Origin of the sequence: Moheibacter stercoris, from assembly GCF_040545805.1 — a bacterium.
Classification (GTDB): Bacteria; Bacteroidota; Bacteroidia; order Flavobacteriales; family Weeksellaceae; genus Moheibacter; species Moheibacter stercoris.
Genome location: NZ_JBEPMO010000015.1, coordinates 1 through 57,671 on the forward strand (window position 1 = coordinate 1; position 57,671 = coordinate 57,671).

The following is a 57,671-nucleotide window of genomic DNA, read 5'->3' on the forward strand; positions in this document are numbered from 1 at the left end:
CCGACCCCGATAGTTATCGGGGCTACGAAAGTGGGAGCCCTTCGACAAGCTCAGGGTAAAATACAGTCGCCGCCTATCTTTTATCAAATCCTCATTTGCTTACGCAGATGGGGATTTTTTTTGCTATATACTTTGGTAGTAAGTATCAAGTATCTGGTAGCAAGTATCTGGTAGCAAGTATCTGGTAGCAAGTAATAGGTAGATCCATCACTACGTTCTGGATGACAGGAGACTGGTCTACCTACTGAAACTTCGTTTCTCCTCTTAATATCAAATGCTCAGGAATTGGTCTACTTACCGAGACTGCGTTTCTCCTCTTAATATCAAATGCTCAGGAATTGGTCTACTTACCGAGACTGCGTTTCTCCTCTTAATATCAAATGCTCAGGAACTGGTTTACTTACTGAAACTGCGTTTCTCCTCTTAATATCAAATGCTCAGGAACCGTTTTATTGAAATATCGGTTGTCAACAATCAGAAATCTAAAATCTTAAATCACAAATTTATTTAAGCTCGCGGCAGGGATGGGCGTGGAAACCCCACAGACGACGAAGGAGGCGAGGAGTTGCAACAGACAGCCCGGTCTCGTTGGCTTTTGACTTCTTTATAATCCTTACTTGTCTATCCAACGAGAGCCGCCCAGAATTTAATATTTGAATATAGGGATGGATTGAATGAAAATATGCGATTCTCGTGAGACTTTGGAATTGGTTTATTTTTAGGAATGAAGGGAAAATCATTTATTGGATTATATTTGTAAAAAAATGAACTTGATGAAAAAATTTATTTTGGCTCTGGTATTGGGAGCTGCTATAGTTTCCTGTAAACAGGAAGTGAAGGAAGGAATCAAAACGGAGGAAATTGAAGTGGCAGATGCTTCTCAATATGAATCTTTTGGTGCGGAAATTTCGGCAGATGGTGCTTTATCAGCAGAAGAAATGTTGAAAGAATATGAAAAATTGTCTGTTGGTGATTCGGTTGAAATTGCTTTCAAAGGAACGATTCAATCGGTATGTAAAAAGAAAGGATGTTGGATGAAAATGGATTTAGGTCAGCCAGAAACGGAGACTTTTGTTCGTTTTAAAGATTATGAATTCTTTGTTCCGATGGACTCGGAAGGTTCTGAAGCAATCATAAAAGGAATTGCGAAAAAAGAAGAAACGACAGTTGAGGAATTGAAACATTATGCAAAAGATGGTGGGAAGTCTGATGAAGAAATTGCACAGATTACAGAACCAAAGGTGGAATATACTTTTATGGCTGATGGGGTTTTAATCAAGAAAAAAGCTTCATGATTCAAAAACTAAGCGCTTATATACTTGTAGGTTTTGTCCTTCTTTCTTGTTCTCAAAAGGAAGTTGAGAAGGAGAAAACCTCGAGTAGTTTTCAGGATATTTACGAATTTTCTGAAATGGCCTTGTTGATGGAAAAGATGTATGATGAGCTGGCTGATAAACGAAATGCTGTTCTTGAAGGTGGTGAAATGGGTGAATTTCCCAAGGAATTTACGAAAATTCATACGGCAAAATTGTCGGATGGATTTGATCGAACGGAGGAGTTTATGCGCTTTTCTGATTTGTACCTTCAAAATTTAAAGGTTTTATATGAGGCAAATGCAAACGACCCAAATCGAAAATTATTCTACAATAATGTTGTGAACAGTTGTATCACTTGTCACAAATCTGACGCAGGTTGTATGGGACCCGTATCGAGAATTGGGAAATTGATTGTTCCATCAAATTAAGTCGAGAACGATTTTGATGTTTTCGTAGGTTTGGGTGTAAATTTTAGGGAAATCTGTTTTGGGTTTCCATTCTGCAATGCCAATACCTTCATCTAATTGTGGAATTAAAGTTTCATTTCCATGGTAATCCATTGCATACCAATAGGTAGCTTTTAATTTAAGATTGTCCTGAAAATAAATATGGTAGGTTGTTGTAAGATGTTCATTTAGTACCAAATTATTGATGCCACATTCTTCTTCAACTTCTCTTACAGCGGCAGTTTCTATGGTTTCTCCTTCTTCCACTTTGCCTTTTGGCAAGTCCCATTTCCCCAATCGATGAATGAATAAATATTCGTCATTTTGATTTTTCACGACTCCACCAGCCGCTTCTAAATAGTGAAAATTTGCTTGGAAGGTATTCCAAAGTTTTTCAAGATTATGATGAAAAATGTTGATTTCATTTAATGAAGTATTTTTTAAAATATCAATCGCTTCATCAAATTGATTTTCTGTGTTAAATTTTAAGGTTTTAAGGTTTCCCAATGGTTTTTCGGTGAGGATTAGGGCTTTTTCATTGTAAAAAACTTTGTACATTTGAAACCATTTGCTAACAAAGATAATTAAATTTCAACGGTAATGAATGTAAATACAAATAAAACACGTTTTTCAAAAAATCAGGAAGAAACTTTTGCTTTTCTATCCAATATGGAAAACTATCGTCAATTGATGCCAGATGATACCAAATCATTTGAAATCCATGAATCGGGAAAAGGATTTGCGGTTCAAATAGGGAATTTGCCAAAGGTGGGAATGAAATTAAAAGAATCTACCGAGCCTTCTCGTTTGGTTTTTGAATCACCTTCTCCAAATTTCGAATATTACTTAACCATCAATATTGATCCCGTTGATGAACAATCTTCTGATGTTAGTTTGGATTTCGAAGGTAAATTCAATATGATGATTGAAATGATGGCTAAAGGTCCTTTGACGAATTTCATCAATACGATTGCTACCAAATTGGGTGAAGTTTGATTTCTTGTGTTGAACTCGATTTTAAAATATATTCAACAAAATTGGTTTGAAGTAATATTTGTTGTAGGCTTTATATTCTTCATGTTCTATAAACCCATAATTTGTGGAATACTATTAGGATCATATTTGTTATACTTCATTTTTAAGTATTTTTTGATTTTAAAAAGAATCCACAATAATCCCGTTTTTGCAAATGCTAAAATTGTAAAATATGAGATAGTTGAATATGGATATAAGGAACCAAAACTTTCTTTTTTTACTAAGGATGGTATTGAGATTTGTGAAAAACCAGCATTTTATTTTGCCACTGATTTAAGTAAAATTAGAACCTATAGAAATAAAATAAATCAAACTGTAGAAGTCACTTACAATCAGAACAATCCTCGTGAATTTATTATTTCATCAGAAAATAAATTAAATTATTTAGTATTATCCTTTTTATGTATGATTGCTTTGATTTTCATTTGTGTATCAATAAGTTCTTTATTGGGAATAATTGAAGTGAACTATTAGATTTATTTCAAATCCTTATAAAATTTCCGTTTCTGAATGAAATATTGGAAAGGAATCAGTTTTTTATCGGAATAACCAGAAATTCCCGGTTTTCTCAAATTCATGTAATGGAACAATCGTTTATAGAAGCCAAAGTGTGAATCTATAACTGCCCAAAAATGAGGAAATCCTTCATAAAAAAGAAATACGATTCCTGTAATTCCATCCAGACTCAAGCGCAGAAAAACAAAAGGAAAAGCTTTCCAGGCAGGAAGATTTTTAACCAACATCCATAGGCTGTTTCGGAAATTTAAATAGGTTTTTCTTGCGGAATTGTTTTTCAAAGTTCCTCCACCTAAATGGTAAACGGTTGATTCACCACAGTAATAAATTTTTCTACCAGCATTGTTCAATCGCCAACACAAATCAATTTCTTCCATATGGGCAAAGAATCCTTCGTCAAATCCTTGTTGCTCCAAAAAGTCTTTCGTTCTAATGAACATACAAGCTCCAGAAGCCCAAAATACTTGAGTTGTATCGTTGAATTGTCCTTTGTCTTCTTCTAATGTCCAAAAAACTCTTCCTCGACAAAATGGAAAACCATAATTGTCAATGAATCCGCCTCCAGCTCCTGCATATTCAAATTTGGACGGATTTTTATAGTCCAAGATTTTGGGCTGAATCGCTGCAATGGATGAATCAGTTTGAAACAAATTTAGAATAGGAGCTAACCAATTTTGGGAAACTTTCACATCGGAATTCAATAAACAGAAAATTTCAATCGATGAATCTAATGCTAGAATCTTCTGAATTCCTTTGTTATAACCGATTGCGTATCCGTAATTATCATCGAGTTGAATGATTTTTATGTTGGGATAATTGGATGAAATGAATTCCAAAGATGAGTCTGTTGAAGCATTGTCAATGACATAAATATCTGCTTCTGTTGAGTGTTCAACGACAGAAGGTAAAAATTCTTCTAATAAATTTCGACCATTCCAATTCAATATGGCAATAGCTGTTTTCAATAGTCGATTCCTTTTTTATATTTCCAACGTTTGTGGCTCCACAACCAATTATCGGGATTTTCTTTGATTGTAATTTCTAATTTCTCAAAGAATTTGTGGACTATTTCATATTCCTCAAATTTATCACCATCAGGTAAAATTTCTTCAAAGGTTGTATGATAATAGCCTTGTTTCACTTTGACCATTTTGCAAAATAAAACCGCCATATTTTTCTTCATCGCAATTTTGTCAAATCCGACAAAAACGGGTGTCGTTTGGTTTAGAAATTCCAAATCATAATGAATTGCGGACTTTTTTGGACTTTGATCGGCGACAAATAAATAGGCGTGACTGCCATCATTTGGAGCAGACATCATAAATCTTGGCGTATGCTTCATGTCCAATTGAACGGTTCCAAATTTTCCTCTGATATTGTTAATTTGTTCGTTCCAAAATTTATTTTTCACCTTATGGTATACCGCTACAGTTGTAGGTGTTTGGACATTTGGACCAGTTGAAACAAACCATTCCCAATTGAAAATATGGCCAGCCATCATCATGACATTTCGTCCTTCCAATTCATATTTTCGGAACAATTTTATGTTGGTAAACGTATGTCGTTTGTTCAGTTCCTCTATTGAAATGGATAAAGTTTTCAAGGTTTCCACCAAATAATCGGAGAAGTTCTTGTAAAACTTTTTCTGAATTTCCTTGATTTCTTTATCGGACTTTTCTGGAAAGGAATTTTTAATGTTGTGATAAATAACTTTTCTTCTGTATCCAATTACATAATTCAACAAAACATACAAAATCCATGAAAATCCATACAAGATAGAAAAAGGCAAAAGAGAGAAGGTATAGACGATTCTGTAAAAGAGTCGATTCATAAGGATTTAATTAAATTCAAATTTAAGACATTCATTCCAAATTTTGTCTTTAGGTGGTGGTGCAATGATGGTTAGTTTTTCTTTGGTAACAGGATGGTTAAATTCAATTCTTCTAGCATGTAAGGAAATGCTGCCATCGGGATTGGACCTTTTCGCTCCATATTTCAAATCGCCTTTGATGGAATGACCAATAAAGCTAAGTTGCGAACGGATTTGATGTGAGCGACCCGTAAATAAATCTACTTCAAGCAATGAATAGTGATCCAAATTCCCCAATAATTTGTATTCCAAAATAGCATTTTTAGCTTCTGGAGTAGGTTTGGTAAATACGGAAACTTTGTTGTTTTTTTGATTTTTGCGAAGATAATGTTCCAAACGTTCGAAACTCTTTTCAGGTTTTCCTTCAACTAAAGCCCAGTAGGTTTTTTGTACGTCTCTGGTTTTGAACAATTCATTCATTCGCGTTAAGGCTTTACTTGTTTTAGCAAAAACCAATATTCCAGAAGTAGGACGATCAAGTCTATGAATCAATCCGAGAAATACATTCCCTGGTTTATGATCACGAACTTTTATAAAATCTTTTAAGGATTCAATCAAAGGTACATCTCCAGTTTCGTCTCCTTGCGCTAATTCACCTGCTTTTTTATTCACCACCAAAAGGTGATTATCCTCGTATAAAATTTCCGGTTTCAAATTCAAATCTATTTAATCGGCAATGTGGAAATTAGTACTGTTCTTTTTCGTTTGGAAAATCTACCGATTTGACATCGGCAACATATTGTTGAACGGCATTGGTAATTTCGTCGTATAAATTCAAATATTGACGTAAAAATTTTGGTTTGAATTCATGTGTCATACCCAACATATCGTGTACAACCAAAACTTGGCCATCGCAATTTGGACCAGCACCGATGCCAATTGTAGGGATATTGATACTTTCCGTTACTTTTTTGGCTAAATCTGCTGGAATTTTTTCCATCACCAGTGAAAACGCACCTAATTCTTCTAATAGTTTTGCGTCATCCATCAACTTTTGTGCTTCAGCTTCTTCTTTCGCTCGAACTTTGTAGGTTCCAAATTGATAAATCGATTGTGGAGTTAATCCTAGATGTCCCATCACTGGAATTCCTGCATTGATGATTCTTGAAATGGATTCAGCAATTTCTTTTCCACCTTCTAATTTCACTGCATGAGCACCCGATTCTTTCATGATTCGAACGGCAGAATCCAAAGCTTTTTGAGGATCTGATTGATACGAACCAAAAGGTAAATCAACGACAACCAAACATCTTTTTGCAGCACGAACTACAGATTGAGCATGGTAAATCATTTGATCCAAGGTAATAGGTAGGGTAGTTTCGTGTCCCGCCATTACATTGGAAGCAGAATCACCCACCAAAATAGCGTCAATCCCTCCAGCATCAACCATTTGTGCTATTGTAAAATCATAGGAAGTTAACATTGAAATTTTCTCAACCCCCTTCATACCTCTCAGAGTTTCAGTCGTAATGCGTTTGATTTCTTTGTTGATAGACATCTTTCTAATTTTCTGCTAAGATAGGGTTATTTCACCTTAAAGTATTACTTTTGCAAAGCCAATTTTAAACTATGAAATGTCCTAAGTTTACATACTAAATGATAGGGGCAATTCATCTGGCACCAAACATTTATATAAAATATAAACAGATGAAAATAGCTGTTGTAGGAACAGGATACGTTGGTTTATCCAATGCAGTATTATTAGCACAAAACAATGAGGTAATTGCCTTAGATGTTGTGCCTCAAAAGGTGGAGATGTTAAATAACAAAAAATCTCCAATTGAAGATGCCGAAATCACCGAATATTTGCAAAACAAACCTTTACATTTCAAAGCTACTTTGGATAAGAAAGAGGCGTATGAAAATGCAGAATTTGTCATCGTAGCTACACCAACGGATTATGACCCAAAAACCAATTACTTCAATACTTCGAGTGTTGAGTCAGTGATTCAAGATGTAATCCAATATAATCCTAATGCAAATGTTGTTGTTAAATCTACAGTTCCTGTTGGGTTTACCAATGATTTGAAAACTAAACTAAATTTTGAGAATATCATTTTTTCTCCTGAATTTTTACGAGAAGGAAAAGCATTGTACGACAATTTATATCCGTCTCGTATTATCATTGGTGAAAAATCAGAAAGAGCAGAAAAATTTGCGGAATTGTTGAAGCAAGGAGCCATTAAAAAAGATATTCCAATTTTAATGACCGACCCAACCGAAGCAGAGGCAATTAAATTGTTTTCCAATACCTATTTGGCGATGCGTGTTGCTTACTTTAATGAATTGGACAGTTATGCGCAGATTTATCAGTTGGATAGTAAACAAATCATTGAAGGAGTAGGTTTAGATCCAAGAATTGGTGATCATTACAACAATCCATCTTTTGGATATGGTGGTTATTGTTTGCCAAAAGATACCAAACAGCTTTTAGCCAATTATGATGCAGTTCCCAATAACTTGATTCGTGCGATTGTTGATGCAAACCGAACTAGAAAAGATTTTATTGCGGATTCTATTTTGGCTCTGAAACCCAAAAAGGTAGGAGTATATCGATTGGTGATGAAAGCAGGGTCTGATAATTTTAGAGCTTCGGCGATTCAAGGAGTTATGAAAAGAATCAAGGCCAAAGGCATTAAGGTTTATGTGTACGAACCTGTTTTAGAAGAAGATACTTTTTACGGTTCAAAAGTTGTGCGTGATCTTGAAAAATTTAAACAAGATTGTGACGTTATCATTACGAATCGTTTTACGGAAGATTTGGCTGATGTAAAAGATAAAGTTTATACCCGAGATTTGTTTGGGAACGATTAATCAACAACTATGAAAAAAACTATTTTAATTACGGGCGGAGCAGGATTTATTGGATCCCACGTCGTGCGTGAATTCGTAACGAAATATCCTTCTTATACCATCATCAATCTAGATGCATTGACCTATGCGGGCAATTTGGAAAATTTAAAAGATATTGAAAATTCGCCCAATTATATTTTCGTTAAAGCAGATATTACAGACGAACATTTAATCGATCAAATATTTGAACAATATCAACCTGATGGTGTAATTCATTTAGCTGCAGAATCACATGTAGATCGTTCTATTACATCACCCTTAGAATTTGTGAAAACCAATGTGTTGGGGACGGTTAATTTATTGAATGCTTCAAAGAAAATTTGGAATGGAAATTATGAAGGAAAACGTTTTCATCATGTTTCGACGGACGAAGTATACGGAGCATTAGGAGAAACTGGATTCTTCACAGAAGAAACGAAATATGATCCTCATTCTCCGTATTCAGCATCCAAAGCAAGTTCCGATCATTTTGTAAGAGCTTATGCCGATACCTATGGTTTACCGATTGTTTTGACGAATTGTTCTAACAATTATGGTCCCAATCATTTTCCAGAGAAATTAATACCTTTATGTATTCATAATATCATCAATTATAAACCACTTCCGATTTATGGTGACGGAAAATATACACGTGATTGGTTGTACGTGATTGATCATGCAAAAGCGATTGATTTGGTATTTCATGAAGGGAAAAATGCCGAAAATTACAATGTAGGAGGATTCAACGAATGGCAGAACCTTGATTTGGTGAAAGAACTATGTCGCCAGATGGATGAGAAATTGGGTCGTGAGAAAGGGGAAAGTGAAAAATTAATCACCTTTGTGAAAGATCGTCCTGGTCATGATTTGCGTTATGCAATTGATGCGTCGAAAATCAATCAAGAATTGGGGTGGAAACCGAGTGTAACTTTTGAAGAAGGTTTAAGTAAAACCATCGATTGGTTTTTGGACAACAAAGAATGGTTAGACAATGTGACGTCTGGTAATTATCAGAAATATTACGATCAACAATACTCAAACTAAACCTATGAAAGGAATTATTTTAGCCGGAGGCTCTGGAACTCGCTTATATCCGTTAACGATTTCGGTTAGCAAACAATTAATGCCAGTTTACGATAAACCGATGATTTACTATCCGTTGTCGACTTTGTTGTTGGCTGGAATTCGTGATATTTTGATTATAACAACGCCTCAAGATTCAGAACTGTTTCAAAAATTATTGGGAGATGGTTCTCAAATCGGCTGTACTATTCAATACAAAACCCAACCAAGTCCCGATGGTTTAGCACAGGCTTTTATCATTGGTGAAGAATTTATTGGTGATGATTCTGTCGCTTTGGTTTTAGGAGATAATATCTTTTATGGAACAGGTTTAAAACCTTTATTACAAAGTAAAAACCAAATTAAAGGTGGTTGTGTTTTTGCCTATCAAGTTCATGATCCTGAACGTTATGGAGTGGTTGAGTTTGATGAAAACTTTAAGGCTTTGTCGATTGAAGAAAAACCAGAAAATCCAAAATCCAATTATGCAGTTCCTGGTTTGTATTTTTATGATAATCGTGTAGTAGAATATGCGAAAAATTTAAAACCTTCTCATCGAGGTGAATTGGAAATTACCGACATCAACAAAATCTATTTAGAAAATGGAGAATTGGAAGTAGGTATCATGGGACGTGGGACAGCTTGGTTAGATACAGGAACCTTTGATTCTTTACACGAAGCTTCCGAATTTGTTCGAATACTAGAAAAAAGACAAGGATTTAAAATTAGCTGTATTGAAGAAATCGCTTATCGGCTAAATTTTATTGATGAAAACCAATTACTAAAATCAGCCGAAAAATATGGAAAAAGTGGTTATGGCGATTACTTGAAAAGATTGATCAATTAGAATGGATTTTAAATTATTTAAATATTTTAAAGATTTCAATAAATTATCAAGTACTAATTTAGTCGTTTTTGTCATCTTCAATTTTTTTGTTGGATTATTGGATGGGATAGGTTTGGTCATGTTTATTCCGTTGTTATATTTTGCCATAAAAAATGATGATACGCAATCACTAGGAAACATGGAATATATAGTGAATGCATTTCAATATTTTAATGTTCCGATCAATTTGATCAGTGTTTTAGTTTTAATGGTTTTGTTGTTTTTTGTTAAAGGAATAATGGCCTATATACGATCATTACTTTCGATAAAAATTCAACAATCATCGGCAAGAACCATTAGATTTCAATTAATAGACTCCTTACAAAGGCTTAGTTATGAGGGTTTTTCTAAAGTAGATTCAGGGTATATCCAAAATAATATGACGACAGAAACGAATCGTTATATTTCTGCCATAAATATTTATTTGGCCTGTTTGCAAAATATTTCCATGATGTTGATTTACGTTTTCATGGCGATTTTTGCGGATTGGAAATTTGCTGTTTTGGTTGTGATAGGTGGATTACTAACAAATATTGTCTTTAAATATTTGAACCATTATACCACTATTTATGGTCAAAAATTATCAAACATTGGTCGAAATTTTCAAAATTATTTAATTCAAAATATTATAAATTTCAAGTACCTAAAAGCGACCAATTATTATGAAATTTATAATGAAAAATTAAAAAGGGAAATTCTTTTAAGTGAGAACACCCAATATAAAATTGGAAGAATTTCAGCTATTTCAGATAATTTACGGGAACCATTGATTATTCTAATAATATCTATTGTGATGGTTGTTCAATTGTATTTCCTTAATGGAAATATGATTCACATGATGGCAGCTATTTTGTTATTTTACAGGTCTTTAAATCATTTGACGACTTTTCAAGGATTTTGGAATAAGTTTTTGGCAAATATTCCAGCCAAATTTTCCATTGATAGCATGATGCATTCGTTCTCAACTTTTAGTGAACCAAAAGGACACAATAAAATTTCTAGAATTGGTGCTATAGAAATAAAGGATTTAAATTTCAGTTATGGTGATCGAAAAATTCTTGATTCTATTAACATAACTATAAAAAATAAAAGTTCGATCGCTTTAGTCGGAGAAAGCGGTGCCGGTAAAACAACATTAGCAAATATCATTGGTGGATTGATCGAACCAAAATCAGGGCAAGTTATTATAGATGGAGAACAAATTTCTCAGATTGATATCAAATCCTTTCGTAATAAGGTAGGTTATGTGACGCAAGAACCTGTTATTTTTGATGATACCTTATTCAATAATATTACATTTTGGCAAGAGAAGAATGATGAAAATCTAGCGAAATTTTGGAAGGTGATAGAAAGAGCATCTTTGAAAGAATTTTTTGAAGCTCATGACAATAATGAAGATTTACCTTTGGGGAGTAATGGAATATTGATTTCTGGAGGTCAAAAGCAAAGAATTTCAATTGCTCGAGAATTATATAAAGATATAGATTTAATAATTCTAGATGAAGCAACTTCAGCCTTAGATTCTGAAACAGAAAAATACATAAAAGAACAAATCGATAATTTATCGGGTAAGGCAACTATGGTGATTATCGCTCATAGATTATCCACAATTAAAAATACAGATATTATTTTTCTGATGGAAAATGGAAAAATTGTTGAATTTGGATCCTATGAAGAACTTTATCAAAAGTCTTCTAAATTCCAGTCAATGGTCAAATTACAAAACCTAGCATATGATTAATTATATAAAAAAGAGATTTTTTGTAAAAAATCTTTCAGAAACTGAAACGAATCAACTCGTTTTAGAAAAAATCGGTCACCAAATATATACAGGACCATTTGCAGGTCTTAAAATTCCAACTATTGTTCAAAAGGAATTTAAACTAGCTGAATCCTTAGGTTTGTACGAATTTGCCTTACACAAAGTAATTTCGACTTTACCGTCAAGGAAAATTGACAATATTATGGTGATTGGTGGTCATAAAGGATATTATCCAGCTGGATTAAGTAATTTTTTAAGACCCGAAAACATGTATGTTTTTGAAATGGATGAAAAGTTTTTTCCATTTTTGGAATCTTGGATAAGCCTAAATAATCTTAAACCGTATAAATTTTATCAAGAGGCAACAGCGGAAATATTAGAAAAATGGAATGAAAAAATTGATTTTTTACTAATTGATTGTGAAGGAGCAGAAGATTTTTTGCTTTTACCAGATCAATACCCTTGGCAAAAAAATACTGATATCCTGGTTGAAGTTCATCATTTTTATGATAATAAAATAATGGGGAATTTGATTAGTAGGTTCAAAAATACCCATCAACTAGAGATCATTTATGATGATATAATGGAAAATCATATTATAGACACTATCTTGAAAGAATTGGGAATTAAGGGGAATTATAGAAAACAACCTTTGCATCGCTGGATTTTTAATGAAAATAAATCGAAAATAATTACTTCAGGTGTATTTTTATATATGAAAGCTAATTCCAAATCATGATCCCAAAAATAATCCATTATTGCTGGTTTGGAGGCAAGCCCAAACCTGAATCCTTTGAAATCTGTTTAGAAAGTTGGAAAAAGTATTTGCCCGATTACCAAATTATCGAGTGGAATGAATCCAATTTTGATTTCAATATTTGTGAATATGTACAATTGGCCGTGAAACAAAATCAATGGGCATTTGTTTCAGATTATGCAAGAGCTTTGGCTTTGTATGAAATGGGTGGCATTTATATGGATATAGATGTGGAAGTGAAATTGCCTTTGGATGAATTTTTACACCATCGTGCATTTTCAGGATTTGAAATAAAAGGCTCTCCATTTACCGCACTTTGGGCAACCGAAAAAGGACATCCTTGGCCATTGAAGGTAATTGATTTTTACAACGCCAAAACCGATTTTGATTTGACGACTAATACAGTTTTTGTGTCAGATCTATTGGTCAATCATTACAAAGTGGATCCCAATCTAGACGAAGAACAACATTTAGAGGATGGAATTGTTATTTATCCATCTACACATTTCTGTTTGGATTTACCTAAGAACTATGCAACGCATCATTTCATTGGTACATGGCATAAAAGAGATACCCCAAACCCATTTAAAGATCAGGTTCATCATCACTATAAAATCTCAGAATTCCTTACATTAAAAGATTCTAGAATTATTTTCAACTTTACAGAAGTCCGAAAAGATTTTGCGATTGAAGATATTTTGGATAAAATTCCATTGAAAACGATTATCAATTATTCCATTCAAAAATTAAAAAAGAAAATTCTTCGCTAATGCTTGCAATTGTATATGGGACAAGACCCGAATTTTTAAAAGTTTTTCCTTTGATCTTGGAAGCAAAGAAAAGAACAATTCCTTTTATTACAATCAATACAGGGCAACATGTTGAACTTTTGAGTAATATGGAGAATCTTTTCAATTTTCAACCTGATTTTCGATTGGAAGTACAATCAAACGAATTTTCCAATTCTAACCTAATTGCACAACTTATCAATGACATTTCCAATACAGTCAAAGCCAATAAGGTGAACAAGTTAATTGCTCAAGGCGATACGTTTACGGTTTTGGCTTCGTCCATTGTATCTTTTGTAGAGAAAATTGAATTTTACCATATTGAAGCAGGACTGCGAACGACAGACATTCGATTGCCTTTTCCAGAAGAATACAATAGGAGAGTGGTGTCCTTGGGAACCTCCATTCATTTTGCGCCGACTCAAGCATCCAAAAATAATTTATTAGCCGAAAGAATTTTTGATGAGCAAATTCAAGTGACAGGAAACACCATCATTGATTTGTTGCATTATGTGTTAGAAAAAGAATCGATTGAACTAACGAAGTCTAATCAAGTATTTATCACGGCACATAGACGCGAAAACATTGGTGAACCAATGCAGAATATTTGTAGAGCCATAAGTGAATTAGCGGTTGAAAATCCAGATATTGATTTTATTTGGAGTCTACATTCAAATCCGAATACACGTTCAACCATTTTAGGATATTTTGAAAATACACCTGCAAACTTGAAATTTTCTGAACCTTTGGATTATATCGAAGCGGTAAAACTAATGGCTAAGACCATGTTGATTATTTCTGATTCGGGTGGAATTCAAGAAGAAGCTCCTACATTGGGTAAAAGAGTACTTGTTTTACGAAATGAAACAGAACGTCCAGAAGTTGTAGATTGTGGTTGTGGAATTTTAGTCGGAACAGATGTTGAAAGAATCAAAGAGGAATTCTATCGAGAAAAGAATTCGACTTCTATCAATAATTGGATCAACCCTTTTGGAAATGGAAACGCATCCAAATTGATATTTGATCGAATTTACACAACATAAAAAAAGCCCTTTGAAAGGGCTTTTTTCTTATTTCTTCACTTTTATCGTACATCCAATTGCAACCGTTGTTTCAAGAGGAACTTTCTTTCCATTTAGTAAAGCATCAACCGCATTTTCAACATATTTGGTCGAAACATCTTTTTCGTCTGAGTAATTATCGTCAATTGTTCCAATGTATTTGACAATGTTTTTACCGTTTTCTTTGTTCAGTAAAAATACATGTGGCGTTTTGGTAGCGCCATATTGCGGATAAATTGCTTGTCCTTCGTCTAACAAATACGGAAATGTAAACCCTTTTTTTTGTGCACGAACTTTCATCATTTCCATACTATCTTCTGGCTGGACTGTTGGATCATTTGGATTGATTGCAATTACTGGATACCCTAAATCTTTGTATTTTTTATCCAAAGCGATAATTCGATCTTCATAAGCTACAGCATACGGACAATGATTACAAGTGAAAATCACAATGAATCCTTTTGCGTTTGGATAATCGGCTAGGGAAACAAATTGATCATCTATATTTTTAAGTTTGAAATCAGTAGCTTCATCTCCAATCGAATATCCTTTAAAAGCATTCGATTCTTCCTTTTTCGTTTCCATCTTCGGAGAAACTGGATCGTTATTTTTAGGGCTTTCTTTGGCATTGCAATTCGCCAATAAAAAGCTGCTGGATAGTAATAAAATTAACTGTTTCATACTTATAAATTTTCTTCAATAATATCTTCTAATTCAAATTGAGTCATTTCCAATTCTTTGAAATGTACTTTCTTACCATTTTTGTAAAACACAGTGGCAGGAATCGCACCACTCCAAGAAGGATCTGTAGCAGGAATCCATTCGTTCATCCGTTTATTGTCATCCAAAAGATAGACATCGACCTTCATTTTATTTTTTTCGATGAAATTTTTGACTTTCGTGTCCAATTGTTTTTTGCTATCCATAGAAACCAAAATCATTTTGAAATTGGGATCATCTTTGAATTGTTCATTGACAGCCATAAATGCTGGAAGTTCTTCGATACAAGGTTTGCACCATGTTGCCCAAAAATTTACGACATACAATTTATCGTCTTCTTGTTGTATAACTGATTTCAACTCGTCATAGTTAACGGCTTTCAAAACATAATTCTGTGTTTCTTGCGCATTGCAACTTAATAGAATACCGAATAACGAAAGGATCATATAATTTTTCATGTGATAATCAATTCAAATATTGTACTAAACTTAAGGATTTTATCTAAAAGTAAGGTTAAATTAAATAAAAAACCGTTTCCAATGTTGCATCAGAAACGGTTCATAAAGGGGTATTGAATTTTTAAGAATTCATAATTTCTTCAATTTCCTCAACGGTGATTGGAATATTTTTCATTAGATTTTTAGGAGCACCTGAAGCTTGAATCACATAATCATCTTCAATACGAACCCCTAAATTTTCTGCAGGAATATAGAATCCAGGTTCATTTGTGAACACCATTCCTTCGACAAATTTGTCCGACAAAATTCCGTAGTCATGCGTGTCTAAACCCATATGATGAGAAGTTCCATGCATCATGTATTTTTTGTAGGCTGGCCAATTCGGATCTTCATTTTGAACATCGGCTTTGTCGATCAAACCTAAATCCAATAGGGCAGAAGTATAGACCTTCCCCATTTCTTTGTGATAATCATACCAATTGTTTCCAGCCACCAAAAGCTTTTCAGCTTCAATCTTACAATTTAAAACCGCATTGTAAATTTGCTTTTGACGATCAGAATAACGACCATTCACTGGAATAGTTCGTGTCATATCAGATGCATAGTTTGCATATTCCGCGCCAACATCCAATAATAAGATATCACCATCCTGACATTGTTGATTGTTTTGGATATAGTGCAATACGTTTGAATTGTATCCGCTACCAATAATAGGTGTATACGCAAATCCTTTGGAACGATTTCTCAAGAATTCATGGGCAAATTCTGCTTCAATTTCATATTCCCAAACGCCAGGTTTTACGAAATTCAAAATTCTTCTAAAACCTTTTTCGGTAATATCACAAGCACGTTGGATCAATTCCAACTCTTCTGCTTCTTTGATGGAACGTAATCGTTGCAATATAGGATTGCTACGTAAGTAGGTATGACCTGGATAATCTTGCTTCAATTTTTTGATGAAACGATCTTCACGAGTTTCAACTTCAACGGTTGCTCTATAATGTTCGTTGGTATTGATATACACATTTTCAGCTTCGTTCATCAATTGACGAAATATTTTAGGGAAATCTTGCAACCAATAAACGGTTTTAATTCCAGAAACCTCAAATGCTTGTTCCTTGGAAAGTTTTTCCCCTTCCCAAACCGCAATATGATCATTGGTTTCTTTTAAAAATAAAATCTCTCGATGTTTTTCCTCGTATGCATCTGGAAAAATAACCAAAATACTTTCCTCTTGATCTACTCCTGAAAGATAAAAGATATCTCTATGTTGTTGAAAAGGGATGGTGCTATCTGCACTGATTGGATAAATATCGTTCGAATTAAATACTGCCAAAGATTTTGGCGCCAATGCTTTTGAAAATTTAGCTCTGTTTTTTATAAAAAGTTCTGAGGGAATTTGCTCGTATTTTGTTGTCATAACCTTGTAATTTTTCTAACAAATGTAGCGAACTTAAGCTGAAATGAAAACTATAAAGTATATAAAAAAGTAACTCCTCATTTCTTGCGAAAGAGGAGCTAACCTTAACCAACCTAAACCTATGAAAAAGCTATTAAGCTTTTTATATTGCTCAAATTTAATAATTTATTTTCATATAATAAAATATAAGACATTATTTGTCTTACATTTTTTCAGGTGCCTGTATTCCAAGTAAATCTAAAGCATTCATAATCACTATAGATACAAGCTTACTTAGCTGCAATCTGAAATTTGTTAAATTTTCATTTTCGTTTTTTAAGATGGGATTATTCTGATAAAACGAATTAAATAGCTTCACCAAATCATAAACATAATTCGCAATTAAAGCTGGGCTTAAATCTTCCGCTGCTTTCTGAATTGTCTCTTCTAAATTGTACAAATGACGTAATATCTCAATTTCAGCTTCATTCAACTGAATTTCATTCAAATTAAAAGTTGCAGGTTCTTGTTTGCGTAAAATTGATTGGATTCTTGCATAGGTATATTGAATGAACGGCCCTGTATTTCCATTGAAATCCACACTTTCTTTTGGATTGAAAAGGATTCCTTTTTTCGGGTCTACTTTTAAAATATAATATTTCAAAGCGCCCATACCGATGATTTCATACAATTCGTTTTTCTTATCGTCTGAATAATCATCCAATTTCCCTAATTCAGATGAAATCTCCTTTGCAGTCTGAAACATAGATTCCATCAATTCGTCTGCATCAACAACGGTTCCTTCACGAGATTTCATTTTCCCATCGGGTAAATTGACCATTCCGTAAGAAAGATGCTCCAACGTATCGGCCCATTTGTATCCTAATTTCTTCAAGATTAAGAAAAGTACTTTGAAATGGTAATCTTGTTCGTTTCCAACAACATAAATCAATTTGTCTATATCCATCGTTTCGAAACGTTCCACTGCAGTTCCCAAATCTTGGGTCATATAGACAGAGGTTCCGTCAGAACGCAAAACCAGTTTTTCATCCAATCCTTCTCCAGTCAAATCAATCCAAACAGAACCATCTTCTTTCTGATAAAATACACCAGCGTCCAATCCTTTTTGGATTAAGTCTTTTCCTAACAAATACGTATTGCTTTCATATTGATAATGATCAAAATCTACACCCAAACGAGTATAGGTTTCACCAAAACCAGCATACACCCAACCATTCATTTTGGCCCAAAGTTCACGTACATGTTCATCACCAGCTTCCCATTGACGCAACATTTCTTGTGCTTCCAAAAACAAAGGAGCATTCTTTTTGGCATCTTCTTCCGATTGACCTTCAGCTACCAATTCTTTTATTTCTTCGCGGTAATGTTTGTCAAATTCCACATAGTATTTTCCAACCAAATGATCGCCTTTCATACCTGTAGATTCAGGAGTTTCGCCATTTCCAAATTTCTCCCATGCAAGCATGGATTTGCAAATGTGAATTCCGCGGTCATTGATGATTTGAATTTTTTGAACTTTGTTTCCAGCAGCTTTGAAAATCTGAGCAACCGAATAACCCAATAAGTTATTTCTGATATGCCCTAAGTGAATTGGTTTGTTTGTGTTAGGCGAGGAGTACTCCACCATTACAGATTGCGCATTCGGGTTATTTTTGATAAATCCAAAATCTTTATTTTGAGCATCTTCTTGAAAATTCTTTAACCAGAATTCGTCTGGAAATTTCAAATTCAAAAAGCCTTTGACTACATTAAAAGCCAAAATCTGTTTTTTCTCCAAAAGGGCATTTCCAATTTCTTGTCCGATTTGTTCAGGACTTTTTTTCAATTCTTTGATCAATGGAAATGTCACCAAGGTATATTCGCCTTCAAATTCCTTCCTTGTGTTTTGAATCTCAAGTCTTTCTGGACTATAGTTGTACAATTCTGTAATTGTTTGCGAGAGAATTTCTGCTGTTTGTTGCTTAAGATTCATACGATAGAAATTTAAATTTAAATGTTGGATAAATGGTTTTGAATCCATTTCATCCAACATTTGATAAATATTTTAGTTTTATTTAGTTATTGGCAATTGTGGTGAAAACGTTTTGCACGTCATCATCTTCTTCAATTTTTTCCAATAATTTATCTAAATCTGCTTGTTGTTCTTCTGTTAATTCTTTGGTAACTTGAGGAATTCGGTCAAAACCACTTGATACGATTTCGATATTGTTTTCCTCAAAATATTTCTGCAATTGTCCGAAACTTTCAAAAGGAGCATAGACAACAACGTTTCCTTCTTCTTCAAATAATTCTTCTGCACCAAAGTCGATCAATTCCAATTCTAATTCTTCCAAATCCATTCCTAAACCTTCACCATTAACAGTGAAGTTACAGATATGGTCAAACATAAATTCAACGGAACCTTGTGTTCCCAATTGCCCATTGCATTTATTGAAATAAGAACGAATGTTGGCTACGGTACGGTTATTATTATCGGTTGCAGTTTCAATTAAAACAGCAATTCCATGAGGACCGTACCCTTCAAATAAAACTTCTTTGAAGTTGGCAGTGTCTTTATCGGTTGCTTTTTTAATTGCGCGCTCAACATTTTCTTTGGGCATATTGGCAGCTTTTGCATTTTGGATCACAGCACGAAGACGCGAATTGGCTTCTGGGTTGGGGCCGCCTTCTTTAACAGCCATCACAATATCTTTTCCAATTCTCGTAAACGTTTTGGCCATTGTTGCCCAACGTTTCATTTTTCTTCCTTTTCGAAATTCAAAAGCTCTTCCCATATGTAATTTTTATGCGGTGCAAAATTAAGGATTTCTAAGAAATTGATTGATTTATATTGCTAATAAGTTTTGAAATTTCTTAGAATAGGTGGAATTTTTTTAGAATCCAAAAAACGGCAGAAATTGCAATGGAAATCAAAATGCAAGAAACGACTGGAAATGAAAATTGAAATCCAGGTTTCTCAATTCGTATATCACCTGGTAATCTTCCAAACCAATTGAAATTTAGATTGGTGAACTGCATGAGCAATCCAATGATCACAATCAAAACCCCAATTACAATGATTATTTTTCCCATTTGTGTTTGAATTCAATTTAGTTTTGTACAAATTTAGGTGTTTTGAAGAAAATTTTGCTCTTATCAGATACGCATAGTTATATAGATGAACGAATATTGGATTTTGCATCTCAAGCAGATGAAATCTGGCATGCTGGTGATATTGGAGATTTAAACCTAACCGATCAATTAGCCAAAATTGCTCCAGTTCGTGCAGTTTTTGGAAACATTGATAATGCTGAAATTAGAAAAGAATTTCCTTTGAATAATCGTTTTGAAGTGGAAGGAGTAGATGTATTGATCACCCATATTGGCGGATATCCAGGGAAATACAGTCCAGCTATTAGCGAAGAAATTTATGCAAATCCACCGAAATTATTTATATCGGGACATTCTCACATATTAAAAGTAATGCCCGATCGCAACTTAAATTTGTTGCATATGAATCCTGGCGCTTGTGGTATTCATGGATTTCATCAAATCAGAACCATGTTGAGATTTACCGTAGATTCGGGTAAAATTGACAACTTGGAAGTAATTGAATTAGGCAAAAGAGGATAAATTGAGTAAAAAAGGGGATTTTTCCCCTTTTTTTATTGTACTGACTAGACTATTTTTGTTTTAGAAATGATCCCTAACTTTTCGTAACTTACTACTATATATAGATCAACCGAACCCTAAGAATCCTTCTTTTTTAGAAGGATTTTTTCTTGTGTTAAATTCAGATTCCTTGCTAAGGTTCAAGGTTAGATTTCTTACATTTAACCTAAATTCATGATCATGGAAAAAAAGCAATTAGGAAATTCTGATTTAATGGTTTCACCCATCGCTTTTGGAGGAAATGTTTTCGGCTGGACGATCGATGAAAATCAATCACACGAAATCATAGATGCCTTTGTTGGCAATGGTTTTAATTTTATAGATACGGCTAATAATTATTCGTATTGGGTAAAAGGAAATGATGGAGGAGAATCGGAACGAATCATTGGAACTTGGCTCAAAAAGAGAAGAATTCGAGATAAAGTAATTATAGGTACTAAGGTTGGAGGAAGAGGGAAAAATTTTGCAAAACCCAATGCTTCTAAAAAACATATCAAAGAGGAAGTAGACAATTCCTTGATGCGTTTACAAACCGATTATATTGATTTGTATCAACTGCATTATGACGATGAAGTTACGCCTGTGGAGGAAACTTTGTCTGCATTCCAAGACCTAATTCAAGATGGGAAAATTCGTGCGATTGGTGCATCCAATATTTCTGCAGAACGTTTGCTGGACTCATTGGAAGCATCTGAAAAATATAGTCTTCCTCGATATGAAACCTTACAACCCTTGTATAATTTATACGATCGTGAAAAGTTTGAAACCGAATACCAAAGTATTGCTGCTGTTCAGAACCTAAGTGTAATCAATTATTATTCGCTTGCTAGCGGATTTTTAACAGGTAAATATCGAAGCGATGCAGATTTTGGTCAAAGTCAACGAGGAAAAGATGTCAAACAATACATGAACGAACGTGGATTTCGAATTTTGGATTGTTTGGATGAAGTTGCGAGCGAACAAAATACGACTCCAGCTGTAATTTCATTGGCTTGGTTGCTCAATCAGCCAACGATTGCTGCTCCGATTGTAAGTGCAACCAGCTTACGACAATTGGAATCCATCATTCAAGCGCCAAAAATTCAATTGACCGATGAGCAAGAAAAACGATTAGATGAAGCAAGTGATTTTAGAAACTAAACTTGCGTGAGGGATAGAAGTGGAAACCCCACAGCCGCCATGGCGGTGAGGAGTTGTAACGGATAGCCTGACCTCGTTGCCGGCTGAATAGGTAAATTAAAAGTCCATCATTTTTTAGCAACGAGGGCACGCCCAAAATAAAAAAGACAGCTCCTAGGAACTGTCTTTTTCTTTTCTATTTTTTTGGGAATTATCTCCAACCACCACCCAAAGCTCGGTACAATTGGACCAATGCATTGAGTTTTCCAAATTCGGTATTGATCATGGCTAACTGTGCATTTAAAGCATTTTGACGCGCGGTCAAAACCTCTAAATAATTGGCCATACCATAAATCTGTAATTCTTCTGAATATTGAATCGCTTGGTTGTAGGCTTCGAATTCTTCTTGCTTTAAAACCACTTTTTCTTCGTTGGTTTGATAGGTGTATAGCGCATCTGAAACCTCTTTGGAAGCATTTAGGATGGCTTTTTTGTAGTTCAACAATGCATGTTCTTGTTGTGTTTGACGAACTTCATATTGGGTACGAATCTGACGACCATTCAAAATAGGTTGTGTTAAGGAACCCACGATGCTCGCGAAAAGGGAATTGGCACTGAATAAATCTTCGAAATCGATGCTTTGAATTCCTCCATTGGCTGATAAACGAAGGCTAGGATAGAAGTTGCTTCTTGCGACATTGGTTAATTCAAAAGCATTAATCAAAGCGTATTCTGCCGCCATGATGTCGGGACGATTGGTCAACAATTGAACGGGAACACCTGTTTTTAATTCTGCCGAAATTACTTGTTCTTTTAAAGTAGAACGTTCAATATTTCTTGGGTTTTCACCCATCAAAATACTTAAAGAGTTTTCCAATAATTTGATGTTGTTTTCGATGTCCAACAACAAAGCTTTGTTGTTCAATAATTGAGCTTCGGTTTGTTTGACAGCAACCTCAGTTACGTTTCCTGCATCTTTTAACAGTTTGATGGTTTCAACACTTTCTTCTCTATTGGCAATGGTTTCTTCTGCAATTCTTTTTTGTTCGTCCAAAGCCAATAATTGATAATAGGTTGACGCAACTTGAGCAACTAAATTGGATTTTACTGCTTGGTGCGCCGAAACGGATTGCATATAAGAAGCAGTAAATGCGCGATCATTGCTTCTCAATTTCCCCCAAATATCTGCTTCCCAAGAAAGGCTACCAGAAAGTTCATATTGGTTGATGTATTGTCTTTCGCCTCCACCAAATTGACCAAATTGCGTATTTAAAGATTGCGTGGAATGGGTATAAGACGCATTTCCATTGATGGTAGGAAAATAGGCTGCTTTTCCTTGTTTCACATAAGCTTGAGCTGCGTCCATGTTTTTCATGGCCATGCGAATGTCTAAATTGTTGGTCAAGGCTTTGTCAATATGTTGATTCAAATAAGAATCTTTGAAAATCTCTTTCCAAGAAAGAGAAGCCATGCTCAAACTATCGGTGGGAATTAAATCGGTGTGATAGTTGGCTTCGTTTACAACCGTTTGTTCGCGTGTATATTCTTTTGCGGCAAAGCAGGATTGCAAAAAAATTGCAATTCCTACTAAACCCATATATTGAAATGTTTTTTTCATGTTTTTGTTCAATTTAAAAACTTGACTAGTGTTTATCAGTTGAAGATTCTACTTTATCAAATTTCATTGGTTTTACCTTTTCTTGTAACCATTGGAAAATTACATATAAAACGGGAATGTTAAATACTCCAATGATGGTTCCAATTAGCAATCCAAATGCTGCTCCAGTCGCAATAGAACGGTTTCCGACATATCCGATTCCCGATGAGAATACCAATGGCATCAAACCTAAAATAAAGGCAAAGGAGGTCATCAAGATAGGTCTAAAACGCGCTTTTGCACCATTGATCGCTGAATCCACGATGGATTCTCCATGTTTTCGTCGCTGAAGTGCAAATTCCACAATCAAAATTGCATTTTTCGCGAGTAATCCCACAAGCATGATGAGGGCAATTTGGAAGTAAATATTGTTTTCCAATCCTGCTATTTTCTGTGCCCAATAAGCACCCATCAATCCACCTGGAATTGATAACAATACAGATAATGGTAACAAATAACTTTCATATTGAGCCGATAAAATGAAGTATACGAAAATGATACACAACATGAAAATCAATAATGTTTGATTTCCAGAACTGATTTCCTCACGAGTTAAACCAGCGTAGTCAATGCCATAACTTTGGGATAAAGATGAGGAAGAAACTTCTTCAATAGCTCGGATCGCATCACCTGTACTGTATCCAGGATTTGGTGCTCCAGAAATACTAGCATTGGTAAACAAATTGAAACGATTGATGACCTGTGGACCATAAATACGATTCAATTGAACGAATTGTGTAATAGGCGTCATGCTACCATTGGATGTACGAACAAAGATTTTACTCAAGTCTTGTTCCGAAGCTCTATCTTCTGGTAAGGCTTGAACCATTACTCGGAATTGTTTTCCATATCTTGTAAAGTCCGCTGCGTAAATTCCACCAATATATCCTTGTAAGGCATTGAACAATTGACTTACAGTTACACCAGATTGTTTGGCGCGAGGAATGTTCAATTCAATTTCATATTGCGCATATCGGGTGTTAAATGAGGTTTGCGCATATTGGATTTCAGGACGTTTCATTAATTCCCCTGTAAAACCTTGAGCAATTTGTGCAAATTCGTTGATGTCTCCACCTGAACGGTCCAACAATTTCAATTCAAATCCAGAGGACATCCCAAAACCAGGAATAGAAGGAGGAGCAAAGAAAATCATATTGGCTTCAGGCATCGTTGCAGCCATTCCAAATAATTTCCCAACAACCGCATTACTTGAAGAAGCTTCTGAATCTCGCTCAGATAAGCTTTTCAAACGAATCATTCCCATACCATAGTTCGATCCTTGTCCCGAAACGAAACTAAATCCCGAAACCATGGTTACGGCTTCCACTTCTGGTAATTGTTCTAATTTCTTTTGGAATTCAGATTGCATCGCCGCAACACGGTCTCCTGATGATCCTGGAGGCAATTCAAAGTTCGCCATGATAAAACTTCTATCTTCACTTGGAACAAATCCGGTTGGCATTGTTTTGTTTGCCCAGAAAATTCCTAATCCACATAATGCTAAAATCAAGAATGTAACCCATTTGTGACGGAATAAAAATCCGAAACTTTTGGCATATTTACTTGTAATCGCATCAAACGCTCTGTTGAATCCTGCAAAGAATCGTTGGATGAAATTTTTCTTTTTTCCGTGCTCTTCTTCATTATGAGGTTTCAACAATAAAGCACACAAGGCAGGACTTAAGGTCAAAGCGTTTACAGCCGAAATCACAATGGCGACAATTAGCGTAACCCCAAACTGTTTATAAAAGACTCCAGTTGGTCCGCCAATAAAAGTAACCGGAACGAATACTGCCGCCATTACGAGTGTAATCGAAACAATAGCTCCCGAAATTTCAGTCATTGTGCTTAAGGCAGCTTCTCTACCCGATTCGTTTGTATGTTCCATTTTCGCGTGGATCGCCTCGACGACGACAATCGCGTCATCGACCACAATCCCAATGGCTAATACCAAAGCGAATAACGTCAATAAGTTGATGGAGAATCCAAATAAATTCAAGAAAAAGAAGGTACCAATAATGGAAACTGGTACTGCAATCAAAGGTACCAAAGTGGAACGTAAATCTTGTAAAAAGACAAAAACTACGATAAATACCAAGATAAAGGCTTCAATTAAGGTTGTCAATACTTTATCGATAGACGCATCCAAGAATTCATTGGTGTCAAACATGACTTTGTAATGAACCCCTGTTGGCAATGTTTCACTGATTTTTTCCAATTCGACATTCAAAGCGTCAATAATCTCCTTCGCATTGGACCCTGGAGTTTGATAAATTGCCATCGCAACGGCTGGTTTACCATTCAATCGGGAAATACCTGTATATCCTTGAGAACCCATTTCTACTTTGGCCACATCTTTCAAGTATAAAACTTGACCATTTTCCATGGATTTGATGACAATATTTTGGTATTGTTCCTCAGTTCTATATTTTCCGCTATAACGAATCACATATTGAAACGCTTCTCCTGAATTTTCCCCTAACTGTCCCGCAGCAGCTTCCAAACTTTGTTCGTTTAAAGCAGCAGTAATATCAGAAGGAACCAATCCATAATTGGCCATACGAACTGGATCTAACCAAACACGCATCGCATAATTACGTATCCCAAATACGTTGGCGTCCCCAACTCCGTTAACACGTTTTAATTGAGGTACAACGTTGATGTTCATGTAATTTTGAACATACAACTGATCGTAATTTTCGTTTTCAGAATAAAAGGAAACGAACATCAAAGCACTGGTTTGTTGCTTTTGTGTAACTACACCCGATCTTGTAACCTCTGCAGGCAAAAGGGGAGTAGCACGTGCAACACGATTTTGTACGTTTACAGCCGCAATATCTGGATCTACATTTTGTTTGAAGGTAATTTGAACTGTTGCTGTACCGTTATTGGTGGCAGTCGAAGTGATGTAGTCCATACCTTCTACACCATTAACTTGTTCTTCAATCGGAATCACCACACTCTCCAATACGGTTTGCGCATTTGCTCCCGGATAGTTTGCTGAAATTTGAACACTTGGAGGTGCAATTTCAGGATATTGTGTGATGGGTAAAGTTAAAATCCCCAGAATCCCCAAAATCACAATGATAATGGAAATTACGGTGGACAATACGGGTCTTTCTATGAATGTCTTTAACATAACTTCAAATTAAAATACTGGTTTGATAGGTTTGGTAACTGAATCAAAAGGAACCAATTGTGGTGCAATTGGAGAATTATCTCTCAATTTGCCCATACCTTCTACGACAATTTTATCGCCTTTTTTCAATCCTGACTTTACAACAGCCAAATTGTCAATACGATCTTCTATTTCGATAATTTTCATAGTTGCCGTGTCTTTTTCAACCAAATAAACATAGGTATATCCTTGTTGTTCAAATGTTGCAGTTTCAGGAATGACCAATGCCTCTCCATATTCTTTGGGGATACGGATTGTACCACTATTTCCATTGCTTAACAAACGATCCTTGTTAGGGAATGTCGCTCTAAACTGAATCGTTCCTGTTTGAGGATTGATTTGACCTGTTACGGTTTTGATTTTCCCTTTTTCATTATATAATTGTCCATTCGCTAAGACCAATTCTACGTCAGGAATATTTTTTAATTTTTCAGATACATTTTTTCCTTCTGTTTCTTCTAAGAAATCAAAATACTCACGTTCATTCATTGAAAAATACGCGAAAACTTCCCCAACTTCAGATACAGAAGTCATGGGAGTCGGATCAGATGGCCCAACCAAACTTCCTTCGCGGAAATTGATGGCACCCACCACACCAGAAATTGGACTTCTTACAACCGAGAAATCAATATTGGCTTGAATTCCACTATAATTCGCTTGGGCTTGTTGGTAAGCAGCTTGAGCTTGTGCCATTTGGCTTTGCGCACGCATCAAATTAGCTTTAGCGGTTTCCAATTGAACATTGCTGATGATGTTTTTTTCTACCAAAGGAATCAATTTGTCTACTTCAACTTGCGCAGATTTAACCGAAGCTTCAGCTGCTTTTACAGAAGCTTGAGCTGCTGTCACACCCGATTTTGCCGCATTGGCATTTTGACTTAAAACATTGGTTTCCAATTTGAATAAAGGTTGACCTTTGGAAACGACTTGTCCCTCGTCTACATACACCTGCGTAATGTATCCTTGAATTTTTGCTCGAACATCATTGTTAACTCTACCTTCGATATTGACAGGAAAAGCAGTGTATCCTGTTACATCTTTCGTGGAAATTTCTGTAACAGGCAATGATGGAGTTTGATTCATGCCTTGAGGTTGCTGTTCTTTTTTACCACAAGAAATAATGCTTGCAGATAGGAGAACCGAAATTGCGAATGTTTTTGTATTCATATGATTAAATGGTATGATTTAATTTTTCTATTTTTTCAATGGTCGTAGCCAATCCTTTTACAGAAGTTTGAAGGTGTTGGGTATAAATTTTTACTTTGTCAACACTCAATTGATTGAAATTTGGAGATTCTTTTTTATGAAATTGAATCAATTTGTCGGTCAATAAAATCTCTTGTTCCAAATTGCGTTTGATACGGTTTAAACGTATGGTCAAATGCTGAGGCGTAATCTTATAATAAGTTTTACGATCTCCTAATTTGTTTAACTGAGAAACAAAATCATATTGCGATAATAAATGCAATGTACTTGACATGGAACTTTTGCTCACCTGAAATTTTTCAACCAATTCATCAAAAGAGTATTCTTTGGAAGATGTTTCAACCAAGAAGAAGGAATATACCTTTGCAGCAAGGGGTGGAAGCTTGTAAACTTCCTTGTAGTGTGCTGCCAATTCTTCAAAAAGTTCTATTTTTTTAGGACACTTCAAAATGCTAAAATTTTGGCAAAAGTACAGTTAGTTTTGTAATTACCGAACTAAACGAAGTTATTTAACACTTAAATAACATATCTTCTAATGCCGATGAATGCTAAGAGAATTCAATTTTTGTTCCATCAAATACTTTTCATAATTCTGTAAAATTCTATCTATTTTGTTAAAATATCATAGGTCAACTTTATTGAGAAATTTTGACGCTACCTTTGTTTTCTAATCATTAAAAATTTATAAGTATGTCACTAACATGGAATTTAGATAATAGTCACTCTGAAGTGCAGTTCAAAATCAAGCATATGGTTATTTCAACTGTAACAGGAGATTTTTTGGATTTTTCTGCTAATGCAAAATCTGAAGATGAAACTTTTCAAGGAGGAGAGTTTCAATTTGAAGCAAAAATTGATTCAATCAATACCAAAAATCCGCAACGCGACGAGCATTTAAAAAGCGCAGATTTTTTCAATGCTGAGGAATTCCCGACGATGTCATATACAGGGAAATTGGAAGGAGATACGATCAAAGGTGAATTAACATTGCGTGGAGTAACAAAACCTGTGAATTTACATGCAGAATTCGGAGGTGTAATCAAAGATCCTTACGGAAACCAACGTTCTGGTTTTGAGTTAACAGGAGAGTTAAATCGTAAAGATTTCGGGTTAAGCTGGGATGCTTTGACAGAATCTGGTGGAGTAGTTGTGTCAGATAAAGTAAAACTTTTTGTAAATTTGGAGTTCATACAGCAATAAGCGAATAGCTAAACACACACAATTACCTTGTTTCTTTTGGAGCAAGGTTTTTTTTGCTTTAATTTCTTTTTAAAACCGTGTCAAAATTCCGAAATGAATTTTGGAATTTTTAAAATCAAATCCTGTGTCAGACTGTTTTCCAACGGCATAACTTAAATTGAAAATTCCCAATTGAGTCAGGAATGAGATTCCCATTCCCACACCCAATAAATTTTGTTTGAGCATAGCAGGTTTATTTTCCATTATACCATAATCACCAAACGCCGCAATGTAGAATCCATCATTGGGTACAAATCGATATTCCAAACTTCCAATTCCATAGGAAGACGCCAAAATACTTTCTTCATTGAATCCTCTGATGCTCCCAAATCCACCAATTCGATACAATTCATTTTGGGAATATTCATTGTTTGATCCAAAAAGACCAAATCCTTCAATCTGTGTTTTTATATAGTGTTGTGGATGCAAACGGAACAAATGAAATCCATAAAAGCCTAATTCGTATTGATCTTGTTTCGTTTCGGTGTAGGTTTGGGTAATTTCATCAAAATCTTGGTTCTTTTTTGATAAAGTTTTTCCAATGAAATAAATACGCGATTTTCCTTCAAATAATGAATTGTTGGAAGGTTGAAGTAATTCGTAGCTAATTCCATATCCGGTTTTATTATAATCATCATACAACATGGACAATTCAGGATGATCATCTAAAACGAAATTGGAATTCTCATAACTTAGATTAAATCCAATATTAGAATTGGTAGTGATTTGGTAAAATAAACGTTCTTCAATTTTGGTGTTCACAAACACGCTATCTCTACGATACATGCTAAAATTGGTTTGGGTTCCGATCGAAGATTGAAATAAATATGGAATTCGTACTTCTACATCCAAAGTAGAGCTTTTGTCTGCGGTAGCAATCCAATTCAACCGAATTTTTTCCATACCATTGAAATTATTGTTCAATTCTACCTTGACATTTCCATTCAATTGAAATTTTCCTTCTTTATCATTTCCAAATCCAAGTACACCATCAAAAACATTGGATTTTACTTTTTTAACGTACAAATAAACAGTTGTCGAATCTGTATTGAAAAGAGTTTGTGGTGATCTAATTTCTTCAATGAAGCTTGTATAGCTCATTTTTTCAGAAATGGATTTTAATTCTTCTTCATTGTAAATTTTACCTTTTTTTAGTCCCAAATGATGTTTGATATAGCCTTTTGAAAGTTTTTCATAACCTTCCACTTTTACACCATCAATACTTCTAGAGGAAAACAAATTCAATTGCAAGGCGATTTGTGCTTCTCCATTTTGATAACCCAAAGGTTGAATTTTCACTTCGGTAAACGGATATCCTTTTGCCGCATAATTTTTATTAACAGATTGAATCAAGGAATCCAAATTTTTCACAGCAAACCAATCTTCTTTTTTCTGAAAAATGGAATCATTTTTCACCCAAATTTGTTTGTACATTTTCCCTTTGTTCAAATACACAGATTGATTTTGAATAGAATCCAGTGTTAAAGTGTAATACCCAATGTTTTTCAAAGAATCAAGAACGTTCAAAAAGGAGGAATCTGTGGCTATTTTCTTTTCAAAATCTAATTTGTAAGTTTTTTCATTTACCTGATAATTGAAAAACTGGAAAATAGAATCCTTTTTCTCTTGCCCTTTTGCGACAAAAGTGAATAAGAAAAAGAATATGACGATTTGAAACTTCACTGATTTGAAACGCTAATTAACGAAACAAATTATAAACATGAACGAAATTCAAATTCAAATACAGAAAATCAACCATAATTAAATGCGTAAATTTGCTAGAATAATATCTCCGATGAAATCCTCGATGTATTTTAATTTTGATTCTACTTATTTAAGCCTTCCCGAAAAATTCTACGAAAGAATTCATTTTCAGGGAGTATCAAAACCAGAATGGGTAGTCAAGAATGAAGAATTACGCAAAAGTCTAAACATTGATGGAGATTTTGACGAAACATTGCTTCAAATTTTGTCGGGCAATCAATGGAATTCTACGCCATTTTCTCAAGCTTATGCAGGCCATCAATTTGGGCATTTTACGATGTTGGGCGATGGTCGCGCGACGATTTTGGGTGAACATTTAGATGCACAAGGAAATCGATGGGATATTCAGCTTAAGGGAAGTGGACCAACTCCTTATTCGAGAAGGGGAGATGGTCGAGCGACCTTGAGGTCCATGCTGAAAGAATACTTATTCAGTGAAGTCTTACATGATTTGGGAATTCCAAGTTCTCGTAGTTTGGCAGTAGTCAAAACAGGAGAAAAAGTATACCGAGAAGAAATTCATGAAGGTGCCATTTTAACGCGCGTGATGAAATCTCATATTCGTATCGGAACCTTTGAATATGCCAGGTATTTTGGAACGCAGGATGATGTTGAAACACTTTTGAATTATTCGGTAAATCGATTGTATCCAGAATTGAAAAATTCCACCAATTTAGCTTTGGCTTTCTTGGAAAAAGTGATGAAAGTTCAGATTGATTTGATCGTGAATTGGATGCGAGTAGGCTTTATTCATGGAGTGATGAATACCGATAATATTTCCATTTCGGGAGAAACTTTTGATTTTGGGCCATGTGCGTTTATGGGAGTTTATGATCCCTCAACCGTTTATAGTTCTATTGATCAAAATGCTCGGTATTCGTTTGAGAATCAACCCAAAATCTTGAAATGGAATTTGGCTCGATTGGCGGAAACTTTATTGAGTCTAATTCATCCCGAAGAAAAAGTTGCGATCGAATTAGCGATTCAGATAATTAATGAATTTGATTCACTTTATATGGAATCTTGGTACAAAATGATGTTTTCCAAATTAGGAATTACAGAGGAAAAAGAGGGTGATAGTCATTTGGTAGATGAGTTTCTGGAATACTTATATCAATTTAAATTGGATTATACGAATTCGTTTGCGAAGTTAACCTATCCAGAAGTTTTTGATGAAAAAGAAAACGATTTTCCAAAAGAAATGAATTCTTGGCTCGGAAAATGGAAAATTAGGATTGAAAATGAATTGAATTCAAATGAAATAATGAGGAGAAATAACCCTATCATGATTTTAAGAAATCAATCATTAGAAGAAATTTTGAAAAATGCCGAGGAAGGAAATTTTTCAAAATTTCACAATTTATTAAATCAATTAGAATCAAAAAAAAGGATTTCCTCAATTGATAATTCTTTTTTGAGAGCCAATCCAGAATTCGATTCCCAATATAAAACATTTTGCGGTACTTAAGTATTTGAATATTAATAATATAATTGTAATAAATATTTATTATCATTTTCCTCAGAAAATTTGATAGAATTATTAATTTCTTAACATAGGTCAATGAATTTAATGGTTTACCTCAATAAATTTGTCCACATATAATCCAAAGGGGTAAATGGATAATATACTATTTAGATTCGTCTAAATAAAAGTTTAGTAAGTTTAGTAAGTTTTTAGGTTTAAGTATTCAAAGCCATTCGAGTAAAATTGAATGGCTTTGTTTCATTTTAGCTATTTCTTATTCAAAAATAAGTTTGAGTATTTCGGATTTTAATTTATACATTTGCAGCATCCTTATTGAGAAAGGTGGAGGGATTAGGCCCTATGATACCTTAGCAACCCGTTAGGTCGGGTGCTACATCCTATCTTGTCAAAAGAGCAAGAAAAGATAAGGGAAAAATACTTCGCGTATATTTTTCAATAAGGTCAAATAATAATGTATTCAAATGAATTTGACCGATTTATCCAAAGAGAAAATATTGATTTTAGATGGTGCAATGGGCACGATGATTCAGCGTCATCAATTGTCTGAAGAAGACTATCGTGGCGACCGATTTGCCGATTTTCATCAGTCATTGAAAGGCAATAACGACTTGCTGTCCATCACACAACCCGAAATTATTCAAAATATTCATCGCGCTTATCTTCAGGCAGGCGCCGATATTCTTGAAACCAATACCTTTAATGCCAATCGAATTTCTATGGTGGATTACGATATGGTCGATTGGGTAGAGGAATTAAATTTCGCTTCAGCCAAATTAGCGTTGGAAGTTGCTGATGAATTTACCACACGAAATCCATCTCAGCCAAAATTTGTCGCTGGTTCAATCGGTCCAACGAATCGTACCGCTTCTATTTCACCCAAAGTTCAAGATCCAGCTTTTCGAAATGTAGATTTTGATGAATTGGTCATAACCTATCAAGAACAAGCTACGACTTTGTTAAAAGCAGGAGTTCATGCTTTATTGGTGGAAACGATATTTGATACGCTCAATGCAAAAGCTGCCTTCTTTGGCATCATGGAAGCAATGGATCAAACGGGAATTCAAGTTCCTTTAATGGCTTCTGGAACCATTACGGATAAATCGGGAAGAACCCTTTCGGGCCAAACGACAGAAGCATTTTTGATTTCCCTGGCGCATATTCCTCTTTTTAGTATTGGATTGAATTGTGCATTAGGCGCGACCGATATGTTGCCCTATGTCGAAATCCTATCCGATCATGCACCTTTCAATGTCAGTGTCTATCCCAATGCAGGTTTGCCAAATGCCTTTGGCGGATATGATGAGTCTCCCGAAATCATGTTGGAAAACATACGACCGATGGTAGAAAACGGATGGATCAATATTTTGGGTGGTTGCTGTGGTACAACACCTGAACATATTCAGAAAATGGCAGAATTCGTTCAAAATTATCAACCGCGTAAAATCCCTGCATTGTTATGAGTATCAAATTAACTTTAAGTGGATTGGAACCTTTGTACATCAGAGATAATTCCAATTTTATCAATGTAGGAGAGCGAACCAATGTGACAGGTTCTAAAAAATTCCTTCGATTGATTCAAAATGGCGATTTTGAGGAAGCCTTGCAAATTGCTCGAGACCAAGTAGAAGGCGGAGCGCAAATCATCGATATCAATATGGATGAAGGAATGCTCGATGGCAAAGAAGCGATGATCAAATTTTTACGTTTGGTAGCTTCTGAACCCGATATTTGTAGAGTTCCGATTATGATTGATTCGTCAAAATGGGAAATTTTAGAAGCTGGACTGAAAAATGTTCAAGGAAAAGCCATTGTGAATTCCATCAGTTTGAAAGAAGGCGAAGAAATATTTATTCAGCAAGCGAAAAAAATAAGACGTTATGGCGCCGCGGCCATTGTGATGGCGTTTGATGAAATTGGTCAAGCCGATAATTTGGAAAGACGAATTGAAATATGTCAACGATCGTATGATATTCTTGTTCATCAGGTAGGATTTCCATCAACGGACATAATTTTCGATGTCAATATATTTCCTTTAGCGACGGGAATGGAAGAGCATCGTAGAAATGCCTTGGATTTTTTTGAAGCTACGAAATGGATCAAAGAAAATCTTCCAGGTGCTTTGGTGAGTGGAGGAGTGAGCAATGCCTCTTTTTCATTTCGAGGAAATAATCAAGTGCGCGAGGCGATTCATTCGGTTTTTCTCTATCATGGGATTCAATATGGTATGGATATGGGAATCGTCAATCCTGAAATGTTGGAAATCTATGATAGTATTCCCAAGGATTTATTGGAATTGGTCGAAGATGTTGTGCTTAATCGCCGCGATGATGCAACAGAACGATTGATTGACTATGCTGAAAACGTTAAAGGCGAATCCAAAAAAGTCAAAAAGGATGAAGAATGGCGAAATTGGTCCTTAGAAAAGCGTTTGGAACATTCTTTAGTCAAAGGAATTACAGAATATATTGATCAAGATACTGCAGAAGCATTAGACCAAATTGGTTCACCATTACGCGTGATTGAAGGCCCGTTGATGGATGGAATGAATGTGGTTGGAGATTTATTTGGTAGTGGAAAAATGTTTTTGCCGCAAGTCGTGAAATCGGCTCGTGTGATGAAACGATCTGTTGCTTATTTGACACCATATTTAGAAGAAGAAAAGAGAAAAAATAATTCAGATAAACCGACTGCCAAAGTCTTAATGGCTACCGTAAAGGGTGATGTTCATGATATTGGGAAAAATATCGTATCGGTTGTTTTAAGCTGTAATGGTTTTGAAATCATTGATTTAGGCGTCATGGTTCCAGCCGATAAGATTTTAAAGGAAGCAGAAAAACATCAAGTGGATATGATTGGTTTGAGCGGTTTGATCACTCCTTCCTTGGATGAAATGGTACATGTTGCAAAGGAAATGAAACGTCGAAACCTTTCCCTTCCTTTGTTAATAGGTGGAGCAACTACCTCCAAAGCTCATACAGCTGTGAAAATTTCGCCTGAATATTCCCAAGTTGTACATATTTTAGACGCTTCTCGTTCCGTTCCGGTTGCGACCAAATTATTGAGCAAAAACAAGTCAGAGTATTTGAAAGAATTTCAAGAAGAATATGATGTATTGAGAACTGGATTTCTCAATCGTTCAGTTAAAAAAGAATATTTATCCCTTCAAGAAGCGCGAATTAATAAGTTAAAACTAGAATTCAATCAAGATAATATCAAAGTTCCTAATGAATTAGGAGTTCATGAAATTTCGGTTTCTGTTGCTGAATTGATTCCTTATATCGATTGGACACCCTTCTTTAAAACTTGGGAATTGTATGGGAAATTCCCTGAATTATTGAATGATTCTTTGATTGGTGAAGAAGCACAAAAATTATATAAAGAAGCATTGGATTTCCTTGAAAAAATCGTTGAAAATTCCATTTGCCAGCCCAAAGGAATTTATGGTTTATTTCCAGCAAATGTTGTGGAAGATGATGTAATCGAAATCTATGATTCGACTCAACAGAAAATCAATCAATTCATCAGTTTGCGTCAACAAGCGAAAAAATCAAAAAATCAACCCAATTTATCCTTAGCTGATTTCATTGCGCCAAAGGAATCAGGAATTCAAGATTATATCGGATGTTTTGTGGTGACGGCTGGGGAAGAAATTGCAGAGTACGCAAAAGAATTCGAACAACAACAAGATGATTATTCTGCAATCATGGTCAAAGCTTTGGCTGACCGATTTGCAGAAGCATTTGCGGAATTACTTCATGAGAAAATTCGAAAAGAATTTTGGGGTTATGCTGGAAATGAATCTTTAGGAAATGAAGATTTGATTCAAGAAAAATACCAAGGAATTCGTCCAGCGCCAGGTTATCCAGCTTGTCCCGATCATTTGGAAAAGTTGAGCATTTGGGAATTATTACAACCTGAAGAAAGAATTGGCGTTCAATTGACTGAATCATTGGCTATGTATCCAGTTGCTTCTGTATCAGGTTATTATTTCGCGCATCCAAATTCCAAATATTTCGGTGTTGGAAAAATTAAAATAGATCAAGTAGAAGATTTCGCCAAACAAAAAAAAATAGATTTAGAATTGGCTAGAAAATGGTTGTCCCCTAATTTAGCTGAATAAAATAAGGCAGAAATAAGATTCTGTTCATCATACAAAAGACAAAAAAATGAAAACATCGCAACTTTCTGAAAACCTAAAAGGTTCAGAAATCATCAAAATCGCAGGAGAAGTTCGTGCACTTCAAGCAAAAGGAGAGAAAATTTACAATTTAACGATTGGAGATTTTGATTCGAAAATTTTTCCAATTCCTGAAACTTTAAAGGAATTGATCGTGAAGCATTATCAAAATGATTCTACCAATTATCCAGCAGGAAATGGGGAAGTGATTTTGCGTCAAAATGTTTCCAAATTCCTAGAAAAAAAAATGGGAATAAGCTATTCAGAAAATGAAATTCTTATTTCTGGAGGTGCGCGTCCTTTGATTTATGCAGTGTATCAAACGATTTTGGATCCCGGTGATACGGTTGTTTATCCAGCGCCTTCTTGGAACAATGATGCCTATACCTATTTGGCTCGCAACAAAGAAATTTCAATCGAAGTAAAACCTGAAAATAAGTTCATGCCTACTGCAGATGAATTAGCGCAGTATATGGAAGAGGCAAATTTGATTGCGGTTTGTTCACCTTTGAATCCAACAGGAACTACGTTTGAGAAAGATGAATTAGAAAAGATTTGTGATTTAATCATTACGGAAAATAAGCGACGTAAAGAATTGGAATTGAAACCTTTGTATTTATTGTTTGATCAGATTTATTGGCAATTAACTTATGGTGAAATTGAACATTATAATCCAGTTTCACTTCGTCCCGAAATGCGTGAGTATACCTTATTTATCGATGGGATTTCCAAGGCGTTTGCCGCAACAGGAGTTCGAGTAGGTTGGGCATTTGGACCACAAGATATCATCAACAAGATGAAAGATATTTTAAGTCATATTGGCGCTTGGGCGCCAAAACCTGAACAAATGGCCACAGCGGAATATTTAGAAAATTCAGCGGATATTGATTCTTATATGACCCATTTGAAATCGGAATTATCGTACCGTTTAGAGGAATTTTACCAGAAATTTTTGGACTTAAAAGCGGAAGGTCTTCCTGTTGATGTGATCCAACCAGAAGCTGCACTTTATTTGACTGTTCAATTTGATTTAATTGGTAAGAAAACCAAAGAAGGAAAAACCTTGGAAACAATTCAAGAAGTAACGCAATATCTGTTGGAAGAAGCCAAAGTAGCTTTGGTACCTTTTTATGCATTTGGTGCATCCCAAACCTCGAATTGGTTCAGATTATCGGTAGGAACCACTTCACGCGAAGACATTCAAGAAATCGTACAGAATTTAAAAAGCTGCTTGCAAAAGCTAGATTAAAATAGAGAAACCTAAAAATGAAAATAACGGAACACGTACAACGCGCCATTGAACAAAAGAAAACAGCTTTTTCGGTGGAGATATTACCTCCAGTAAAAGGTCAAAACATTCAACATATCTTTCAGACTTTGGATCCTTTAGCGGAATTGAACCCCGCTTTTATTGATGTAACTTATCATCGTGAGGAATATGTCTACAAAAAACATCTCAATGGTTTGCTGGAGCGAAAAAGTGTTCGGAAACGTCCTGGAACGGTGGCGATTTGTGCAGCGATTCAAAATCATTATAAAATTGATGCGGTTCCACACATCATTTGTGGCGGATTTGACAAGGAAGATACCGAAAATGCTTTGATTGAATTGAATTTTTTAGGCATTGACAATTTGTTGGTGTTGCGCGGTGATCCCATTAAATCAGAATCTACGTTCATTCCTGAGCCAAATGGTCATAGGTATGCTTCTGAATTATTGGAACAAATTGTCAATTTGAACCAAGGGAAATATTTGGATGATGAATTGCTAAATAGTGCCAACACAAATTTCTGTATTGGTGTGGCTGGTTATCCCGAAAAGCATTTTGAAGCGCCCAATTTCAATATCGATTTGGGGTATTTGAAGAAAAAAGTGGATTTAGGTGCCGAATATATTGTCACCCAAATGTTTTTTGATAACCAAAAATATTTTGATTTTGTGGACAAATGTCGAGCAATTGGAATCAACGTTCCAATCATTCCAGGATTAAAACCAATAACCACAAAAAGTCAAATTACGGCTTTACCCAAAACTTTTCATGTCGATCTTCCTGATGATTTGGCAAATGAATTAGTGAAGGCCGATGAAAACAAGCGCGTGAAAGAAATAGGTGAGGAGTGGATTGTTAATCAATGTAAAGAGTTGATACAGAATGAGGTTCCTATATTGCATTTTTACACGATGAGTAAATCGGATGGTTTTGTGAAAATTTTAAAAGAGGTCTTGTAAGAAGTTTATAAAATTGATATATCAAATATTTTTGAAGAAACCACTATATTTGGCATGTCAATTGGTATAGGTGATTGAAAATTACGCTATGAAACTATTTTTCTCTTTCTTTATTTTTCTAACCTTTTTTATTTCGAACGCCTTTGCGCAAGTCAATTCTGCCGATTTGCAAATTAAATTTGCTCGACAGGATTCTTATCTTGTTCAAATCGGGAAATTTGAATTTAGATCGGAAGGCGAACCTATTTATATAGAAAGAATTTCGATTGGATTTCATCCGGTGAAAATCTTTCGTCAAGAGAGAAGAAATCGTAAAATTTTATATAATGGTGGAATCAATTTAGCTGGAAATTCTTTGACCTATGCGCGTTTTCATAGAGGAAATTTGATTGTGGAAGAAGTAGTGCCTTTTGAAACTACTCCCGTTGCAATCGTTATGACATCAGAAAATTTTCAACGTTTTAAATCGATTGTTGAAAAGCAAAAATTTAGTTCCGATAAATTGGATTTATTGGAGACTCAATTGAAACAACATCATTTTGAATCCGCGCAAATAGCTGACTTAATGGATGTGTTAAGTTTTGATTCCGATCAATTGAAATTTGCTAAAATGGCTTATCATCAAACAGTAGATCCCCAAAATTATTTTTTGGTCAGCGAAAAGTTGACCTATAGTAGTTCCAAAAGTGATTAAACGAATATATAAGATCACTAGAGTTATAGCTCTTTAATAATAGGGAATTTAAGAAGGATTTTAATTCCCTATTTTTGCTCGATGAACAAAGCGGATTTACTAGGATATCTCAATGAACAAATCGATTTGAAAATTGCTGAATTTGAAAATTTGATTGCCGATGTACGTTCGTCCAACAATGACACCAAAAGTTCGATGGGCGATAAGTACGAAACGAGTCGTGAAATGTTGCAACAAGAAATCAATCGTTTGCAATCCCAACTAAAAGTTCAACTCGATCAAAAAGCTGCTTTATCCAAAATTTCTTCAGAACCTTGCGATATCGTCAAAAACGGTGCAATTGTTCAAACCAAATACGCTTACTTTTTTGTGTCTGTTGGATTCGGAGAAATCATATTGGAAGGTCAAAAAATCTTTGCGGTTTCACCCGAAGCTCCTTTAATCCAAGCGATTTGGGGATTTTCTTCGGGTTCTCAATTCGTTTTCAATGGCGTTTCTCAAGAAATTCTCGCGATTTATTAGACTTTAATCAATCGAAATCTCATCGACAAACAACCAAGCTTCTGATCCTGCACCTGGAAATCCGGCTGGAATGATTCCGGCATTTTCAATGATGATTTTGACAAAGCGAGCAGATTGTTTGCCTAAATTCATTTCTACTTTTCCTTTTGCTTTTTGGATTTCTTCTTTCCCAATTTTTTGTAGCTCTTCGAATTTTATTCCGTCATTGGAAATGAAAACTCGAGCCGATTTCGCTAAATGAATCCAACTTCCTTTATTATCCAAAGAATTAAATCCGATTTTTTCAAACGAAGTAATTGTACCCAAATCAATTTCTGCTTCCACATTTTTTCCGCTGAATCCCAACCAAGTGGTTCCCAAAACTTTTGGGTTTCCAACAACTCCATCCACCAACGTACTCGGCCCGTTAGAAGCATAATTTTCAGCAGGTTGATCTTTTAATTTGATTGGTTTTCCAGTGGATTTTGTCAAGGTAAAAGTCTGACTGGAAACCGCACTTTTCAATTCGCCATTTTCAAAATAAGCCGATTTTATCGTCATCGATTTAGTGACAGGAATAGGGTGGATGTAAGGAGAAGAATTCCAAGTTGGAATTTCTCCGTTTGTGGTGAATCGAATGTTTTCCTTATTACGCGAAGTTTTCAATTCGTAGGAAATTCCTTTTACATCTTGCAAAATATTTCCTCTTAAATTGTAAATACTTTTGGCATAATTGATTCCTTTTGCATCCAAATGATCGAAATGTTGAATCACTCTTTTCTCAAAACCAGCATAATCAGTAGGATTGGAAGTTCCCCATCCGATTTCAGACAAAGCCATCAAACGCGGAAAAAGCATATATTCGACTTGTTTGAAATGCGTGATGTATTCCGCCCAAATATTCGCTTGAACGCCCAAAATGTATTTTCCTTGTTCTTCATTTAATTCTTTCGGAATCGGATTATAGGAATACACTTTATCCAAAGGATTATTTCCTCCAAATGCCAGTGGTTCGATTTGTGGATCGCCCTGATAATGGTCAAAATAGAGATATCCAGCTGGTGTCATTACCGCATAATTTCCTTGTTTGGCTGCTTCAATTCCACCCTCATCGCCCGTCCAGCTCATCACTGCAGCATTGGGAGCCAATCCACCTTCCAAGATTTCGTTCCAACCTATTATTTTTCTGCCTTTTGAATTCACAAATTTTTCGATTCGTTTGATGAAATAACTCTGTAATTCGTGTTCGTCCTTCAATCCTTCTTTTTTTATCAAATCTTGGCAATGCGCACATTCTTTCCATCTCGTTTTGGGGGCTTCGTCACCGCCGATGTGAATGTATTCCGAAGGAAATAAATCCATCACTTCGGTCAAAACATCCTCCAAAAAAGCGAAAGTTTCGTCTTTCGGACAAAATATATCGTCAAAAACACCCCATTTGGTTTCCACTTCAAACGGTCCGCCAGTGCAAGAAAGCTCCGGATAAGCCGTCAATGCGGCAACAGCGTGGCCTGGCATTTCAATTTCAGGAACAATAGTGATATGGAGATTTTTGGCGTATTCAATTACTTCTTTGATTTCTTCTTGGGTATAAAATCCGTTGTGGGGAACTCCATCAAATTCTTGATCCACATAAGGTCCAATCATCGATTCTTTGCGTTTGGAAGCGATTTCAATCAATTTCGGATATTTTTTGATTTCAATGCGCCAACCTTGATCATCGGTCAAATGCCAATGAAAGGTATTGATTTTGTACATTGCCAAATAGTCCAAATATTTTTTGACTTCTTCCACGGTGAAAAAATGCCGAACAACATCCAAATGCATTCCGCGCCATTCAAATTTTGGACGATCTTTAATGTGCATCGCTGGAATTTTACCCGAATTTTTATGCTCTTCCAATAATTGCGCAAGGGTTGTGATCGCTCTGAAATAACCCTCATTCGTTGAAAATAGTATCGAAATATTTTGATTGGAAACTGTTAAATGGTATTCTTCAGGATGAAAATTTTTATTCGTTTGAATGAATTGAATATGAGATCGCTGATTTTTTGCGAAGTCTATTTTGAGTTGGTCTTTTAATCGATTGATCAAATAATTGGCTTCGATTTTTGGTGAAGCTTCGGACAACAAAAAAGTTTCAGGAAGGATGAATTCTCCTTCTTGTAATTTTAATTTATGAGGCTGTGGAATTAATTGATTTTGAGCAAATAAACATAAATTACCTAAACCAAGGATTAAAATAAAAAGAAATCTCATGCTGTGTTGTTATGGTTTAAAAATAAGAATTATTTTAAACCTACAACCAGATTTTTAAACAATCAATCTTATTCAAATTAAGAAATAATTCCTCCTAAATTTTTAAATTCTTCTTTTAAATTTTTCCAATTATTAAGACTGATAGGACGAGTTGCTTTTTCGATGATTTCTGTTTGAAATCCAGCTTCCAAAGCATCTTTTGCGGTAAAGTACACACAATAATCCGCTGCCAAGCCAACCACCGATACATCCGTAACATTTCGGTCTTTCAAATAGCCCAACAAACCGGTATTTTTGCGTTTCCCATTGTCATAAAATCCGGAATAACTATCGATTTCGGTATCCATTCCTTTTCGGAAAATCGCTTCGATTTTATTGGTTTCTAAATCTTGATGAAATTCTGCACCAAAACTACCTTGCACACAATGAATTGGCCAAAGAACTTGCGGCAAACCATTCAAATCAATCAAATCAAATTCCTGTTGGTTGGGATGTTCGGCTGCGAAACTCTTGTGGTTATGCGGATGCCAATCTTGCGTCGCCACAATTAGATCAAAATCATTCTGAATTTCGTTAATCAAGGGAATAACTTCATTTCCATTGGGAACGGCTAAACTTCCTCCATCTAAAAAATCGTTTTGAATATCGACAATAATTAAGGCTTTCATACGCTAATTTTCTACAAATTTAGGCCGAATTACCGAATTTTACTCATTGAAATAAGTTTTTGAATATCTTTATTGTACACGGGATTTCCGTACCTTTGCAAATAGATGTAAAAATGTTTAAGATGTTGGAGGTAAGCGCATTTAGTCCTTTTAGGCCCTTGATTTCGTTTCAGAAAATTTTAGAAATGTTGGAAGAACGATTACACGGTCTATCTGGATTTCAAGCCAATTACATTTCAGAACTGTTAAAGGAAATTCGAAAATATCCAGAATTAATTGAAGGAATTGAAAGCGTGGAGGAATTTGAAAAATACGAATCTGTCATTCGTGTTTTGTTGGCAGATTTATTCCCAATGCTATTGAGTAACAACGAAATTAAAGCTGTAACAATTCCCTATTATTTCAATATTCTCAATTTAACCCAACGTTTTCAGCGAATTTTAGAAGAGGCAGGTCCCGATTTTAAACTAAGTTTACGCGGTCTTTCAGAGCAAAACTGGTTTATATTCAATTGTTGTTTTATTATCAAAAGTTATTTCCAGAATAAAATTGAAACGACCGATACTCCCTTGTACATTGACATTCCCGATCAGCACAAAATTATGAAACACTACCGTGTGTTGATCAATGCTGATTTTATGGAAATTTTGCCTACTAAAAATGCATTAATGCTGACAGATGAGGAGATTACAGAATTGCTCGATAATTACGATAATATTGAATTATGGAAAGCTAAATTTCCAGTGAATAGCTGGATTTTGAAAGGTTTTTCCATCATGAATCTGTATGATGCGACAGTTGAAAATGCTGTTTCTACTTTAAAAGGAAATTTGCTTTCCGATGTAGATGAATATCGATTTGATGAATTAACCGAAATTTTCCGTTCGATCTACAAATTACCCGAATTAAAAATAGGCGTAACGATCTTTGGAAATTTTTTGGATCGCGTAAATGTGAAGGTTATTGAACAAAAGTTTTATAGTCATATGGTGAGTGAGGCCAATATTTTGGATTGTGAAAGTTTGTTCTGTGATGAAACCATTCGTCAAAAAATTATGGAGCGAAAATTCTGGGTGATTTCAGATGTGGATAATTACAAAATTTCTGATGAAAAGGAAGAAAGATTGATGCTTCAACTGAAAAATCAGAATGCGAAAAGTATTTTATTTGTTCCTTTAATTGATCGTGGTAAGTTATTGGCTATTTTGGAATTATCTTCCACAGAAGCGAATGACTTCAATACGGTTAATGCACATAAAATGGATTACGTTTTGCCCTTCTTACAAGACAAAGTGACCAATGTAATCAGCGAGTTAGAAAATGAAGTAGAAGCCATTATTCAAAAGGAATATACCTCGATTCATAAGAGCGTTCAATGGCGCTTTAAAGAAGAAGCGTTTAAATATTTGGACAGTAAAAAAAGTGGAATTGAATATACGTTGCAAGAAATTGTGTTCAAAGATGTCTATCCATTGTATGGTCAAATTGATGTGCAAGGAAGTTCAGTTTCCAGAAATCAAGCGATCCAAAAGGATTTGATTTATCAGATCGAAACCTTGGCTCAAGTCTTCCAAACTATTTATCAGAAAGCTAAATTGCCATTATTTGAACAGAAAATATTTGAACTTCAAAATCACTTAAACGAATTGCAAGATGTAATCCATACTGGAACGGAATTGTTTCTTCAGAATTATTTGGACAAAGAAATTCACTTGGTTTTGCAGAATTACCAAAAGAATTCAACTGACCGAGTAATCAAAGAACAAATCGCCGATTATTTTGAGAAAGTAGGTCCATTATCAGGTTTGTTTTACAAACATAGACGAGAATTTGATGAATCTATTTCCTTGATCAATAAAAAATTAGCTTCGATTTTGGATGAAAAACAGGTGGAAGCGCAGAGTTTCTTCCCACATTATTACGAACGTTTCAAAACCGATGGCGTCGAGCATAATATTTATATTGGTTCGTCCATTGCGCCTGATAAGGATTTTAATGCTTATTATTTGCAAAATTTACGATTGTGGCAAATGCAAGTGATGTGTGAAATGGAAAATCATTTCCGTTTGTTGCAACCTACTTTGCCGAATGAATTGGAAGTGAGTTCGCTGATTTTGGTTTTTGGTTCACCTATTTCGATTCGATTTAGAATGGATGAAAAACAGTTTGACATCGATGGTTCGTACAATGTTCGTTATCAAATTGCCAAAAAGCGAATTGACAAAGCTTTGATTAAAAACACCAATGAACGAATTACCCAAAAAGGAAAATTGACCATTGTGTACCAAACTCCAAGCGAAGAAAAAGAATATTTGGGCTACATCAAATTGCTGCAACACAAGAAAATGTTGGATGAAAACGTTGAATTATTTGACGTGGAAGATCTTCAAGGAATCGTTGGTTTGAAGGGAATTCGCGTGGGATTCTTGTACCATTCCGATTCCGAAATCTACTCCGATTACAAAAGTTTCTTAACGGTGAACTAATTTGCTGCGATTTCGATATTGGCAAATGCCCAAATAAAAGCGACCATTGATAAGATAATGCCGACCGTGAAAATCATATAGGTGATGCGCAATAATTTGTATTTGCGGTCCAAAACCAATCCCAAATAATACAAATCCCGCGTCAAGGCATTGTACAATTCTTCTCGATTCTGCATCAAATCGTTCATTGCCCATTCAAAATCTGGAAGTTGCATTTTGTGGAAATTCCCGAAAAACAAAATATTAACTTGTCGGTTCGCAACTTGTTCTTTGGTGAAAGTACCTTCCGTTACTTTGGGTTGCGTCGAAAGAATGGCAAAAATTACAGTTGTAACACTGAAAACCATCAATACCAGAGTCGGATAAATCAAATGCATATTGCTTGGCGAATCTAATTTCGGGACCAAGGTTCCTAAGATGATCGAGATGATAATCGCATTGACAGACAATAAGATATTGGCCTTGCTGTCAGCAATTTCACTCAATCGCGTATGGTTGTTCAAAGTCACGCGAAACATCGTATCAATGGCGCGCGAAAACCGATCATCTTTGACTTCTTTTTTCTTTCCTTTTCCGTTTTCTTCTGGATTTTCCAATTTGTTCAAACGTTTTTGCAAAGCAACAATATTCGCTTCCTTTCCTGCATTCCAATGGGTTCGCGCATAGTTTGTGTAATAACGATGTTCATTCAACAATAAATTTCGGTTGATGATTGCCCATTCACTATCGGTATACACCAAATTTAGCGTTGCTTCCCATTCAGCTTTCAACAATTCAGCAATTCCAATGTAATTTTCATTGGCAAAATGTGAAGTGTCGGCGTCCAAAATGATTTCCTCTAAAATATCTTTTGGTTGTGAATGATGTTCTGTAGCTAAAATGATCCGTTTTACTTCGGTAATTTTTTCGGATGGATAACCTTCTTTGCTTAAAAAATCTTCTGCAATTTTTACGCTATGCTGTTCGTGCAAATCGTTCGAAACTGAAAATCCCGCATCATGGAACCAAGCTGCCAATTGAACAATTTCTAGCTGGTTAGCGTTTAAATCAGAGGCTTTTCCAATTTCAGTCGCAGCTTCAACAACTCGAATTATATGATGAAAATTGTGGTACAGATGATCTTTCGATACCTTATCTTTGAACAATTCGAAAATGAAATTTTCGGCTTTTTGAATGATGGTCATTTTTAACAAAATAGGATGTACGAATTTAGGCTTTTTTTACGGAAAATTGATGGGAAAGGTTCAGTTCTCAAAGGAATGATTTTAGGATTTTCCGCCTTTATTGTTTCCTGTTCTACCTATTCTCCTCAATATGGAAAAGGGATTTCGACTCCAATTGATCCCAAAGAAACGGACGTAAAATTGGTTCATCGATTCTATTTAATTGGCGACGCAGGAAATGCCGAAGAACCCGATGCTCAACAAACATTGTCCTTTTTTGAAGAAAAATTAAGACAAGCGCCAGAAAATTCTACTTTGTTGTTTTTGGGCGATAATGTGTATCCAAAAGGGATTCCCGATAGTTCTGATTTAGCAAAACGAACATTAGCCATTCAAAAATTGACCTATCAAATCGATTTAGCGAAAAAATTCCCAGGAAAGAGGATTTTCATTTCGGGTAACCACGATTGGTATTCCGGATTTGAAGGTTTGAAAGAACAATCCGAAATCGTTAACACAGAATTGGGTGATACCAAAGCATTTTTACCACGAAAATCTTGTGGTTTGGAACGATTTAAGATCAATTCCGATGTGATTCTATTGGCGATTGACTCCCAATGGTATTTGGAAAATTGGGACCATTATCCGACCATCAATGCCGATTGTGACATCAAAACCCGAGAGGAATATTGGGATGAATTCAAGAGTGAATTGGATAAATACCAAAACGAAACCGTGATGATTGCGATACACCATCCTGTGGTTTCCAATAGTTCGCACGGTGGACACTTGAATTCTTGGGATCAGCAAATTTATCCGGTTGGGAAAATTCCTTTGCCGATTATAGGTTCGGTGTTCAATTTGATTCGAAAAACAGTTGGGATTCCGCAAGATTTGCATAGCAAACCTTATCGAGAATTGGCCAATCGAATCAAAACCGAATTGGCCGATAGGGAAAATGTTTTGATACTTTCTGGACACGAACATAATTTGCAATACATAGAAGAAGGAACGATTAAGCAGATCATTTCAGGAGCCGCTTCCAAAACGGATCCGGTTCGAACAATTCGCTCCAATGATTTTTCCTTTGGTGGAAATGGTTATGCTATTTTGGATTTATTTGAAGACAAATCGGCGCAGCTTTCTTTTTATGGAAATCAGAATAACAAAGAAGAAATTTTATATCGCCAATTCATTCAAAATCCTGAAAAAGAATTCGATTTTAATTTTGAAGAAATTGATTATTCCCAACCCAAAATCGGTTCGATTTATACAAAAGAAATGACCGATAAATCGGGGTTTTACGATTTTTTATTTGGTCGAAAGTACCGAGATTTTTACCAAATGGAAATTGAAGTTCCGCAATTGAATTTGGCGGAAACCTTTGGTGGATTAAAAGCAATTCGCGCTGGTGGAGGGATGCAGTCCAATTCGCTTCGATTGACCAATCCAGACGGAAAAGAATATGTCATTCGATCGTTGAAGAAAAATACAACCCGATTTTTGCAGACTTTGTATCCGGAAGAATATGTGGAAGATCGCTTTCAAGAAACGGGCGCAACAAAATTTCTATACGATCATTATACGTCCTCCAATCCATTTTATCCGTTTATTGTAGCCGATTTGTCGGAAACTTTGGGCATTCCTCATTCCGATCCGAAATTGGTCTATGTACCAAAACAAGAAGCCATTGGAAAATACAATTCGAACTATGGCGATGAGTTTTATATGTTTGAAGAGCGCCCGATGACCAAAAATAGCCAAGAAGAAAATTTTGGCAAAGCTGATGATATCATCAGCAGTTTGGATTTGATCAAACAATTGCACAAAGACGAAGAGAATGTCGTGGATGAAAAAGCATTCATCCGAGCAAGAATTTTCGATATGTTGTTAGGAGATTGGGATCGTCATCAGGACCAATGGCGTTGGGCGGAACACCAAATCGATGGGAAAAATATTTACAGACCCATTCCACGCGATCGCGATCAGGTTTTTGCCCGCTACGATGGTGTTTTGTTGAAAATCTTGTTGAACATTCCGGCGATTCGCCATTTTCAACATTTCGATGAAGAACCAACGAGTTTGAAATGGTTGAACAAATCGGGGAATCCTTTGGATGTAGCGTTCATTCGTTCTGCGACCGAAGAAGATTGGTTGGCAGAAGCCAAATTCATACAAGAAAATCTAACAGATGAAGCGATTGATGCAGCTTTTGCCCAATTGCCGAAACCTGCACAAAATGAATTGACCCAAGAAATCATTGAAGATTTGAAAATCAGAAGGGGCAAACTTCAAGAATGGACAAAAGAGCGATATGCCTTTTTGCAACGCAAAATTGTTCTGACAGGAACCAATAAAAAAGAGAAGTTTCTCATCAACCGGATGCCAAATGGTCAAACGGAAATCAAAATCATTCGCAACAAAAAAGCGGGTGAGGAATTGGTTTTTGAACGAATTTATTCATCAGAACAAACCAAGGAAATTTGGATTTATGGACTCGATAATGACGATATTTTTGAAGTAGGAGGAAAGGGCGATAAGGAAATCAAAATTCGATTAATTGGTGGTCAAAATCACGATGAATATTACATTGAAAACGGAAAAAACTTGGTGATTTACGATTATAAATCCAAGAAAAATACGATTGAAAACAAGGGCGGAGCTCGTGTGAAATTGACCGATGTCTATCACTTGAACACCTATGATTTTTACAAACCCAAATACAATTCATTTTTTGCTTATCCGGGAATTGGGTACAATCCGGATGATGGTGTGAAATTGGGTGCGAATTTGACCTATGAAATCAATGGATTTAACCGCGATCCTTTTTCCCATAAGCATCAGTTAAGTGGAATGTATTATTTCGAAACTTCGGGATATGAGTTTGGGTACGAAGGCGAATTTGTCAATCTCTTTCAAAATTGGAATTTCCTATTGAATGCTCGAATTACAAGTCCAACCTTTAGTTTGAATTATTTTGGATTTGGAAATGAAACTGAAAATTGGGACGATGAATTCGGAATGAATTACAATCGAGTGAAAATTCAGGAATTTTCTTTTTCACCGAGTGTTATTAGACGAGGCGTTTATGGAACAGAGATTTCTACGGGAATCGAATTTCAAACGAATAAAGTGGATGATACGGAAAATCGGTTTGTTTTGTTTTCGGACGAATTGCCAGAAAATCTGTTTGAACAGAAATTCTTTGGATCTGCTTTTGCGAAATTCGCCTATGAAAACTATAACCACAAAGCTTTTCCGACTTTAGGATTCACTTTTTCGGCGAAGGCGACTTATACGATGAATTTAGAAGAAACCGAACGTGATTTTTGGAACATCGACGGTCATATTGGGTTGACGCATCAATTGCTGCCAAGTGGGAAGTTGGTTTTGTCCACTTTGTTCAATGCCAATTGGATTTTGGGAGAAAATTTTGAATTTTATCAAGGAGCAACTTTGGGTGGAGATGATGGATTGAGAGGATTTCGAAACCAGCGATTTTTAGGTCATACTTCCTATTATCAATCGACGGATTTACGTTTGTTACTTGGACAAGGAAAAAGCTTAATTCCTATGAAATATGGGATTTTAGGTGGATTTGACTTCGGTCGAGTTTGGCATAAGGGTGATGATTCCAATCGTTGGCATCAATCTTTTGGTGGGGGAATTTGGCTCAATGCAGCAGAAATGACGAATTTGAATTTGAGTTTATTTCATTCGGAAGAAGGCAATCGTTTTTCGTTTGGTGTTGGATTTAATTTTTAAAAATGAAGCAGATTTTAGGAATCATTTTGGGATTGGGAATGATGTTGAGTGCGAAGGCTCAAACGGATTCATTGTCGATGGAAATTGATAGCGGTTTTCTTGCGCATGATTCTGTTGTGGTTAAAGAAAAAGGAAATTTTTGGCGCAATTTAAAATACGATGGATTGACGATTGCCGGAGGAACTTTGAATGGTTTTACACAACCAGCACGATGGAACAAAGATGATTTTATTGTTGTAGGAGCCACGGCTGCGAGTTTGTCGCTTTTGTATTTGGCCGATGAAGAAATCAGTGATTTCTTTCGCAAACAGGAGGACGATATTCCAGGAGCTGTAAAAGAATTTGGTTGGGTATTTGGTCGTCCAGAAGCCAATTATGGTTTTACTTCGGGTGTTTATTTGGTGGGATTGATTACTGATAATGAAAAATTGCGTGAAACTGGGGTGATTTTGGTGACATCTTCCGTCATTGGTGGAATTGCGCAACAAACAATGAAAACCGTTGTGGGAAGGGGAAGACCGCATTTGGAAAAAGGACAAAATCAGTTCAAATTATTCAAAGGAGGACAAGATTATGGTTCCTTTCCGTCGGGACATACGATGCTTTCAACAACGACAATTTATGCGTTGTCCAAACAATTTGACAATTGGTGGATCAAAGGCGGATTGTATGCAGTGGGAATGGTGACGCCCGTTTCGAGACTTTGGGCAGGCGCGCATTGGTTTACCGATGTTGCTCTGAGTTTGGTGATGAGTGTTGCGATTGTGGAAGGAGTGGAAAGTTATTTGAACCGAAATAAAAAATACGGACGCGAAGTAGATGATTTTGGCTTCCGAATCGATGATGACCGAAAAGTCAAATGGAATTTAACGCTTGGCGCTGGACAAATTGGTTTGATAGGAAATTTTTAGTTATTTCTTGTAGTTCTTTTCATAGGTTGAAATCCAGTCTTCGACCGAAATTTTCTGCATCAATTCTCCAATTAATTCAAAAGGAATTTGATCCAACTTTTTAAAGCGAATGCAGCTTTTTCCCATATCCAATTTTTGTTTCGAATGTTTGGGATACTCGGCTACGAACCAATCCAATAACTTTTGATCGGCATAAATTCCCATATGGTAGAAATTGATGGAATTTTTCTGGGAAGCCAATCCAGCAAAGGGTAGTGGTTCGATGGGTTTGCAATGATAGCCGTCTGGATAAATAGAATGCGGAACTACGTACCCCAAACCGCCATAACTAATGGCTGCTTCAAATCCTTTGGGTAGATTATCGAGGATGGTTTGATGTAATTTCTGAAAGGCTTCTTTGCGATCTTCGGGCAAATTGGCCAAAATTTCGTCTACTGTATTTCCGTTTGCTTGCATTTTTAGGTAATTAAGGTATAAAGGTACTAAAACAGGATATTATAATTTGTTTTCAAGAATCCAGTTTTTTGAATTCTGAGGATTTATTTTTCAAATTAAGTTAATTTCCTTTTTAGCAAATGCTCGAATAGATGAAAAATAATTGGAAAACTGATAATCACCATCCAAATCAAAATGTTTCTAGGAAACAAGTCAAAATAAAAATTCAACGAATATATAATTCCACAGAAGAGCATACAAAAGAGTGCATTTTGTGTTTCCAATTGCTCATCGGAATATCGTTTTGCATGTTTTTTTACGGATTTTTTTAATTTATCACGATAATTTCCAGATCTGTCTGGAAGTAAATCCAAAATTAGCATGGAGTTATGAAAAACATAGACAGAGGAAATTCCTAAAAGGAAATATTGTATTCCCAAAGTGAAATTTTCTATTGATTCTTTTGAAAATTCCATATCGCCTTTACTGTAAACTTGAATGAAATTATCGAATCCGAAAACAATCAAAATCAAGGTACTCCAAATGCTTAGCCATAATTTATTTTTTTGATTAAGTTCGATCCAAAGAAGCGCATTTGCAAGGGAATATAGGGTGAATACGATACAAATACTTGATAAAAGAATGTAATACCAAGTGGAAAATTGTATCAACTGAAGGTCAATTAACCAATACAAAAAGGATAAACTTAACAATAAGGTATAGCCTTCCGAAAGTTTTCCTATAATTTTTTCTTCTAAGAAAATGACAGAAAGCAATAAATAGAAGAAAAGAAAATAATATGGCCAAAGGAATAGATGGGTTTCGAGGTGATAAACATATTCTTTTTTTCCAGGTAAAAACGCCATAAAACTTCCTGTATAGGCAAGGATGAATTTAAAAAGGACGAACTCCCAACTTTTTGTGAGACGGTAGCTTTCAAAAATAACACCTAAGAAAAGTGCCAAAACACCAAATGAGAACAAGTTTTCTTGAATATCACTGGCTTTTATTCCTATGAAAATACTTAGGCAAATATTCAAACAACCCAAAAAGATTAAAAAATAAGCAAATCCATTATTTTGAATTTTTTTTATCATCACAAGTAAATTGGCTGGAATTTTAATTAACTCTATTGTTCGTTTTCATAATATTTATCTCGTAAATATTTACTCGGTTTGATGTAGGCTTTTTCATTTTTCACATCAAAAATCCAATTGAATCGTTTCATCAAATCAGCACCAAAATAATTCTGCGTTTGCACACGCGCTTCTCCTTTAAAAAATCCAACTTTTACGTCCTTTAAAACCGTGTTGGCAAAATGAAAATAAGGAAGGATAGCTTGTTTGCTAATGATTTTATTTCCTTGAGAATCTGAATATTCTTGTTCTTTATAAATCGTCAAAACTTGATTTAGTTGGTTGGTTTTTGCCACTTCGTTGCTATACATAATGGCTCCAGAAAATCCGGATTGAAGCAAGAAATAGAGTTCGGTTGGTTGCCAATCAAAAATGGAATCAGCTGAAATCAAAAAGAATTCACCATCAGTCAAAAGTGGAATTTCTTGATAATCGGTCAAATTGGGCAATTCATTATAGATTACGAATTGATTTTGATCATAGTCGATACCAAAAATTTTATTTTGGAAAAGTACTTTTCCTATTTTTCCATCGGATTCGTGTCCCGAATATTCGTTATCAAAAAAACGGATGTTTTCCCATTGTAAATTGCCTATTTGGATGGAATTGTTATCACTGATTTCGTTTTCAAATTGAATGGAATTAGCATGACGAATTCGATTGGGTGAAAGTGCCGCATCGTTCATCGAAATTTGAAACATTAAATCCAAAGTGTCTTTCTCATTTATAAGGGTTTGAATAATCAGATTATTATGTTTGGTAAGTCGAAAAGGAATGGTTTCTTGCGCTACTAGTTGAATTGAACTAATTATTATCGTAACAAAGGCTAAGCTGAATTTCATCAAGATTAATTTATTCAAATGTAAACGAATTACATGAAAATTCATATGTCATTTTGTTGTTGGCTGATTTTCCCAATGGATATAGGTTTCGTCGCGATAATGTTCAATGAAATTTAGTTTTTTTAATAATTTTATCGAAGCGGAATTGCTTAAATGGGTTGTAGCGGTAATGGTAATTTCAGGATCGATTTCCAAAACCCAATTGATAAGTCCTTTGCAGGCTTCATATGCAAAACCTTTTCTTCTTTCCGCTTGTACAATTCCATACCCAATGTCACAACTATTTTTGAGGAAATGAAATCCTTTGAAACCTACATCTCCAATGATTTCGTTGGTTTCTTTTTTGATAATCATCCAGGACTCAAAGCCTGTTGGAGTATCAACTTTTTTTAACAATTGAATGACTCTTGGAAGTGATTCTAAGAAATCTTCATCGGGCCAATTTTTACCAATTTTAAGATTGAATTTTTCTAAAACAGAATAGTTTTTTTGAAGAATTTCTTCACAAATTTCAAGCGTAAATGGAACCAGATACAATCGTTCAGTTTGCACCAAATAAGTAGGATGAATAGAAGTTAAAATCCTCATTTTCTCAATCAATTATTTAAGAAAAGTAAAGATAGTTCCTTTCATTTTGTGACTCCTAGTAATTCATAAAAATGATAGATGGATTTCTTCATTTGGCTAAAAACATCCATGAATTTCAAATCATCCATAACTTACCAATTTTTATTTTAAGGCAGTTGTTCAACTAGTTCCAAACGTTTTACGATTGAATTTTTATTCAAAATTGTTCCAGGTGAAAGTACAGCATTTGCGTCAATTCTAGAATTATCTCCAACAAGAGAACCAAATTTCTCTGAATTGGTAATAATGGTTTCTCCGTTGAATTTTACCGAAATAATTTTGTCAATTCGCTCATTAAAATGATTCGCACATATTGAACCAGCTTCAAAATTGACATTCTCACCAATCAGGCTATTGCCTATATAATTAAAATGAGCAATGGCTGATTTATCCATAATTAAGGATTGTTTTATCTCTGAACTTGGTCCAATATTTACTTCATTTCCTATGAAAATGGGACCTCTTAAATAGGAGGCGTAAGCACCAATTCTTAAAAATTCACCAATTATTATTTTACCTTTTAAAATGGCTCCAGACTCAAGTCTTGCAGATTTATGAATTGCAATAGAATCTTCCACAATAAACTCATCTGATAAATGTAGAATAACTTCCTCAAGAATTTGATCAAAATTATTCAATAATTCCACCTCAAACGGCTCAACAGTCGTGGAATGGTACAAGCAAACAAACATATACTGATGGCAGCCTTGTGCTATAATCTAAAAAAGTACCTGAAATTCACCCGTAAAAATCCGCAAATCATAGCCCTAAAAATGAGCTTCAAGAAAGAGATGTTAGGGTCACTTAAACATCGCCTAAATAGACTTCAAAATTTGCACTATAAGCTATCTTGAAAATCCAACACGCATATACTAAACCATAATAAAGCTTGCTTAAAAGGGCTTAACCGAGGTCAATTATTTTTGTTATCACTGAAATTTTGGAGTTGTGCAACAGTTACCGATGTTAATGGCTGGCAATTTTTTCGGCAAGTCGCTCCGCCAAGTTTTCAATGTCATCTCTTCTTGCTATTTGTTTGATCCAATTTGTTGGTATGTTTTCAATTCCGTAAAGTAGTCCTGCAAGTCCGCCTGTAACAGCACCTGTAGTGTCAGTGTCGCTACCTAAATTTACTGCTTTCAAAACTGCCTCATTATAATTGTCAGTCGTCAATAGACACCAAATACTTGCTTCAAGTGTATGTAAAACGTAACCACTACTATGGATTTTGCTTTCATCAAGTTTGGTAATGTCGCTTTTTAGCAATCTGTCAAACTTTGCAATTTCTGTCGGATTGATTGCAAGACTAGCCAAGTGATTTGAAATATCTGTTTGTAAGTTTTTGTAAATTTCAAATTTATCTTTGCCCGACAAAATTTGTTTGGCAAATTCAAGATAGTAGAAACAAGCAATTACAGAACGAATATGTCCGTGAGTTATTGAGGAAACTTTTTTTGTAATGTCATAACGTTCTTTAATTGGTTTGTCAAGCAAATAAAAAAGTAAAGGTAAAATTCGCATAAGCGAACCATTACCATTGTCTGTTTCGTCAAACCCACCTGCTAATTCTGGTTTTTCGCCTTTTGCAAGTCGTGAGATTGCTTGTCTTGTTGCAATGCCAATATCAAAAACGTGTCCTTGTGGTGTCCAATAATTTTGGTGGTACCATTTTACAAAGTTTTGCCCGATTATAGTTAGGTTATAATCCTGCGTTAATGCTTCTGTAAGACAAAATGCAAGCGAACTATCGTCCGACCAACTTCCTGCTGGCAAATTATAAGTATCGTAACCAGTCATATCAGTTACTGGATTTTTAGCAATTGTTTGTCTGCTGTTAAACTCAAAAGGAACACCCAAAGCATCTCCAACTGCAACGCCAAAAAGAGCTGATTTTATTTTTATATCGTTCATTTAATACTATTAAAAGTAATATTCCTCTTCGTTTGGTAAAGTTTTTATTTCGTTGCCTTCCGATGTTCTCCAAGTTCCTTTTGGCATTTCCCAATCTGCAAATGCGTAAGGCAATTCGTCTTTTTTTAGTTGTCGCAACATTTGGCTATACCAATTTTTATATTCTTCGTCTTCGCCTTTGCAATGTTCAATAAATTCTTTGTTTTCTTGTATGAATAAGTCTGCCAATTCTTGTGTTGTGTATTTCAATTCTTCCGATGAATTTCCTTTTTCGTGGTCATAAATCCAGTTAGAAGAACAAAACTCATATCTCTTTACTTTTTCAACAAAATTGCAACGCCAATACATTCCCGATGGCGATAATGACGGAATTACTCTTAATTTCTGAAAACCGCGTTTATGTATTTCTTCAACCATAAACAATAGTTTTTGTCTATTCGCCATATAAAAGTTACTGTCCATTTTTGTAATTTTGTTTTTGGTTCGGGGTCGTTTTTTTGCTTGTCATTAACGTTTTGCAGCTTGGCGAAGTGGCGGAAATCGAAGCACAATGTTCATTTTGCACAAAAGCTCAATTGAAAAACTTAACTTCATTTTAGCACTAAACCCGCCATTTTGCCAAACTGCTGTTGTGCGATCGCCCCTTTATTCATTCAGCCAGTTCAGTGCTTCGTTTGTAATTCCGTTATACCAATCAATTTCGTTGTCTGTTGTATTTGCTAATTCGTTTGAGCGTTCAAAAAATCGTTTAACGTGTCTAGGTTCTGGAACATAGCTTGCTTTGTGAGAGTCTTCAAGCATTTTTAAAAATACATTTAACGGTAACGGAACGATTGTCGAAGTTCCTCCGTAATAGCTGATATTCATTTTGTGCAAAGCGTAAAAATGAGCAATACAAGCCTCGTTTATTTTCGGCGCAATAAACAAAGAATACGCAGGCTTGTTGATTTCTCGTTTTAGTTTTGCAAGGTGTCGGGTTACAGGTTCTCCTTCCGTTTCATATTGTCTCTGACCACTTTGCATTGTTACTTCAACGGTCAAGCCAAAATCGTCATAATCGCAAACGATGTCCGCCATATTTCCTTGTGCTGTGGACATTGGATTTCCGAAATCGTCAAATTTCAAGTTCGCTTTGATATTTCCACCGTTAAGCATTGTCATTGCGCGCCAAGTGTTCCATTCAAACATTAAAGGTGTATCATAAAGCGAATTGTCAAGTATTTGATCAAATGTTGAATTTATTTCATCAAACAAACGATAGTCTTTAATTGCCGTAACTTGTTCTCTAAGAATTTGCTCTTTACGTTTTTCTAATTCTTCTGCAAAAATATCTTTGAGTTGAGTTAAACTCATTTCATTGCTGATTGGAATTTCTGGAAACTCCGAAGCAATTTTTTGTTCAAGCAATTCACGATTGTCGGAAAGCAGAGTAGGGGTTTCTGCATTTCCAAGATATTTTATATATTCTTTCTCATTATCAATAAATACAGGTTCTCGGCTTGTGTTCTCTAAAAAGTAATCTACTTCCTGAATTTTTTCAGGTGCAATTGAAATGGATTTCCCAATATGCGAAATGTTGACTAATCCTGTTACTCGTAAATATCTAAAGCAAGCATCTGTATAATCTCTGAAATTTCT

Annotated in this window: 51 protein-coding genes and 1 riboswitch (1 of these 52 running past the window's edge); of the genes, 24 read left to right on the forward strand and 27 right to left on the reverse strand. The window is 35.2% G+C overall.

Annotation, left to right across the window (positions count from 1 at the left end):
- Positions 1-773: 773 nt before the first annotated feature.
- The gene (locus ABID46_RS10725; RefSeq protein ID WP_354509930.1) at positions 774-1,295 is read left to right on the forward strand and encodes a DUF4920 domain-containing protein; all 522 of its coding nucleotides are present in this window, start codon (positions 774-776) and stop codon (positions 1,293-1,295) included.
- On the forward strand, positions 1,292-1,744 hold the full coding sequence (locus tag ABID46_RS10730; RefSeq protein WP_354509932.1) for a hypothetical protein: 453 nt from the start codon (positions 1,292-1,294) through the stop codon (positions 1,742-1,744). Before ABID46_RS10725 ends, ABID46_RS10730 begins: the two co-directional genes overlap by 4 nt.
- Here the strand turns inward: ABID46_RS10730 and ABID46_RS10735 are convergent.
- Positions 1,736-2,320 (reverse strand): NUDIX hydrolase, encoded by a 585-nt coding sequence (locus tag ABID46_RS10735; protein WP_354509933.1) that lies wholly within the window; start codon positions 2,318-2,320, stop codon positions 1,736-1,738. The two genes, ABID46_RS10730 and ABID46_RS10735, sit on opposite strands and share 9 nt — an antisense overlap.
- A gap of 42 nt (positions 2,321-2,362) precedes the next feature.
- On the opposite strand from ABID46_RS10735, the gene ABID46_RS10740 reads away from it, so the two are divergent.
- Both ABID46_RS10740 and ABID46_RS10745 read left to right on the forward strand, forming a co-directional pair.
- Positions 2,363-2,758, forward strand: a complete 396-nt coding sequence (locus ABID46_RS10740; protein WP_354509935.1) for a hypothetical protein — start codon at positions 2,363-2,365, stop codon at positions 2,756-2,758.
- A gap of 153 nt (positions 2,759-2,911) precedes the next feature.
- Positions 2,912-3,271 (forward strand): DUF3592 domain-containing protein, encoded by a 360-nt coding sequence (locus ABID46_RS10745; RefSeq protein ID WP_354509937.1) that lies wholly within the window; start codon positions 2,912-2,914, stop codon positions 3,269-3,271.
- A gap of 2 nt (positions 3,272-3,273) precedes the next feature.
- Here the strand turns inward: ABID46_RS10745 and ABID46_RS10750 are convergent, their stop codons facing one another.
- Genes ABID46_RS10750 through panB form a run of 4 tightly spaced genes read right to left on the reverse strand, consistent with a single transcriptional unit; the run spans position 3,274 to position 6,681 of the window.
- Entirely contained in the window at positions 3,274-4,278 is a 1,005-nt protein-coding gene (locus ABID46_RS10750; protein WP_354509939.1) for a glycosyltransferase family 2 protein, read from the reverse strand.
- Positions 4,275-5,144, reverse strand: a complete 870-nt coding sequence (locus tag ABID46_RS10755) for a lysophospholipid acyltransferase family protein (protein WP_354509941.1) — start codon at positions 5,142-5,144, stop codon at positions 4,275-4,277. The genes ABID46_RS10750 and ABID46_RS10755 overlap by 4 nt, the downstream gene beginning before the upstream one ends.
- 6 nt (positions 5,145-5,150) lie before the next feature.
- The gene (locus ABID46_RS10760; protein WP_354509943.1) at positions 5,151-5,837 is read right to left on the reverse strand and encodes an RluA family pseudouridine synthase; all 687 of its coding nucleotides are present in this window, start codon (positions 5,835-5,837) and stop codon (positions 5,151-5,153) included.
- A 31-nt stretch (positions 5,838-5,868) separates the two neighbouring features.
- Positions 5,869-6,681, reverse strand: a complete 813-nt coding sequence (gene panB, locus ABID46_RS10765) for a 3-methyl-2-oxobutanoate hydroxymethyltransferase (protein WP_354509945.1) — start codon at positions 6,679-6,681, stop codon at positions 5,869-5,871.
- 149 nt (positions 6,682-6,830) lie between these two features.
- On the opposite strand from panB, the gene ABID46_RS10770 reads away from it, so the two are divergent.
- From ABID46_RS10770 to wecB, 7 genes are read left to right on the forward strand one after another with little or no spacing between them, the layout of a single operon-like run.
- Positions 6,831-7,997: a nucleotide sugar dehydrogenase gene (locus ABID46_RS10770; RefSeq protein WP_354509947.1), complete on the forward strand. Its 1,167-nt coding sequence runs from the start codon at positions 6,831-6,833 to the stop codon at positions 7,995-7,997.
- A gap of 9 nt (positions 7,998-8,006) precedes the next feature.
- Positions 8,007-9,059, forward strand: a complete 1,053-nt coding sequence (rfbB, locus tag ABID46_RS10775) for a dTDP-glucose 4,6-dehydratase (protein ID WP_354509949.1) — start codon at positions 8,007-8,009, stop codon at positions 9,057-9,059.
- A 4-nt stretch (positions 9,060-9,063) separates the two neighbouring features.
- Positions 9,064-9,924: a glucose-1-phosphate thymidylyltransferase RfbA gene (gene rfbA / locus ABID46_RS10780; RefSeq protein ID WP_354509951.1), complete on the forward strand. Its 861-nt coding sequence runs from the start codon at positions 9,064-9,066 to the stop codon at positions 9,922-9,924.
- Between the two features lies 1 nt (position 9,925).
- Complete coding sequence (locus ABID46_RS10785; RefSeq protein ID WP_354509953.1) at positions 9,926-11,704, forward strand: ABC transporter ATP-binding protein; 1,779 nt, start codon at positions 9,926-9,928, stop codon at positions 11,702-11,704.
- Positions 11,697-12,464, forward strand: coding sequence for a hypothetical protein (locus ABID46_RS10790; protein ID WP_354509955.1), 768 nt, complete (start codon positions 11,697-11,699; stop codon positions 12,462-12,464). Before ABID46_RS10785 ends, ABID46_RS10790 begins: the two co-directional genes overlap by 8 nt.
- On the forward strand, positions 12,461-13,252 hold the full coding sequence (locus ABID46_RS10795; RefSeq protein ID WP_354509957.1) for a glycosyltransferase family 32 protein: 792 nt from the start codon (positions 12,461-12,463) through the stop codon (positions 13,250-13,252). The genes ABID46_RS10790 and ABID46_RS10795 overlap by 4 nt, the downstream gene beginning before the upstream one ends.
- Positions 13,252-14,313, forward strand: coding sequence for a non-hydrolyzing UDP-N-acetylglucosamine 2-epimerase (gene wecB / locus ABID46_RS10800; protein ID WP_354509959.1), 1,062 nt, complete (start codon positions 13,252-13,254; stop codon positions 14,311-14,313). Before ABID46_RS10795 ends, wecB begins: the two co-directional genes overlap by 1 nt.
- 27 nt (positions 14,314-14,340) lie before the next feature.
- On the opposite strand, the gene ABID46_RS10805 is transcribed toward wecB, so the two are convergent.
- The 6 genes from ABID46_RS10805 to ABID46_RS10830 all read right to left on the reverse strand — a co-directional run bounded on the left by ABID46_RS10805 (position 14,341) and on the right by ABID46_RS10830 (position 20,001).
- Positions 14,341-14,916, reverse strand: coding sequence for a thioredoxin family protein (locus ABID46_RS10805; protein ID WP_354510031.1), 576 nt, complete (start codon positions 14,914-14,916; stop codon positions 14,341-14,343).
- A gap of 98 nt (positions 14,917-15,014) precedes the next feature.
- Positions 15,015-15,509 carry a TlpA family protein disulfide reductase gene (locus tag ABID46_RS10810; RefSeq protein ID WP_354509961.1) on the reverse strand — a complete coding sequence of 165 codons (495 nt, stop codon included), beginning with the start codon at positions 15,507-15,509 and terminating at the stop codon, positions 15,015-15,017.
- A gap of 121 nt (positions 15,510-15,630) precedes the next feature.
- Positions 15,631-16,929, reverse strand: coding sequence for an aminopeptidase P N-terminal domain-containing protein (locus ABID46_RS10815; protein ID WP_354509963.1), 1,299 nt, complete (start codon positions 16,927-16,929; stop codon positions 15,631-15,633).
- Positions 16,930-17,131: 202 nt separating this feature from the next.
- Positions 17,132-18,901: an arginine--tRNA ligase gene (argS, locus tag ABID46_RS10820; RefSeq protein ID WP_354509965.1), complete on the reverse strand. Its 1,770-nt coding sequence runs from the start codon at positions 18,899-18,901 to the stop codon at positions 17,132-17,134.
- Between the two features lie 82 nt (positions 18,902-18,983).
- Positions 18,984-19,703: a YebC/PmpR family DNA-binding transcriptional regulator gene (locus ABID46_RS10825; protein WP_354509967.1), complete on the reverse strand. Its 720-nt coding sequence runs from the start codon at positions 19,701-19,703 to the stop codon at positions 18,984-18,986.
- A 79-nt stretch (positions 19,704-19,782) separates the two neighbouring features.
- The gene (locus ABID46_RS10830; protein WP_354509969.1) at positions 19,783-20,001 is read right to left on the reverse strand and encodes a DUF2905 domain-containing protein; all 219 of its coding nucleotides are present in this window, start codon (positions 19,999-20,001) and stop codon (positions 19,783-19,785) included.
- Positions 20,002-20,043: 42 nt separating this feature from the next.
- On the opposite strand from ABID46_RS10830, the gene ABID46_RS10835 reads away from it, so the two are divergent.
- Positions 20,044-20,541 carry a metallophosphoesterase family protein gene (locus ABID46_RS10835; RefSeq protein WP_354509971.1) on the forward strand — a complete coding sequence of 166 codons (498 nt, stop codon included), beginning with the start codon at positions 20,044-20,046 and terminating at the stop codon, positions 20,539-20,541.
- Between the two features lie 219 nt (positions 20,542-20,760).
- On the forward strand, positions 20,761-21,720 hold the full coding sequence (locus ABID46_RS10840) for an aldo/keto reductase (RefSeq protein ID WP_354509973.1): 960 nt from the start codon (positions 20,761-20,763) through the stop codon (positions 21,718-21,720).
- A gap of 190 nt (positions 21,721-21,910) precedes the next feature.
- On the opposite strand, the gene ABID46_RS10845 is transcribed toward ABID46_RS10840, so the two are convergent.
- From ABID46_RS10845 to ABID46_RS10860, 4 genes are read right to left on the reverse strand one after another with little or no spacing between them, the layout of a single operon-like run.
- The gene (locus ABID46_RS10845; RefSeq protein WP_354509975.1) at positions 21,911-23,317 is read right to left on the reverse strand and encodes an efflux transporter outer membrane subunit; all 1,407 of its coding nucleotides are present in this window, start codon (positions 23,315-23,317) and stop codon (positions 21,911-21,913) included.
- A 25-nt stretch (positions 23,318-23,342) separates the two neighbouring features.
- Entirely contained in the window at positions 23,343-26,495 is a 3,153-nt protein-coding gene (locus tag ABID46_RS10850) for an efflux RND transporter permease subunit (RefSeq protein WP_354509977.1), read from the reverse strand.
- Positions 26,496-26,504: 9 nt separating this feature from the next.
- Complete coding sequence (locus tag ABID46_RS10855; RefSeq protein ID WP_354509979.1) at positions 26,505-27,701, reverse strand: efflux RND transporter periplasmic adaptor subunit; 1,197 nt, start codon at positions 27,699-27,701, stop codon at positions 26,505-26,507.
- Between the two features lie 4 nt (positions 27,702-27,705).
- On the reverse strand, positions 27,706-28,188 hold the full coding sequence (locus ABID46_RS10860) for a GbsR/MarR family transcriptional regulator (protein WP_354509981.1): 483 nt from the start codon (positions 28,186-28,188) through the stop codon (positions 27,706-27,708).
- Positions 28,189-28,430: 242 nt separating this feature from the next.
- On the opposite strand from ABID46_RS10860, the gene ABID46_RS10865 reads away from it, so the two are divergent.
- Complete coding sequence (locus tag ABID46_RS10865; protein WP_354509983.1) at positions 28,431-28,940, forward strand: YceI family protein; 510 nt, start codon at positions 28,431-28,433, stop codon at positions 28,938-28,940.
- Between the two features lie 69 nt (positions 28,941-29,009).
- Here ABID46_RS10865 and ABID46_RS10870 read toward each other — a convergent pair whose 3' ends face one another.
- The gene (locus ABID46_RS10870; RefSeq protein WP_354509985.1) at positions 29,010-30,662 is read right to left on the reverse strand and encodes a BamA/TamA family outer membrane protein; all 1,653 of its coding nucleotides are present in this window, start codon (positions 30,660-30,662) and stop codon (positions 29,010-29,012) included.
- 124 nt (positions 30,663-30,786) lie between these two features.
- On the opposite strand from ABID46_RS10870, the gene ABID46_RS10875 reads away from it, so the two are divergent.
- The 7 genes from ABID46_RS10875 (at position 30,787) to ABID46_RS10905 (ending at position 39,851) form a co-directional block, all read left to right on the forward strand.
- Entirely contained in the window at positions 30,787-32,211 is a 1,425-nt protein-coding gene (locus ABID46_RS10875; RefSeq protein ID WP_354509987.1) for a protein adenylyltransferase SelO, read from the forward strand.
- Positions 32,212-32,535: 324 nt separating this feature from the next.
- Positions 32,536-32,639, forward strand: a riboswitch (SAM riboswitch).
- A gap of 51 nt (positions 32,640-32,690) precedes the next feature.
- A complete protein-coding gene (locus ABID46_RS10880) occupies positions 32,691-33,689 on the forward strand; it encodes a homocysteine S-methyltransferase family protein (protein ID WP_354509989.1) in 999 nt (332 codons plus the stop codon).
- Positions 33,686-36,349, forward strand: coding sequence for a methionine synthase (gene metH / locus ABID46_RS10885; RefSeq protein WP_354509991.1), 2,664 nt, complete (start codon positions 33,686-33,688; stop codon positions 36,347-36,349). Before ABID46_RS10880 ends, metH begins: the two co-directional genes overlap by 4 nt.
- Positions 36,350-36,395: 46 nt before the next feature.
- Complete coding sequence (locus tag ABID46_RS10890) at positions 36,396-37,655, forward strand: pyridoxal phosphate-dependent aminotransferase (protein ID WP_354509993.1); 1,260 nt, start codon at positions 36,396-36,398, stop codon at positions 37,653-37,655.
- A 17-nt stretch (positions 37,656-37,672) separates the two neighbouring features.
- The gene (metF, locus tag ABID46_RS10895; RefSeq protein WP_354509995.1) at positions 37,673-38,635 is read left to right on the forward strand and encodes a methylenetetrahydrofolate reductase [NAD(P)H]; all 963 of its coding nucleotides are present in this window, start codon (positions 37,673-37,675) and stop codon (positions 38,633-38,635) included.
- A gap of 88 nt (positions 38,636-38,723) precedes the next feature.
- Positions 38,724-39,329, forward strand: coding sequence for a proline and serine-rich protein 1 family protein (locus tag ABID46_RS10900; RefSeq protein WP_354509997.1), 606 nt, complete (start codon positions 38,724-38,726; stop codon positions 39,327-39,329).
- An 81-nt stretch (positions 39,330-39,410) separates the two neighbouring features.
- Complete coding sequence (locus ABID46_RS10905) at positions 39,411-39,851, forward strand: hypothetical protein (protein WP_354509999.1); 441 nt, start codon at positions 39,411-39,413, stop codon at positions 39,849-39,851.
- A 3-nt stretch (positions 39,852-39,854) separates the two neighbouring features.
- Here the strand turns inward: ABID46_RS10905 and ABID46_RS10910 are convergent, their stop codons facing one another.
- A complete protein-coding gene (locus tag ABID46_RS10910) occupies positions 39,855-42,089 on the reverse strand; it encodes a glycoside hydrolase family 20 protein (protein ID WP_354510001.1) in 2,235 nt (744 codons plus the stop codon).
- Positions 42,090-42,166: 77 nt separating this feature from the next.
- Positions 42,167-42,757 carry a bifunctional nicotinamidase/pyrazinamidase gene (gene pncA / locus ABID46_RS10915; protein WP_354510003.1) on the reverse strand — a complete coding sequence of 197 codons (591 nt, stop codon included), beginning with the start codon at positions 42,755-42,757 and terminating at the stop codon, positions 42,167-42,169.
- A 59-nt stretch (positions 42,758-42,816) separates the two neighbouring features.
- On the opposite strand from pncA, the gene ABID46_RS10920 reads away from it, so the two are divergent.
- Positions 42,817-45,243, forward strand: a complete 2,427-nt coding sequence (locus ABID46_RS10920) for a GAF domain-containing protein (protein WP_354510005.1) — start codon at positions 42,817-42,819, stop codon at positions 45,241-45,243.
- Here ABID46_RS10920 and ABID46_RS10925 read toward each other — a convergent pair.
- Positions 45,240-46,427 (reverse strand): Pycsar system effector family protein, encoded by a 1,188-nt coding sequence (locus tag ABID46_RS10925; protein WP_354510007.1) that lies wholly within the window; start codon positions 46,425-46,427, stop codon positions 45,240-45,242. The genes ABID46_RS10920 and ABID46_RS10925 overlap by 4 nt on opposite strands.
- A gap of 75 nt (positions 46,428-46,502) precedes the next feature.
- On the opposite strand from ABID46_RS10925, the gene ABID46_RS10930 reads away from it, so the two are divergent.
- Positions 46,503-50,171 carry a metallophosphoesterase gene (locus tag ABID46_RS10930; protein ID WP_354510009.1) on the forward strand — a complete coding sequence of 1,223 codons (3,669 nt, stop codon included), beginning with the start codon at positions 46,503-46,505 and terminating at the stop codon, positions 50,169-50,171.
- 2 nt (positions 50,172-50,173) lie between these two features.
- Positions 50,174-51,082 (forward strand): phosphatase PAP2 family protein, encoded by a 909-nt coding sequence (locus tag ABID46_RS10935; protein ID WP_354510011.1) that lies wholly within the window; start codon positions 50,174-50,176, stop codon positions 51,080-51,082.
- Here ABID46_RS10935 and ABID46_RS10940 read toward each other — a convergent pair whose 3' ends face one another.
- The 8 genes from ABID46_RS10940 to ABID46_RS10975 form a co-directional block, all read right to left on the reverse strand.
- The gene (locus ABID46_RS10940) at positions 51,083-51,538 is read right to left on the reverse strand and encodes a DUF1801 domain-containing protein (RefSeq protein WP_354510013.1); all 456 of its coding nucleotides are present in this window, start codon (positions 51,536-51,538) and stop codon (positions 51,083-51,085) included. It abuts the gene before it with no gap.
- A 95-nt stretch (positions 51,539-51,633) separates the two neighbouring features.
- Positions 51,634-52,614: a hypothetical protein gene (locus ABID46_RS10945; RefSeq protein WP_354510015.1), complete on the reverse strand. Its 981-nt coding sequence runs from the start codon at positions 52,612-52,614 to the stop codon at positions 51,634-51,636.
- A gap of 32 nt (positions 52,615-52,646) precedes the next feature.
- Positions 52,647-53,495, reverse strand: a complete 849-nt coding sequence (locus ABID46_RS10950; RefSeq protein ID WP_354510017.1) for a hypothetical protein — start codon at positions 53,493-53,495, stop codon at positions 52,647-52,649.
- Between the two features lie 48 nt (positions 53,496-53,543).
- Complete coding sequence (locus tag ABID46_RS10955; protein WP_354510019.1) at positions 53,544-54,083, reverse strand: GNAT family N-acetyltransferase; 540 nt, start codon at positions 54,081-54,083, stop codon at positions 53,544-53,546.
- A gap of 146 nt (positions 54,084-54,229) precedes the next feature.
- A complete protein-coding gene (locus ABID46_RS10960; protein ID WP_354510033.1) occupies positions 54,230-54,769 on the reverse strand; it encodes an LbetaH domain-containing protein in 540 nt (179 codons plus the stop codon).
- A 319-nt stretch (positions 54,770-55,088) separates the two neighbouring features.
- On the reverse strand, positions 55,089-56,033 hold the full coding sequence (locus ABID46_RS10965; RefSeq protein ID WP_354510021.1) for an ADP-ribosylglycohydrolase family protein: 945 nt from the start codon (positions 56,031-56,033) through the stop codon (positions 55,089-55,091).
- Between the two features lie 9 nt (positions 56,034-56,042).
- Positions 56,043-56,495: a hypothetical protein gene (locus ABID46_RS10970; RefSeq protein ID WP_354510023.1), complete on the reverse strand. Its 453-nt coding sequence runs from the start codon at positions 56,493-56,495 to the stop codon at positions 56,043-56,045.
- Positions 56,496-56,678: 183 nt separating this feature from the next.
- On the reverse strand, positions 56,679-57,671 hold the 3' portion of the coding sequence (locus tag ABID46_RS10975; RefSeq protein ID WP_354510025.1) for an AlwI family type II restriction endonuclease. 687 nt of this gene lie beyond the right edge of the window; only the last 993 of its 1,680 coding nucleotides appear in the window; its start codon lies off the right edge, out of view — the gene reads right to left on this strand; it ends in the stop codon at positions 56,679-56,681.

Coding starts and splice junctions, on each gene's coding strand:
- ABID46_RS10725 (WP_354509930.1), top strand. CDS start 774: ATGAAAAAATTTATTTTGGCTCTGGTATTGGGAGCTGCTATAGTTTCC.
- ABID46_RS10730 (WP_354509932.1), top strand. CDS start 1,292: ATGATTCAAAAACTAAGCGCTTATATACTTGTAGGTTTTGTCCTTCTT.
- ABID46_RS10735 (WP_354509933.1), bottom strand. CDS start 2,320: ATGTACAAAGTTTTTTACAATGAAAAAGCCCTAATCCTCACCGAAAAA.
- ABID46_RS10740 (WP_354509935.1), top strand. CDS start 2,363: ATGAATGTAAATACAAATAAAACACGTTTTTCAAAAAATCAGGAAGAA.
- ABID46_RS10755 (WP_354509941.1), bottom strand. CDS start 5,144: ATGAATCGACTCTTTTACAGAATCGTCTATACCTTCTCTCTTTTGCCT.
- panB (WP_354509945.1), bottom strand. CDS start 6,681: ATGTCTATCAACAAAGAAATCAAACGCATTACGACTGAAACTCTGAGA.
- ABID46_RS10770 (WP_354509947.1), top strand. CDS start 6,831: ATGAAAATAGCTGTTGTAGGAACAGGATACGTTGGTTTATCCAATGCA.
- rfbB (WP_354509949.1), top strand. CDS start 8,007: ATGAAAAAAACTATTTTAATTACGGGCGGAGCAGGATTTATTGGATCC.
- rfbA (WP_354509951.1), top strand. CDS start 9,064: ATGAAAGGAATTATTTTAGCCGGAGGCTCTGGAACTCGCTTATATCCG.
- ABID46_RS10785 (WP_354509953.1), top strand. CDS start 9,926: ATGGATTTTAAATTATTTAAATATTTTAAAGATTTCAATAAATTATCA.
- ABID46_RS10790 (WP_354509955.1), top strand. CDS start 11,697: ATGATTAATTATATAAAAAAGAGATTTTTTGTAAAAAATCTTTCAGAA.
- ABID46_RS10795 (WP_354509957.1), top strand. CDS start 12,461: ATGATCCCAAAAATAATCCATTATTGCTGGTTTGGAGGCAAGCCCAAA.
- wecB (WP_354509959.1), top strand. CDS start 13,252: ATGCTTGCAATTGTATATGGGACAAGACCCGAATTTTTAAAAGTTTTT.
- ABID46_RS10805 (WP_354510031.1), bottom strand. CDS start 14,916: ATGGAAACGAAAAAGGAAGAATCGAATGCTTTTAAAGGATATTCGATT.
- ABID46_RS10810 (WP_354509961.1), bottom strand. CDS start 15,509: ATGAAAAATTATATGATCCTTTCGTTATTCGGTATTCTATTAAGTTGC.
- ABID46_RS10815 (WP_354509963.1), bottom strand. CDS start 16,929: ATGACAACAAAATACGAGCAAATTCCCTCAGAACTTTTTATAAAAAAC.
- argS (WP_354509965.1), bottom strand. CDS start 18,901: ATGAATCTTAAGCAACAAACAGCAGAAATTCTCTCGCAAACAATTACA.
- ABID46_RS10825 (WP_354509967.1), bottom strand. CDS start 19,703: ATGGGAAGAGCTTTTGAATTTCGAAAAGGAAGAAAAATGAAACGTTGG.
- ABID46_RS10830 (WP_354509969.1), bottom strand. CDS start 20,001: ATGGGAAAAATAATCATTGTAATTGGGGTTTTGATTGTGATCATTGGA.
- ABID46_RS10840 (WP_354509973.1), top strand. CDS start 20,761: ATGGAAAAAAAGCAATTAGGAAATTCTGATTTAATGGTTTCACCCATC.
- ABID46_RS10845 (WP_354509975.1), bottom strand. CDS start 23,317: ATGAAAAAAACATTTCAATATATGGGTTTAGTAGGAATTGCAATTTTT.
- ABID46_RS10850 (WP_354509977.1), bottom strand. CDS start 26,495: ATGTTAAAGACATTCATAGAAAGACCCGTATTGTCCACCGTAATTTCC.
- ABID46_RS10855 (WP_354509979.1), bottom strand. CDS start 27,701: ATGAATACAAAAACATTCGCAATTTCGGTTCTCCTATCTGCAAGCATT.
- ABID46_RS10865 (WP_354509983.1), top strand. CDS start 28,431: ATGTCACTAACATGGAATTTAGATAATAGTCACTCTGAAGTGCAGTTC.
- ABID46_RS10875 (WP_354509987.1), top strand. CDS start 30,787: ATGTATTTTAATTTTGATTCTACTTATTTAAGCCTTCCCGAAAAATTC.
- ABID46_RS10880 (WP_354509989.1), top strand. CDS start 32,691: ATGAATTTGACCGATTTATCCAAAGAGAAAATATTGATTTTAGATGGT.
- metH (WP_354509991.1), top strand. CDS start 33,686: ATGAGTATCAAATTAACTTTAAGTGGATTGGAACCTTTGTACATCAGA.
- ABID46_RS10890 (WP_354509993.1), top strand. CDS start 36,396: ATGAAAACATCGCAACTTTCTGAAAACCTAAAAGGTTCAGAAATCATC.
- metF (WP_354509995.1), top strand. CDS start 37,673: ATGAAAATAACGGAACACGTACAACGCGCCATTGAACAAAAGAAAACA.
- ABID46_RS10900 (WP_354509997.1), top strand. CDS start 38,724: ATGAAACTATTTTTCTCTTTCTTTATTTTTCTAACCTTTTTTATTTCG.
- ABID46_RS10905 (WP_354509999.1), top strand. CDS start 39,411: ATGAACAAAGCGGATTTACTAGGATATCTCAATGAACAAATCGATTTG.
- ABID46_RS10910 (WP_354510001.1), bottom strand. CDS start 42,089: ATGAGATTTCTTTTTATTTTAATCCTTGGTTTAGGTAATTTATGTTTA.
- pncA (WP_354510003.1), bottom strand. CDS start 42,757: ATGAAAGCCTTAATTATTGTCGATATTCAAAACGATTTTTTAGATGGA.
- ABID46_RS10925 (WP_354510007.1), bottom strand. CDS start 46,427: ATGACCATCATTCAAAAAGCCGAAAATTTCATTTTCGAATTGTTCAAA.
- ABID46_RS10930 (WP_354510009.1), top strand. CDS start 46,503: ATGATTTTAGGATTTTCCGCCTTTATTGTTTCCTGTTCTACCTATTCT.
- ABID46_RS10935 (WP_354510011.1), top strand. CDS start 50,174: ATGAAGCAGATTTTAGGAATCATTTTGGGATTGGGAATGATGTTGAGT.
- ABID46_RS10940 (WP_354510013.1), bottom strand. CDS start 51,538: ATGCAAGCAAACGGAAATACAGTAGACGAAATTTTGGCCAATTTGCCC.
- ABID46_RS10945 (WP_354510015.1), bottom strand. CDS start 52,614: ATGATAAAAAAAATTCAAAATAATGGATTTGCTTATTTTTTAATCTTT.
- ABID46_RS10950 (WP_354510017.1), bottom strand. CDS start 53,495: ATGAAATTCAGCTTAGCCTTTGTTACGATAATAATTAGTTCAATTCAA.
- ABID46_RS10955 (WP_354510019.1), bottom strand. CDS start 54,083: ATGAGGATTTTAACTTCTATTCATCCTACTTATTTGGTGCAAACTGAA.
- ABID46_RS10965 (WP_354510021.1), bottom strand. CDS start 56,033: ATGAACGATATAAAAATAAAATCAGCTCTTTTTGGCGTTGCAGTTGGA.
- ABID46_RS10970 (WP_354510023.1), bottom strand. CDS start 56,495: ATGGACAGTAACTTTTATATGGCGAATAGACAAAAACTATTGTTTATG.